Consider the following 57,671-nt stretch of genomic DNA (forward strand, 5'->3'; position numbering starts at 1 on the left):
AATATATATTAATTAAATTATATGCTACTTCCATTTGTCAAGAACAAAAGCACAGCTTAAATTAAACAATAAAAAAAGGATTTCAATTTGTTGAAATCCTAAAAAATTTTATTCATTAATTGGTTTACTTCGCGTAAGATGTTGGCCATGTCTATGAGTTTATCCTGAGAAAACTTTAAAAAGATTTCTTGAACCTTCATGTCACCAATATTGGTTAAAGCCATTTTGACCACACGTCGATCATTATTTTCTCTAATTCTTTGTATGAGTTCGAGTTTTTCCAGTTTATCGCACATGGAAGTTACAGCTCCGGGTGTTACACTAAAGAATTCAGCAATTTCTGTTGCCTTCATCCCATTATTTATTTTTAGCTGTAGGAGTAATATTAATTGGTTTTGTGATAACGCCTCTCCTTCAGATAAAAGATCTACAAACATTTTCGACTTCTGCTGTATTTCCAGCATTTCTTTCATAATAATTTCTACATTGTTTAGATTTTTTGGCATATAATCACGTCCGCTAAAATATTTAATAATTAAATTATATAGTAATTAAATAAATGCTACCAAGTGTAGAATTACTTTAAGAAATATTTATTTTTTAAAAGTCGTACGCATCCATTCGAAAAATCTCTCTTTTTCTTCGAACTGGGGGTAGTGAGCAGATTGTTCATATGCTATGAATTCCTTTTTCTTCGCGATAATTTGGTCGAAGTACTTTTTAGCGCTATTCGATGATGTTTGATAATCATAATCCCCCATTACAAAATAGAAGGGAAGAGTCAGTGAATTGACTTTCGCAGGAAGTGGGGACTGCAAGATTTCGTTTACTAAGACTTCTTGCGATAGGGATATCCCCTTGCTATAGCGAATAATATCTAACAAATTATATTCGGTACTAAAAAGCATCCCTAACATATTTCCATCAGGGTTAGTAATAAGTCTTGTAGCTCCACCGTATTTGCTCACTAAATGACGAGGCGTAAATGTTTTACCACTACTAATTTCCTCCATTAACCTCTGTAAATGTGCAACATCCTCTGTGTTACTCTTAAGCTGAGCCTGTTTGATCGTAAAGTGTAAACTGTCCATCTCACTTTCAACGGTATTACTCATTTGACCAATCCCTACATAGGCCTCATATTTATCAGGAGCTTTAGCAGCTGCTTGTGTGGCAATATAGGTACCGTAGGAATGACCAATTAAGATAATTTTTTCTTTATTTAGATGATTAGCAATATAGTCAGTCAGTGCTAGTAAATCCTCCACAAGCAAATCAGATGAAAGATTTGAGTAGTCCTCAAAAAAATGATAAGACTTCCCACTAGCCCTTTGATCATAATTTACCACTGTAAATTCGGTTTCCAATAAATCTTGATATTTTTTAGCGTAGGGTATTTCAGAGCAACCTGGTCCGCCATGGACAAAGATGATGACAGGATTATTTTTGTTATGGCCCCGTATCATAATTTCATGGTCACTGCCGTTAATTTCTACCTGTTCTAGCGTACTAATGCTGTTCATGTCCTCTATAGATGATGTCCATGTTGGAAATACAAGTGCTAATAATAGTAAGGAGGTCATAATCAAGACAAGATATTTAATGAACTTTTTAATCCTTTTCATACAATACCTACTTTACATGCGTTTCATAAAGCTAGCATGATACATTTTTCTTTTATACACATAAAAATACATACTCAGAGGCCACCAAAGTGTCACAAAAATAGGGTAAATCGCCCATATAACGCTTGGTGAAGAAACAACATTTACTGTAATGAAAAAGATACTAATTAGTATCGTAGCTGTAACGGAGAATGCTACAAAGGTTTTTCGTTGCGCGTGATATAAAGCTAGAGGCCACCATATCACTAAAAAAGCAGGATAAATTGCCCAAGGATATTGAGGAGATACAATCATATTCAATATAGAGTAATAGATGATGGTAGAAGCACATCCAATTAGAGCTGTTTTTAACGTTTTTGCCTTTTCATCTAAGTACATGAGGATTGGCCACCAGATAATTGGATAAATCGCATAGACAAACCATAAATGATCTGGTGCGTAAATATAATTTTCAACTATTAGAAATGTAATAATTAAGGCACTACAAACAATTGAGTATTGTTTATACAATTTTTTAGCCATAAAGAATAACGTAATAGGCCAAAGCAGTAGCAATAAGCATGGATATACAAACCACATTGTTTGAGGAGATGTCGTATAATTAACAACCCCTAAAAAAATCATTGTCATCAAGCTCCCCGCTATAGAAAAGTTAATAAAGTTCCTCATGTTTATTCACCCCATTTCTTACGAGACCACACAAAGTACATCGATAAAGGCCACCAAAGAATGGCGAAAATCGGATAGATTGCCCAAATAGTATGTGGTGTGTAATAAAGATTAATAAAAATAAAAAATGCAATGATTAAGCCACTACCCCAAATTGAAAATTCTAAGTTTAATTTAGCCATGTTTTTCTTTGCTGGTTCTTTAACACCTAACTCTTGCTTTAAGTCTTCGATATCTCCAAATTCTACAATGGCTTTATTAATAGCATCCTCTTGTTCTTTACCTTGGTCCATCAAATAAAATACTTTTTCTTCAAGATTTTCAATGATTTCTTGTTTAACCATTTCCGTTTCGTTAGTTCGAGGAATGTCTTTAAAAAGCTCATCAATATGGTTTTTTATTCTTTTCATTCTAAGCCCTCCATAAATAAATCGATTATTTCCTTTACTTCCGACCATTCATTCACTAGCTCATTTAAATAGGCCTTACCTAATGATGTAATACGGTAATACTTTCTTTTGCCTCCATGTGAGACATCTCCATAATAGGCTTCAATAATTTCTTTTTTTTCGAGACGTTGAAAAACTGCATACAAAGTTGCTTCCTTGATTTGAAACCGATTGTTTGTACGGAGACTTATTTCCTGAGAAATTTCGTAGCCATAACGGTCTTTTTCTGAAATTAACCGTAAAATAATCGAATCCAAATGTCCTCGGATAATATCACTGCGAACCATAAGTCACCTACTTTTTTTATTGCTCTATCTGTCAGAGTAATAGTAGCAAACATTACTCTGTCTGTCAAAGTAATTTATTCCCCTTTTTTTACAATGATGATGAGATTTTCAATAAAAAAACCCATTCGCTGAAAAGCCCAAAAGGACTATTTCATAGCGAATGGAGTTCGAGTACTCTTTTTACATATACAATGCAGCAAGGAAAATCCCTAAAGACTCCTCGTAAATGTCATCAAACTGGCTGATTGGTAAAGGATTTGTACCACTTCCTAATTCAACAGTGAAGCCTGGTCTACGCCAATCTTGAATAAACCAATCTTTATAACCAGCATAGCTTCCAGCAGATTGAACGGGCTCATAGCCACTTACTCTACTAAATTCATTTACAAGCACCTCTGATTCTGGGGGCTCTAGATTTTCAAAACCCCAATATATGACACGTCCCTGTGTATGAAAGGCTAATACTCTTGAAAAATCACGTTGCTTGGTCAAATCAGCCATTGCAATGGCTTCAGGTTCAGATAGTGGTCTTTCACCACCATAATCTCTTGGCCCTGGTGTTTTTGGATTACGGGCACTTTCAAGCTCCCATTTGGCAGGGAATTGGTCATTCAAATCAATTCCATGAATATTTGCTTTCCAGCCAGAAAAATCAGCGTTATCATTATTCCATTCAATTAGTTGATTTCTTAATGCTTCATCATTTGGTGGGCCTTGTATTACTAAATCAACGCCATCAGGATTTACCATAGGAACGATAGAAAGGAATGTTTGCTGATAAAGAGAAAATGGAGAAATTCCACGAATACTACTTTGATTGGTGAGGGCGAGCAAATAGTCATTTAAAAATGTTAGAATAATAGGTGTAGTAATCCATTCGTTTGCATGGAAGGAGCCATTATAGTGTACACGTTTTGCACCATGGCCAATTGATAGCTCAGGTAGCTCCTTCCCTAAAACGGAACTGCCAATGTTTGAGCTATGAAGAAAAGGATATGCATCAAGGAGCTTTCTGAGATCATTTATCATATGGGTATACGTGTAAGTTTGCTTACCTTCAACTAAACGCCATGTGATACGTTGGGGTATGCGAATCATTTGACCGATTTGTAATCGATTTGGATTGAGATCAGGATTAACAAGCAATAGGGCGACTAGGGGGAGGTTTCGGCTCTGGGCAATCTGCCAAAAAGAGTCTCCTTGTTTAATTTGATAGTTGTTGGTCACAAAACCAGGAATACGAACCCGTTGTCCAACTCTTAAAAATTGGGGATTTATATTTTCATTAGAATCTAAAATGAGTTGAAGAGGAATTTTAAATACCTCACTGAAATGCCAAAGTGAATCTCCTGGTCTTACGATAATATCCAAATGTTTTCTCTCCTTAATTAGAAATGGTTCAATATAAAATGTATATGAAAAATACAGAGACTTATTGATACAAAATCAGCAAAATTTCTTTATGATGAATCTAAAATAGGAGAAAATGAGTTATTTTTACATGTATACTAGTAATCATACTAAAGTAAAAGAAAGGTAAAGGTAGGAAAACCAAATGTTAAATAGATTAAAATTGGGTATACGCTCAAAGATTTCATTAGGTTATATCGTAATCATTCTTTGCCTACTTGCGACGGTTGTCATATTAAATAATCAAATTACATCTTTGCAGAAGGAAAGAAATTTTATTATTAAGTACGATTCCAATGTTCTAACTTTAACGAATGAAATTGAAAAATATATATTGGATATGGAATCAAGTCAGCGGGCTTTCATCATTACGGGTAAGCAGAGTTATCTGGAACCCTATGATAATGCAGCTGAAAATTGGAAAATAGATTTTAATGAACTCTATCAACAAATGAAAGATAAACCAGCTCAGCAGGACAAACTTAAAGAGATAGAGGAAACAATTGAACATTGGGTTGCAACGTCAGGCGAACCAACTATTCAATATAAAAAGGATAATAATGTAGAAGCATTAAATGATTTTTTTAAAGTGGATAATGGTCGTCAGGATATGGAAAAAATGCGCAAATTATTCGATTCATTCCGTGCCACTGAAAATGCTTATACACAGGCAAAGGCAAGTCAGTTAGATAAGCAAAATAGTAAATTAACTAGTGCTCTATTTGGGATCTTAATTTTAGTTTCTACAATAGCTATTGCTATCGCTAGTGGCATTTCCCGTTCAATTGTAAAAACGATTACGGAAGTAACACAAACAATTCAAGAAATAGCAGCTACAAAAGGTGATTTTACAAGAAGAATCCATGTGAATACAAACGATGAAGTGAATGAACTTGCTAATGCAACGAATACGCTTTTAGAGTCCGTCGAAAAGAGGGAATGGCTACAAAGCAATGTAGCTGAAATCGTGACAAATTATCAAGGTATTTCAGCAATTACAAAATTAGCGGAGACCTTCCTATCAGAAGTAGCACAGAAAACCCAAGCATCCCTTGGCGCATTTTATGTTCGGGAAGTGACAGAGAACCAAGTACAGTTTGTGAAAAAGGCTGCTTTTGCTGACACGGATGATTGTGTTGGTATGGAGAGTTTCAAAATAGGACAAGGGTTAATCGGTCAATGTGCATTAGAAAAGAGAGTGCTATTCTATGATAATATTCCGAGAGACTATCGTTTAATCAAAACTGGATTAGGTGAAATTAGACCACAAAATATTTTATTGATTCCTGTCATTTTTGAAAATGAAGTTATAGCGGTTGTTGAAATAGCAACAATGGCTAAATTCAGTAAGTTACAGCAAGAATTAGTGAGACAGGTTACTGAAACCTTTGGACTAACAGTTAATAGTGTTTTAGGGCGTATGGAAATTGTACGTTTATTGAATGAATCTAGAGCAATGACAGAGGAATTACAGGTCCAATCAGAGGAGCTTCAAACACAATCAGAGGAATTACAAATGCAGACAGAAGAGCTGACTATGATTAATGAGCAGCTTGAGGAACGCACGAAAGAGGCAGAGTCCAAATCAAGAGAGCTAGAGAAAGCGAAGAAGGAATTAGAAGAAAGTGCAGAGCAGCTTATCCTTAACTCTAATTACAAATCCGAATTTTTAGCGAATATGTCACATGAATTAAGAACACCTTTAAACAGCATATTAATATTATCTGAAATGCTAGCAGAAAATAGCCAACACAACCTAACAGACGAGGAAGCAGAGTTTGCTAAAGTTATTCATTCTTCAGGAGAGGACTTGCTTGCTCTAATCAATGACATATTAGATTTATCTAAAGTGGAGGCCGGGAAGCTTGATATTATTTTTAATGAAGTGAATATGAGCGAAGTACCTGTACAAATTGAACATACCTTTGCACCAGTTGCGAGGAAGAAAAACTTAGCATTCCATATTTCAAAGGCGGATCATGTAGTGGATGTATTCTATACGGATGAGAAGAGATTCCAGCAAATCTTAAAGAATTTATTATCGAATGCCTTTAAATTTACTGAGCAGGGATCTGTCACATTAGACATTAACCAGCTTACACCACAACAACTAACAAACAATATGCAGGATATAAGTACGGATTGGTTAGAAATTACTGTTTCAGATACAGGAATAGGTATTCCAAAAGACAAACACCAGCTGATTTTTGAATCATTCCAACAAGCAGATGGAGCTACGGTCCGAAAATATGGTGGAACGGGTCTTGGTCTTTCTATTTGTAAGGAATTTGCAAAATTACTTGGTGGATGGATTACATTACAAAGTACTGAAGGACAAGGTAGTAGCTTTACGTTAACGATTCCGAGTCTACCAAATGGAATTGAAGAGGAGCATTGCCAAAAGCTTGCCATGAACGAAGTGGCTGTGACGACGGTGGAAGAGGAACAAATCAAAGAGCAGCCAGTAGCAATGGAAGAAGCCCTTCAACATGAGGTTGAGGTGTTTCAAGGGAAAAATATTTTAATAGTTGATGATGATAACCGTAATATTTATGCGTTGAAAACGGCATTAGAAAAAAGAGGCATGCATATTCTAGTTGCCAAAGATGGGCTAGAATGTTTAGAGGTCTTGCAGGCTAATCCAGATATCGATCTTGTTCTGATGGATATAATGATGCCAAATATGGATGGCTATGAAGCGATGACTATTATTCGTCAGCAAATGAAACGTATCGATTTGCCAATCATTGCATTGACTGCTAAAGCGATGAAAAATGACCGTGATAAATCATTGCAGGCAGGTGCATCTGATTATATTAGTAAGCCATTAAATTTAGATCAATTAATATCAGTTTTAAGAGTATGGTTAGTTTCTAAGGGGAGTTAATGAACATGGAACAACAATTTCAGCCTTTGGAGCAAAATATACAATTAAATAAGCATACAAATTTAGAAATTGATTTGTTACTAGAAGCTATTTATCGTTTATCGGGTTATGATTTTCGGCAATATAATCGTTCATCCATTTCACGCAGAATCTACAATAGGATGGGGATAAATAACATCCCAACGATTTCACGTGTACAAGAAAAGGTCATTCATGATAAAGAATTTTTAGAGCAGATATTAAATGATTTTTCGATAAATGTAACGGAGATGTTCCGCAACCCTAGCTTTTTTAAGGCCTTTCGTGAAACGGTCATTCCTGTTTTACGAGAATATCCTGAAATCCGTATTTGGCATGCAGGGTGTGCAACAGGTGAAGAAGTATATTCAATGGCTATCTTGCTTCAAGAAGAGGGGCTAATAGAGAGATCTGTAATTTATGCAACAGATATGAACGAGCAAGTATTAGAAAAAGCTAAGAAGGGGGCCTTTCCAATTCATAAAATGCAGGCATATACAAAAAACTATATGCTTGCTGGAGGTGCCCATGCTTTTTCAGAATACTATCAAACAGATTATCAATATGCTTACTTTCATCCAACATTATTGAAAAATATTATTTTTGCTCAACATAATTTAGTAACAGATCATTCATTTAATGAATTTCATGTTGTTCTGTGCAGAAATGTTCTTATTTATTTTTCACCTAAGCTCCAGAGCCAGGTACATCAATTATTTTATGAAAGTCTAAGTGACAAAGGTTTTTTATGCTTAGGGGATAAAGAAACATTGCGATTTGAAGAGGTTATTTCAAAGTATAATGAGATTTCTGGAAACGAAAGAATTTATCAAAAAATGTATTAATGAGTAAGAGGCTATCTTTAATGGATAGCCTCTGCTTTTTTATATAGTATTAGTGCTAGCTTGAATCATTAAAACACACATGTCATCAGGCTGATTCTCTTGTTTATCCTTAGGCAAAAGGTTATCGATTAGGCATTGCGAATAATCCCACTTGGAGGATGTTAGCGTTTGCAAATGCTTTTCTGATTCTAATTCACAGGGTCCCATTGCCTCTAACACACCGTCTGTAAATAACACAATTTGAATGTCATGCTCATATTGGATAAATTGCTTTTTCACTTTTATTTCATCAAAGAACCCGACTGCACAGCTACCCTGATCTAATGGAATACATGTTTTTTCATCGATTAGTGCATATCCAGGAGGATGGCCAGCATTTATGTACTCGACTGTTTTTTGCTCTGTATCAATGATTAAATAAATCGCTGTAAAATAATAAAGATTATTCTCTTTCCCATCTTGTAATAGCGTCATATAACGATTCAGTTCTTGGATGACAAGCTCAGGTTCAACCAATTGCTTAACCGCCTCTCTTAGAACAGAGGAGATGAACATACAAACCAACGCTGCAGATATACCGTGACCCATCATATCCAATAATATTATGGCATAACGATGATCGTCTATTTTGTACCAATAATACATATCTCCTGCCAAATTAGAGGATGGTAAATAAGAAACTTCAATACGGATGTCCTTCTCATTTAACGGTGGGCTAAGAAGACTCCTTTGTACATGGGTTGCTAAATCTAGTTCATATTGTATTTTCTTTTCATGCTGTGTGTGCCAGTCTAATTCTGCCTTTAAACGTAAGGCAACACGCATTCTGGCAAGTAGCTCTGTTTTATTAATTGGTTTAGTAATATAATCTACACCACCAATGTCTAGGGCTTCTGCCAGTTTGTTTTTATCCTCGAGTGCTGTAACAAAAATGATTTGAATATCTTTCAATCTCTCATTTTGCTTAATGCGTTTGCAGGCCTCAATACCATCTACTTCCGGCATCATAATATCTAACAAAATTAAATCTACTGAATTTCCTGTCGGATTGGGTGAATCTAATTGTAAATAATCAAATAGCTCATAAGCAGATGAAAGAGAAACACAGTTATCATAACCTGCATTTTTTAGTATTTTCTCAATGACAAATAAATTGACTTGATTGTCATCTACTAGAAGAATGGTCATAGTACTTTCCCCTTACTCTGATTGAATTGTGCAGATTATTTTTCACATATATAAAATACTTTCAACTTTATCATTATACAAAACATCAGAGAATAAAGGTATTTTGGCGATTTGAATGTATGGTTTACTAGGTATATGAAGTAGAAGGGCGTTATATTTTAGCTTTTTTAAATCCTTGGTAGATATCAAATACATTTGCTAAAACAGCAATAACCATACTGACAAGTAGGATTTTATCAATAGTGAAGGCAACTTTAGCTGAGGTTGTTTCTGTAATAGCCGCAATATAAGGTATAGAGGCGCTGTGAATAAAATCTTGGTGTATCGCTATTAAAATAAACACAATTGTTCCTACACTTTGAAGTAGTGCATTAGTGATGGCGATAGGCATTGTCCACTGTCCTGCACGCCATTTTAATAAGGTTAAAGTTAGACTTAGGATAATACATAGTAAGACCATGGGAACAAACGATTGTAAAGTATTTTGATTAAAGATAGGCATAACAAATTTCAAGCTGCCGTTGTCATTCGTTGTATAAATACCTAAAAGACGATAGGCATTCCAGTAAACAAAAGAAAAAATAAGTATTCCTAAAAGGCTAAAAATCGTATCACTTATAGGAATGATTTTATCTTTGGGAATCTTTTTAATTTGTATTAAATCATCAGGTGACCATGGCTTGGTATCTCTCAGAAAAGGGATCGAAAGCTTTTCAGCCCCAGAACGGTCCTTAATGATAAAAATAACCGTAACCCAAAACAAAACGTGAAATAACACAGCAATAATTGCAACAATCATCCCTACAAATGCTGTAATAATGGTTGTGAGAAGTGCTTCTTCTCCAGAATAGAGAACCATCTTCTCTATTATTTGAACAATGATCGTAATAAGAATTGCCCAAGGAATAATTAGCTTGATGGTTCTTGTATATTGTTCAAAATTCTTTGGACCAATTAAAAAGTGGGGAGTATCCTGATAGCGTGCAGCAACTTCTGAAGGGCTTCCAAGCTTCCTAATTACTTCCTTCACCTCAGATTCTGTATATTGCTCTGGCAACATATCCTCAATAGTAGCCTTTAGTTCAACCTTGATTATCTCACGTTTATTTTTATGTAGCCTTTTAGTCACTTCGTGAATATATGAATCAATTAAAGTCATACATTTTCCTCCTTTAATCATTTTCAGTACTCATTAATTGGTCGTGGTAATATATGTTATTATGGGGTATAAAAATTAATATGAAAAATTCGTGAACAACATGCAACAATTTGAAAACGGAGGGGACATGATGAGGGTTGTAGAGAAATTATTAAAAGAGCAAGATTTTGTAGCCTTTGTGAATATCGTTGTAGGAGCGTATCCAGGAAAATTGAATGGAACACAAACAACAAAAGAACAGCTGAAAAAGCTCTTTATGCAAAATCAGAGCAATGATGAATCTCTTCATTATTATGGACTTTGGGAAAATGACAAACTCATTGGTGGTATGCGACTACATGACTTTCAAATGAATCTGTTTTCTAAAATGCTACCAATTGGTGGGGTAGGACTTGTTGCAGTTGATTTATTACATAAAAAAGAGAAGGCTGCAAAAGAATTAATCCAACATTTCTTTAATATCTTTTTAGAAAAAAATATTCATTTTGTGGCCTTGTATCCGTTTAGACCAGATTTTTATAAAAAAATGGGTTTTGGCTATGGACCGAAAATCTATCAATACTTGGTAGAGCCTTCAAGCTTCCCGAAAGGACCAACCAAAAAGCACCTTAAATATTTGACAGTTGAAGATCAACAACAGCTTGTAGATTGCTACAACAGGGTAGTAGCAAAAAAACATGGGATGTTTCTTAAAACACAATCGGAACTATCTTTTATTTTTAATAATCCAGATAACTATGTGATTGCAATGGAACAGGAAGGTACAGTTCAGGGCTATATTGCCTTTTCTTTTAATAAACAAAGCGATAGTAATTTTATGCTAAATAATTTGGTCATTAAGGAGTGGATCTATGAAACTCCGGAGGCTTTGCTAGAGCTTAGTACATTTTTAAACAGTCAAGCAGATCAAGTAAACCGAATCGAATGGAATACACAAGAAGAAAATGTCCATTTCTTTTTAGAGGATGTTAGAAATGGCACAAATCATTTAATTCCAAGTGTCTATCACGCAAGTGCCGTGTCAGGAATTGGTCTAATGTACCGTATAATTAATGTGAAGGGCTTTTTTGATGAGCTACTAACACGCAATTTTAACGGTGTCACTTTGACCTTTAAATTGAATGTTATGGATTCGTTACTGGCAAAAAATAATCAGCAACTTATTGTTGAGGCTGTTAACGGTACAATTAAAATGCTAGAAAGTGATAGCTATGATGTTGAAGTAACGATAGATGTAGCTGAGCTTTCATCACTAGTAATGGGCGTAGTAACGGTCCAAGAGCTATTTATGCTGAGTCGAATACAGATTAGTGATAATCAGTATTCACAGGCTTTACAGCAATTCTTCTATGTGTTTGAAAAGCCCACATGTATATCTGCATTTTAGAATGGGCGTGAGGGCTTTTAATCATTTTTGATGAGAATGGAAGAACGTGTTGGCCTTTCAAGTGGCGTTATATTAATAATAAAGTAGCTTATGATTAGTATGAGGATAATTAATGAATAAATTAACGTATTTAGAGGATGATCATGCTCCACAATAATTAGTCGAATCATTGCTGTGATACCTATATAGATAAAATATCGAAGTGGAAAATGGTAATCCTCCTTAAAGTATTTAATGATCATTGTGATGAATTCGAAATATAAAAAGAAAATAAGAATATTGGCAAGGAATAGTTTATAATCACCATCTTCCTTAGCGAATAGTAATATTTTAAGAAATTCAATTAGCTCCTTAAATAATAAAAAGCAGAGAATCAGTGCTAATAGTACAAGGCAAACATTGAGAAAGAGCTGTAGAGATTTTGGCACAGCTTTAATGAGCTGTAAATAAGTCGTATTTTTTTGCTTCATCCAATTCCTCCAATCGGTTTTGTAAATACATCATCATATGGTCGAGTAGTAGTGTATTATGATATAAATATAACAATTTGTCGTAAATCTTTTCTTATTATTTTGTAAAGTTTTGGTATATTTTAATGAAAGAAAGTTTTCAAAATAATTTAGTGGTATGCTAAAATAGATGTGCATGAATATAAAATATAAAAGGGGTTTTTAAAATGGCAAAATCTGCAAAAACTGATGCGAAAATTACACCAGAACGTTTAGAAGAAGCGTTAAATGTTCGTGATCGACTTATTATCGAGCTACTGGTACAAGTACTTGATGAAAAGCTAGTAATTGAGCGTCCTGTATTACGTGAACGTCTAGGGAACCTTGTAGATCTTGCAGATCACGATGCAGAGCTTAAGGAAACAATCCACGCAGTAATTAACAAACTATAATGTAAAAGAGGAATGCTACGGATATGCGTAGCATTCTTTTTTATATAGTATTTTATCATGTAAAGCGTTCTACCAAGTCGTACATGCGCTCTGCCTCTGTATGAAGCTCCATAGAGGAGTGCATGATAGATGTCACCGCTGACTTTTGTTCGTCAATAGAAGCGTTAATTTGTTCAGTAGCTGCGGCAGATTGTGTAGCGACACTTGCTATTTCATTGATGGCGTTCATCACGACTATTCGATTTTCCGCCATGTCATTCATTCCTTTGTCTAAAGAAACAAGGTGCTTTGTAATGTCATGAATGGAGTCTGCTAGGAAAGTAAAGGCTCCCTTTACTTCCGTAATCGACATGGCCTGATTTTGTGACAGTTGGAGCGTGTGTATCATTTTTGAATCTGAATTAGCGGTATCGACCTCAATACGCTGTAATAGGTTTCTAACCCGATTAGTAGCTTCATTCGTATCCTCAGATAAATGACGGACTTCCTCAGCTACGACAGCAAACCCTTTGCCATGTTCACCTGCACGGGCTGCTTCAATACTTGCATTTAGTGCTAAAAGATTTGTTTGTTCAGAAATGGATGTAATTGTTTGTACGACTTGATGAATTTCTTTCATTTGGCTCGTCAAACTTGAGAAAGTTGTTCTTAATTCCTCAATCACTTGCGTAAACTCACTTGAATTTTGTAGTAATACATCTACTTTTTGTCTACCGTTTTCTTGTGATTGATTAATGATATTCATATTTTCTGTAATCTCACTATATTTATCTGTAGCATTTGAGATAAGTGAGGACAGTGTTTCTACTTTACTAATGGCCATTTCTGCTTCCTCAGCTTGTACTACAGCTCCCTTAGATATATCATTGATGGCTTGATGAATTTCATCAGCAGAAGCAGTCGTCTCCTCAGTAATGGCACTCAGCATTTCTGAAGAAACGCGCATTTGGGACGCACTATCCTTTGTATTGTTGACCATTTCGTGTAAGCTATGTTTCATATTATTCACGTTACTAGCTAGTATACCTAGTTCATCTTCTGTAGTAACAGGTATGTCATCACCAGTTAGCTTGCCTTTAGCAATATCAGATGTAATGACCATAATTTTTCGTATATAGGTTGTCATTCGTCCAGAGAAGAACCAGAAGAGTGATACACCAATAATCGTTGCAAGGATAGTCATGCCTAGTGTGTAGTATAAAACGTTATTCGTACCTGCATTAAAGTCCATTTCGTATGTACCAGCTGCTATAATCCAGCCCCAATGCTTGTCCTTTTCTACATACGTTATCTTAGGCGCAACGATTTCAGGATTTGAGGGAAGGGCCCAATCATAACGTACATATCCTCCTCCAGCATTTGCTGCTTCAATCATTTCTCGTACAAAATAGCGCCCATCCTCTGTTTGTAAATCTGAAATATTTTGTCCTTCTAGGGATGGATGAGTTTCAACCATACCACTATCTTGGAAAGCATAGAAATAAAAATTATCTCCATATTTAACAGGATTATCAATGGATCTTTTGTTATCTTCAATTTTATTACCAACGATCTGTGTTCTAGCACTTTCCTGAGCTTCTTCTAGCGTTAATTTCCCATTTTGAACTTGAGTATCTAACTGTGCAATTAGTTCAAGTATGCCAAGTGTGCCATTTTTAAGACTATCTCGACCTACCTGATCGAGTTCTCCTTTCACCACCATATAATTGACGGTTCCAACTAGTCCTGTTGATAGTAGAATAACTATAATAGCAAGACTAACAAGTTTATTACGTACTGACTTCATAAGATACAACCCCCGTTCCTTCATTCCTTCAATATAGTTCTATTATAATATATAATTTTTTAATAAAATAGAAAATTCTGAAAATAAATACGGTATTTTAAGTGAAATAGGTCCAAAAAAATCACCCCAATCAAGAGTAAAAACAGCTCTTAATTGGGGTGATGTTGAAGCTTAATATAGCAGGTTTACATCGATTAATACACTTTATCTCCATTGAAAATAGAGTTCTTTACGATTACATAATCAACATTGCGAATAGCCTCTAGCTTTGTGCCACCAGCATATGAAATAGATGACTGTAAATCTTGTTGCATCTCGATTAATGTATCTTTGATGCTACCTTTATGTTCAACGTACATTTTCTTACCTTCGACGTTTTTACGTTCACCTTTTTGGAATTCAGAAGCAGAGCCGAAGTATTCCTTCACTGTTCTACCCTCAATTTCGATTGTTTCACCAGGTGACTCTTCATGACCAGCGAATAATGAACCGATCATTACCATTGAAGCACCAAAACGTACAGATTTAGCGATATCTCCATGTGTACGAATGCCACCATCAGCAATAATTGGTTTTGTAGCAGCCTTTGCACACCAACGTAGTGCAGCTAGTTGCCAGCCGCCAGTACCAAAACCTGTTTTGATTTTAGTAATACATACTTTACCTGGTCCAATCCCAACTTTTGTTGCATCTGCACCAGCATTTTCAAGCTCGCGCACCGCTTCAGGTGTTCCTACATTACCTGCGATGACAAAGCTTTTTGGTAAATGCTTTTTAATATGCTGAATCATACGAATAACAGCATTTGAATGACCATGTGCAATATCAATTGTAATAAAATCAGGTACCAAATTAGCAGCTGCTAATTCTTCAATAAATGTATATTCCTCTTCTTTTACACCAACGCTAATAGAAGCAATTAAGCCATTTCCTTGCATTTCTAGAATAAAGTTTCGACGAGTTTCTGGTTGGAAACGGTGCATGATGTAAAAGTAACCGTTTTCAGCAAGTTTCTTTGCAAGATTTTCATCGATAATTGTTTGCATATTTGCAGGTACTACTGGAAGTTTAAAAGTGTGACCACCTAAAGTAACAGAAGTATCACATTCTGAACGACTTTCTACAATACATTTTGCGGGAATTAGTTGAATATCCTCATAGTCAAATACGTTATCCATTATATACACTCCTAAAATACGAATATTTTTTAAGATTTAATTTAAATTGTTCGCCATTTGGTAATTTACATGATTTTTGAGTAAATGTCAAAGCTTTTGTGAAAATAAATAAAAAATTTAAAAAGAAAGGAGCCAACTTACTTTGAAGATGAAATATTCTAGTTATAATTTGTGTTATGTTTTGTAATCCATGTACAATAGAATTGTTTCAAAAAATGACAAAGGAGTGTTGAAAATGGCAGTAGAGGTTTATTTGAATTTTAATGGAAATTGTCGAGAGGCAGTTGCGTTTTACGAAGACGTTTTTAATACGGACAAGGCTGAAATTATGACGTTTGGAGAGACACCACAAAATCCAGACTATCCATTACCAGAAGAAGCAAAAGATCTTGTCATGCATACACGACTTATTGTATTCGGTAGTAGAATTATGTTCTCAGATACATTTCCAGGCATGCCATTTTCCACAGGGAATAATGTCACATTAGCTGTTGTATCCGATGATGAAGAGCAAATGCGTCAAGCATTTGATAAGCTTAAAGAAGGTGGTAACGTGAGAATGGAGCTTCAAGAAACATTTTGGAGCAAATGTTACGGCTCACTTACAGACAAATTTGGCGTTGAATGGCAATTTAGCCATGAGGTAAATGAATAATTAAATAACAAGATAAAAGCACGATGATAGGGCTAAACCAAGTATCATCGTGCTTTCTTATTTAGTAATTAAAACGATCTACATAGCCTTGTAATTCATCTGCCATATCAAGCAATGTTTTAGCAGAAGAGGCGATTTCCTGCATGGAAGATAATGTTTGTTCCGTTGAAGCGGCAACCTCTTCAGATGCAGCTGCGTTTAGTTTTGCATGATCTGACAGTTCAATAGCAGTAGCGGATACCTCCTCTACAACGGCAGACATTTCTTGTGCTGAAGCTGATATATCCTCCATTTTAGGAGCAATTTCTCGAAGACTTCCAACGATACTTGTAAATTTCTTTTTCGTATCCTCGGATAGCTGTAAACCTTCTTGAACGTCTGCAGAAGCTTTCGTCATCGTTTGTACAGATTTAGCAGTATCTTGTTGTATGCCAGTAATCAGAGTAGAAATTTGCTCTGCTGATTGATGAGATTGCTCCGCTAATTTACGTACTTCATCTGCTACAACTGCAAAGCCTTTACCGTGTTCACCTGCTCGTGCTGCTTCAATAGCAGCATTAAGAGCAAGAAGGTTTGTTTGGTCTGAAATAGCGCTAATAATTTCTATAATGGAGCCAATTTCTTTTGTACGATCAAATAGGGATTTAATCATCGTATCGGATTGAGCCACAGAATCATGAATGGATACCATTTGATTAACAGTGTGCTCAACAGATTGACTACCTTCTTCCGCTAATTGGATGGCCTGGCTGGATAGGTCTGAAACTTGTAGGGCACTATCTGCTACCTCTACAACACCTTTTGCAATTTCCTCAATAGAAACAGCATTTTGATCGATTCCTGTTGTTTGTTTTTCCGTACTAATCGCTACCTGTTGCATAGCCTCTGTCACTTGCTCAGATGCAGCGATATTTTGCTCAGCATTCGCTGAAAGGCCTTGTGCCGAGGTTTGAACATGTTGTGAGCTTTGATCAACATTGCGGATCAGTCTTTTTAAGCTAACTTTCATTGAGACAAATGCTTCAGCAAGCTGTCCTATTTCATCTTTCGTATGAATATCAATATACTCTGTCAAATCACCTTCACTAATTTTAAGAGCACTTTGCTGTAGTTGTTTAATTGGGTTAACAATAGATTTAATCATTGAGAGCATAAAGATAATACCAACAATAATAGAAATACCAATAATAAGTAATGTAATAGTAAAGGTTGAGGTAGCAGCGTTAGTAGCCTCTGCAATGAACATTGTACCAATTATCTTCCAGCCTGTGATTTCATTTGTTTCAAAGCGTAAATGACGGTCACCTTCAGTAATAATACCTTCCTGCTTTTCGTAAATTTTTGAAACATAATCTTCCGTTGCCTCTGTGCCGCTTTCCTTATCTTTTTGAGCAATATATAACTTATTATTATCTAACAGAGAGGCAAAGCCCGTTTCTCCAATACGTGTTTGATCTGTCAGTGCACTTAGAAGAGAGATATTTAAATCTAAGGCAATTACGCCAGAATCATCAGGAAGAGCTTGCATAACTGTCACAACGATGTTATTTGTTGATTTCGAGATATATGGAGAAGTGATGGATACATGCCCTTTATTATCAATGGCTTCTATATACCAAGGACGTTTACGAGGATCATAATCACTTGCATAGTCATGGACAGGTTCATCAATGATCCGCCCATCAGCAGTCCCTATATATACTAGCTCCACTTCTGGGTGTGTATTTACATATTCTTGAAAAAGACCTTTTAATTCAGCTTTTTTATCATCTTGTAAATAAGACTGATTTATTTTCTTGGCAAAATATTCGATATCATGAACTCTAGGAGCAATTGTATTGGTAATATTACTATTAAGCATACGCACACTTTCCTTGGCGCTTGCTTGCTGCTCTTCGAGTATTTGATTTTTGGTACTTTTAAAGGAGGTATACCCGATTAAAAGTGCGGGAATGAGAAGTATGACTAAAAATGCAAAGATGAGTTTCTTTCTTAAACTAATTCGTTTCATATAGTATTCCTCCTTAAACGACATTATTGAAGTGTAATAGAATTAACTACGAGATGGGTTATATTACACTAGTAGACTCCTAAGTCGTTCAAATGTTTAATCTGATTCTAAGAGGAAAATGAATAATAATCAACACAATTTTCTGAAAAATCTGGAAAATAAAGTTATGCAACGCTATTATTTGTAGAAAAATATCTTATTTTGTAATTTCCTATCTTTTTGGAATAGAAAAAATCTGAGTTCAATACTATCGTGAACTCAGATCTAGCAGTTAAATAATTAATATTTAAAACGATTAACATAACCCTGCAATTCATCCGCCATATCAAGTAGGGTTTTGGCAGACGAAGCCATATCTTGCATAGAAGATAAAGTTTGTTCCGTGGAAGCAGCAACTTCTTCTGTAGCAGCAGCATTTAATTTTGCGTGATCGGAAAGTTCAATAGCAGTCGCTGAAACTTCTTCTACAACGGCAGACATTTCTTGAGCAGATGCTGAAATATCCTCCATTTTCGGCGCGATGTTTCGAAGACTTTCGATAATGCTCGCGAATTTTCTACTTGTTTCTTCTGTCAATTGTAAGCCCTCTTGAACATCTGTCGACGCTTTGACCATTGTCTCTACAGATTTTGCCGTATCTTGCTGAATAGTAGTTATAAGCGCAGAAATTTGCTCTGCTGATTGATGAGATTGCTCTGCTAATTTGCGTACTTCATCTGCCACTACCGCGAAGCCTTTGCCATGTTCTCCTGCTCTAGCAGCTTCTATAGCTGCATTAAGCGCTAGTAAATTCGTTTGATCTGATATAGCACTAATCATTTCTAAAATGGAACCAATTTCTTTCGTGCGATCATACAGTGCTTTAATCATTGTATCTGATTGCGTTACAGAATTATGGATAGAATTCATTTGCTGTACCGTTTGTTTGACAGATTGTCCACCTTCTTCTGCCAATTGGATAGCATGACTAGATAGGTCAGAAACCTGCATGGAACTGTCTGCCACTTCAACAACGCCTTTAGCAATTTCTTCAACTGAAATGGCATTCTGATCAATACCTGTTGTTTGTTTTTCTGTACTAATTGCCATTTGGTGCATGGCATCGGCAACTTGCTCTGAAGCAGCGATGTTTTGTTCTGCATTAGCAGATAAATTTTGAGCGGCTGTTTGGACATGTTGTGAGCTTTGATCAACATTACGAATTAATTTTTTTAAGCTCACCTTCATAGAGATAAAGGCTTCTCCAAGCTGACCTATTTCATCTTTAGAATGGATTTCAATAAACTCCGTTAAATTACCGTCACTAATTTTTAATGCGCTTTGCTTCAATTGATTAATTGGGTTAACAATAGACTTTATCATAAAGAGCATGAAAATAACGCCAATGAGAATGGAAACAATAATGATAATTAAATTTATATTCAATGTGGATGCTGCAGCTTTTGCAGCTTCCGCAGTAAACATTGTACCAATTACCTTCCAACCCGTTAACTCATTCGTAACAAATTGTAAGTGACGGTCTTTTTCAATGATAGTACCGCTTTCCTGCTCATAAATTTTTGTTATGTAGCTTTCCGTTGCCTCTGTACCACTTTCTTTATCTGGCTGAGCAATGTAAATTTTATTGTTATCTAAAAGAGAAGCGAAGCCCGTTTCTCCAATACGAATATTATTCGTAATGTCACTTAATGTAGAAATATTTAGATCTAATCCTAATACGCCAGAACCATCCGGTAATGCCTGAGTAATTGTGATGACAATGTCACCTGTAGATTGTGTAACATATGGTGCAGTAATTGAGGTCTTCCCATTATTAGCTAAAGCCTGCTTATACCAAGGTCTTGTCCGAGGGTCGAAGCCATCAGGATACTCTTGAACAGGCTGATCAAACAGTTTGCCTTCAGCAGTCCCAATATATATCAGATCTACTTCAGGGTGCATGTTGACATATTCACTTAATAATGACTTCAGTTCTAAAATGCTCTCATCTTGAAAGTAAGTTTCACTAAATTTCTGTGAAAAATATTGTACATCTTTCAATTTAGGTTCAATCATGTTTGTAATATTGGAATTTAGAATGCGTACACTTTCAGTCGCACTTGCGCGTTGCTCCTCTGAAATTTGCTGTTCAGCACTTTGGTAAGATACTATTCCAATCAAGAGTGTTGGGATGAGAAGCATGGCTAAAAACGAAAAAATAAGCTTTTTTCTTAAACTTAGTTGTTTCAATTGTATTATCCTCACATAATATTTTATTCTATACTTTTCCCTTAAAGGTAAATAATACTCATTCTATCAGAAATAAAATAAAAGTTAAGTACTTTGAATTAATTATTTCTTAGTAATGTATATCATTATCAATTGTTTGAAATTTCCCTAAATTGATGGCGTTAGAAGCTATATAAAGCTGCTTTTTGATGTATACTAATGCTCAAAAGAGGAGGGAATGAAGTCATGATTCATCAAATAGGACAAGTAATGTTATATGTTAATGATCAAGATGCAATTGTTAAGTTTTGGACAGAAAAAGTGGGGTTTGTGGTCATTTCTGAACAGGAAGAGGCAGGCATGCGCTGGATTGAAATTGCACCAACTAAGGAAGCTCAAACATCCTTTGTGCTTCATAACAAAGAAATTATTGCTAAAATGCAACCTGATCTAAATTTAGGAACACCTTCTATTATGTTTTACGCTGATAAAATTGAAGAGATGTACCAAGATTTCCAGGCAAAGGGCGTAAAAGTAGGAGATCTAGTCATGATGCCAATGGGTAGGGTTTTTAACTTTGCTGACCCTGAAAATAACTACTTTGCCTTGGTTGAAAAGAAAAAATAAATAACGGAATCTGCTTGTTTTTTGTTAGAGTTAAGTAAAAATGAGCAGATTCCTGTTTTAGATTATTTAATAGCTAGATTTGTCGTCTATGATAAATCCTCACCAAAAATACCAACCGTTTGCCGATCTATTACAAATTCATGGCCATTCCATTTTAAAATATTTTCTACATAGCCTAATCCATCAGCATGATATCTACCTGCAATTTCTTGATATCCTAAAATTTCATACGTTCCATCTCGGTCGTAATCAACAGGATATAGTCCTCCAAAAGGATCTACCCAGCCTTCAATCGGTTGCTTCAAGGTGCCATCTGGATTATAAATTTCAGCTAAGTAGTCGGTTCCTTTATACTGTAAATCAATTGTGTATTTAATAGCAGGATTAAAACTCTGAACAACAGCCTTATAATGATCTACATAATTGACCTTATATTTAAGTTTATTATTAAAAGACTCTGCATCAAAGATGGAACGAACTTGATTGTTGATGGAGGAAAAAATCTCACCATTTACAATTCCGCCGCTACCTCCTGTATCAGACACAACCAGAATATCCTCAATATGATTACCAGTAAAATCGCCCAAGAAAATAGTCGGATTATAGCCCATATTTTGTTTCAATGGAAGTTGCTCCATTTGTCTTGTTTGACCATAAAAAATAGACAGTGTTAGATTTCTCCAGAAAGGACTATCAGGCTGTTTAGTACCCATTAAAAAAATGGTTTCAAAAAAACCATCCCCGTTAATATCTCCAAACTTAGTTTGAATAACTTGTGGAGCCGAATGGGTTATGATTCCACCGTTTAGTGGCGAATTTAAATTATTGGTCATATATGCACCTCTTTCATTAGTCTTAGCATATGTTGTAAGAAAAGCTTGGTGCATAAATCAAAGGTAAAAGCTGAAACTTTGTAATACATATTAAACTTACAAAAAAACTTGAATTTCACCCATTGACATTTTCTAATGCGAAAAGTATTATAAGTGTCAACGAATCAGAAAATTCAGTACCAAATAGTATCTCACTACATTCATGTAGCAAGAGATTTTTTTTCATTATCAATCCTTAGTAAATTTATACGATTTATATATATTGGGAAGAAGGAGATTCATTTGAAGAATTTATTTGTAAAGACAGAGCGACAACGATATTGGCTAGATCAACTAGCTGCTATAGCTGAGCCAATCAAGGCAGAGGCTGTTGAGGTAGATGAGCAATCTCGTTTTCCGTTCGAAGCTCATCGATTACTTTTACAAATTGGCTATCCTCAACTTACTTTACCGAAACAATATGGCGGAGAAGGGTTATCTGTTTATGATATGGTGCTTGTACAAGAGACGCTAGCAAGCTATGACGAAAATGCCTCTCTTTCCCTTGGATGGACATTAGGTGTTGTTGGGGAAATTTATGAAACTAAACTATGGACTGATGATCTATTAATAGCTTTTTCTGAAGAAATAAAGAGAGGGGCCATGATTAATAGAGCTGTTAGTGAGGCTGCAACAGGTAGCCCAACGCGAGGAGGGCGGCCAGGGACAAATGCCATTTCTACTAAAGGTGGCTGGCTAATAAATGGGCGCAAGATTTTTACGACTGCATCTCCGGTGCTCGATTATTTCCTTACCTCCGCTTGGATTGAAGAAAAGCAGCAAGTTGGCTTCTTCCTCATTCATAAGGATGCAGCAGGTCTATCCATTGAGGAGAATTGGGAGATGTCTGCAATGCGAGGCACAAGCAGCCACGACCTTGTGTTAAAGGATGTGCTTGTTGCAACAGAGCATTTAGTAGAGTTACCAAGTCATCCGAGTGGTGGCAAAATAAATGGCTGGATACTCCATATCCCAGCAACTTACTTAGGTATTGCACAAGCAGCCCGTGATTATGCTATTCATTTTGCTAATCACCATCAACCGAATAGCCTGAATGCGCCAATTAGTACGTTGCCAAACGTACAACAGCTTTTAGGGGATATTGAATTAAAGCTCCATCAAGCACGTTTTGTCTTATACGGAGTGGCTGAGGCTTACGATGATCCTGCTAGACGTGGACTAATAACAAATGAGATGGCTGTTGCTAAACACACAGTAACAAACATGGCAATAGATATAGTCGATAAAGCGATGCGTGTAGTAGGGGCGAAAAGCTTACAACTATCCAATCCATTACAGCGTTATTACCGCAATGTTCGTGCAGGGCTTCATAATCCACCGATGGATGATATGACGATAATTAAATTAGCGACTGCCGCTATTGAACAGCAGAAATTATATGAAAATCAATCATTAAATCACGTGAAAAATAAGGAGAAATGACATATGAAGAAGAATAAGATTTTTCAATTTGCTGCAATTGGTTTGGCCTCTATAGCATTATTAGCAGGTTGTAATTCAGGAGAATCAGCAGATAAAGACTCAGGTGATGGTGAAAAGGTACGTACAGTAAAAGTAGCCTACGATCAAGCCTCAAAGCCTATTAGTTACATCGACGATAATGGAAATCCAACTGGTTATGATGTAGAAGTAATGAAATTAGTAGATGAATTGCTACCTGACTATCAATTTGAGTATGTAGGTACAACAAGTGATGATTTATTAATTGGTGTGGAGCAAGGGAAATATCAAGTAGGGGTTAAAAACGCATTCTTTACTCAGGAACGAACAGAGAAATTTATTTTCCCAAAGGAATTCTTAGGTTTAAGTAGCGCAGGTTTAGTTTTGCGTAAAGAGGATGAAGGCGTGAAAACATTAGCGGATTTTGCGAAAAAGGGCTATTCTTTAGCACCGATTGCTGCAAATAATGCTCAATATACAATTATCGATGAGTATAATACGGCAAATCCAGATAATAAAGTAAAACTTGAGGCCGGTGACGCCTTTACTGTCGATGTAGTGCAGTGGGTAAATGAAGGCCGTGTTGATGGTGGTGTCATGATTGAAGGCCCATTTAAACAACAAGTACTTGCAGAAGATGGACCATATTATAACCTAAAAGATGACGTTGTCTATAACGAATTTGCTGTTATAAAAACATGGCCACTGTTCAATAAAAAAGAGCAGGAATTTGCTGACGCTTATGATAAAGCAATAGCACAGGTTAAAGAACAAAAGAAAACAAATGAATTAAGTACAAAATTCTATGGCCGTGATTTATTTGAAGTACTGGAAAACGTAAATCGTTAGTTTAAAACGGAACGAATAGTAAGGCTGTTGAGTCAGTAATGCTCAGCAGTCTTTATTCATAAAAACAAAAGTTGGTGAGGAAATGGATAAATATTTTGACGCAACCTACATTTGGAACGCAATCCCAGTGTTATTGCCATTTTTAAAAATTACGTTCTTAGTTGCAGGGTCCTCCATTATCTTAGGTACCCTATTCGGCTTATTGCTGGCGGCTGCTAAGCTATCTTCAGTCAAGTGGCTAACTAAATTCGCCAATCTGTATACAACGATTATGCGTTGTACACCCTCCATTGTTTTGTTATTTCTTGTCTACTATGGTGTCCCAGCATTAGCGGAAAATGTTGGTCTTAATCTCCATTCAATTGAAACGGCCATATTTGTTGTCGTAACATTCACCTTACAATTCACGGCAATAATGTCTGAGGTGATACGGTCTGCCTACTTAGCCATTCCAAAAGGGCAGTTTGAAGCAGCCGTTAGTGTCGGGTTAACACCATTCCAAGCCTACCGTCGAATTATTTTTCCGCAGGCGCTGGTCGTCGCTTTACCGAACTTTGGCAATGGCATGATTGCTCTATTACAGGAAGGTGCACTCGCTTATACAATTGGTCTAATTGATATTGTAGGTAAGGCAAATCTAATTATTGCAAGTAACATCAATGCTCATGCCTTAGAAATTTATATTGCATTGGCTATTATCTATTGGGTGTTATCTATTATTATAGAGAAAATATTTACTATATTAGAAAAGGTATTTGGCAAGGGTAAGAAGACCCTAGAAACAACTTAAGGAGGCGTGAGGGTGAATTATCAATTTTTACTTGAAACATTTTTCGTAGCTTTGTCTGGTGTTCCTATAGCGCTCCTAGTCACAGTTGTTGCTTTGGTGATAGCTTTGCCACTAGGTTTTTTGTTAGCACTAACTAGGATCAATAAAATTCCAGTTATTCATCACCTCGCGAAGATTTATGTTTCTTTTGTTCGAGGAACGCCGATTATTATACAAATTTTTATTATCTATAGCAGTATACCTTTAATGTTAAAAATTATTTTTGAAAAATATCATATTGCGTATGATATTTATAAAATCAATCCAATTTGGTATGCGTTTATTGTATTTGCATTCAGCTCAACAGCCATTTTGATTGAGGTCTTTCGATCGGCGTTAAGTACCATTGAAAAGGGGCAACTAGAGGCTGCACACTCAGTAGGTTTGTCAACATTCCAAGCATATACTCGCATCATCATTCCACAGGCATTAGTAGTGGCATTGCCGAATATTTGCACAGCTACAGTTAATCTTATTAAAGCTACATCGCTAGGCTACGCAATGTCGCTTCCTGAAATTACACTGAAGGCAAAAGTAGCGGCAAACGTTGGCTACAATTATGTAGAGGCCTATTTGGATATCTTTATTGTGTACTTAATTTTATGTAGTACGGTTGAATACTTGTTTAAGCGTTATGAGAAATATTTAAGCAAATACAAAATGGCAAATGTCTAAGGGGTGAATTAGCATGTTAGAAATTAAAAATATTCATAAATCATTTGGTGGCAATGAAATCTTAAAGGGTGTTGATTTAGCCATTGATAAAGGGGACGTTGTTGTTATTTTAGGTCCCAGTGGTTCAGGAAAAACAACATTATTGCGTTGTATCAATTTTTTAGAGAAGGCTGATCAAGGCCATGCGACATTTGGAGATATTCAGGTTGATTTTCAACATGTAAAGAAAAAAGACGTGCATGCAATTCGCCAGCGTGTCGCATTTGTCTTTCAAAACTATAATCTATTCACTAATAAAACAGCATTAGAAAATGTAACGGAAGGATTAATCATTGGACGTAAAATTCCTAAAGCACAGGCTGTGGAAATTGGTAAAAAGGCACTTGATAAAGTAGGTTTATCAGACAAATATGATGCCTATCCAAGTCAGTTGTCAGGAGGTCAACAGCAACGTGTTGGTATTGCACGAGCAGTAGCTTTGAATCCTGATATTATTTTATTTGATGAACCAACGTCCGCACTTGACCCTGAGTTGGTAGGTGAGGTTCTACAGGTCATGAAAAATATTGCAGCGGAGGGTACAACAATGCTTGTAGTAACACACGAAATGGGCTTTGCCAAAGATGTTGCCAATCGCGTAATTTTCATGGATGGAGGAGTGGTTGTAGAGGAAGGTAGCCCTCATGATATTTTCGTCAGCCCAAAAGAGGAGCGAACGAAGAAATTTTTAAAACGTGTTATTCCAGAAGACTATACGTTCTATATATAAAACAGCAAGAGAACAGGAGAATCTGTTATTTACAGATTCTCCTGTTACCTATTATTGAAGGAAATACGTTAATTTGTTGATCGAGTAAATGTGAAGCTCATGCATAGCTCTCGTACACGCCGTATAGAAATAGTACCGCTCGCTTTCTCTTGAGTAATTAGCGGCAGATGCATTATAGATGATTACCGCATCAAATTCGATCCCTTTCGCCATGTAAGCTGGAAGTAATAAAATACCCTTCTTAAACTGCTTTGAATTATGGTTGATTAATTGAATATCTACTCGATTGTTTAATTGCTTATAAACGGCAGAGCATTCGGCTGCGGTTTTACAGATGACAGCAATTGTTTCGAATTCAATAGATAAATGGTCGATATTTTGAATAATATGATCCATTAATTCCAATTCATTTGGCACAATAGTAATCGATGGTTCAGGGCCATTTCGGTTAAAAGCTTCTACTTCACTACCATCATTCAATATTTTGGCAGTGAGTTGTATGATTTGCTTTGTCGAACGATAGCTTTTGGTTAATATCATTTTTTCTGCCTGCTCACCATATAATTGAGTGTCGAGTAGAGAAGGATTATTAAAGGTATGTGGATGAATCGTTTGGTGGCCATCACCTAAAATGGTCATACGTGCTTTTGGGAATAACTGCTGTAATACAGTAAGTTGAAATGGCGAATAATCCTGTGCTTCATCTATTAACACATGACGGATCATCCTATTGGTCTGTTGTCCTTCAATTTTGTCCTGTAAATATAAAAATGGTGCAGTATCCTCATAGGCAATCAAACGCTTTGCTAAATTAGGGAGTGTTTGTAGACAAATGTCCTCCCAATTGTCTGGCATAAGGTGTTGTAAATCCCTGTTAATAGAACTATTCAAATCAAAGAGCTGTCGATATGTACCCAACATATGGACAAACTTTAACTTGTTAACAGAGTTACGTAATGGTTTAAAGTGTTTTTTGACAATTTGTCTCGCTAATTTATAGCGTTCTTGATCAAAATCGTCAAATGAGTTTTCAGTATAGCGACCCTCATATAAAAGTTCACTATAAGATTTGGAATAATCTTCTTTATCTAATAGCTCAGTAGCTTCTTCTACCCATTCCTTTGTACGCTCAGCCTTTTCCAATTTCGTTAGTTGCTGCAATAACCATTCTTTTACTAATTGTAGGCGATCTGGTATCGACATAGTAGAAGGGAAAGAATAGAAGTATTCGGTAATTTCCTGTGCAGTAATAATCCGCTCTCCACGAAAAACGATATTTTTAAATAATAAGCCTTTATCGGATAAATAACTCGCATATTGATCGATTATATGTTTATAAGCGAGACTCGCTTTAAAAGAAATGATGCTTAATTTTGTTTGATACTGAGCATCATCCTTTTCTGTTAACAGTTCTTCAAGCTGCTCATAAGGATACTCTAATTGAAACTGTTTACCTAATCGTTTTTCAGCATATTCTATAAACGTTAACTGCTGCATATTGTCTTCCCCTAAATCAGGTAAGACAGAATGAACATATTGATTAAAAAGTTGGTTAGGTGTAATTAGCAGAATTTGATTGGCAGTCATTTCATCACGATAACGATAAAGTAGATAAGCTACCCGCTGTAAGGCTACAGCTGTTTTGCCACTACCTGCCACGCCTTCAACAATAAGATAGCGTGAATTTACATGGCGAATAATTTTATTTTGCTCTGCTTGGATTGTCGCAACAATACTACGAATATGCTCATTTGCATTTTGCGCAAGGATATCGAGCAGTAGGTCATCACCAATTGTAAGGCCCGTATTAAACATGGATTGTAGTTGACCATTTTTAATAATAAATTGCCGTTTTAACAGCATTTCTCCATGAATTTCTTCATCTAATGTTTCGTAGGATGCATCACCAGGTGTGTAGTCATAATACATACTTGATATAGGCGCTCGCCAATCAAAAATGATGATATTTTCATCCTGTTCATCCAATAATGTGGCTACACCAATATAAATTTTTAAAGGGTCTTGTTGACCATCTTGTACAAAGTCAATACGAGCAAAATAGGGTGACTGTTGTAAACGTTCATATACCTTTACATTACGAATTGCACGTTCCTGTGCTAGCTCTGAGTCAGATAAAAGCTCTGCCTGCTGCTTAATTGCAAAAAAGGTTTCGTCTACATCCTCAGCGGTATCTAGGTTGACTCTCACATCGTTCCAAAAGGATTTCTTTAAGGCAACAGCATTTTCTTTAAAACCTTTTTCTTTATGCTCTAACTCTTTTATTTTATGAACAATAATGTTTAAAGAATCCTCAAGGTGATGCTTTTCTTCTAGCCATTCTTTTTGATTTTCCAACGTTTACTCACATTCCTCTCCATAGTTATTTGCTTCCTTTGACAGTAACCCTCACCTCAATAGATGGTGAGAAGAGGGTAATTGTGATGCTTTTTTAACTGTTTGTCCAACCACAAATTTGAATATAGTGAAAGTATCCAAATGCACATGATATGGGGGGATTGAAGCAGGAAATTTATCATACATCTACTTCGGAAAGAAGTATAGTCTAGAAATTATTGTAAATTTATGATACAATAAATGTGTAAGGTAATAAGATATTGATAAACAGAGACAGCTCTACAAAAAGGTGGAGCCGTCTTTTTTATATGTAATATTGCTTCATATTATGACTGATTATCATAAATTGTTATTAAAAATAATGGATGAAATGCTATTGAGACACTAAAGAATGTGGCATGCCATACGATAAAGAAACTTGAAGGGAGGTGAAAAAAATGAAGGTAATCTTTACAGTGGGGTTGCCTGGTAGTGGGAAAAGTACATTTGTGAAACAGTTAGCTAAAAATGAAAATGCAATTGTCCTATCAAGCGACGCTATACGTCAGGAGTTATTTGGGGATTCAACGAAGCAAAAATCACGTATAGTCTTTCGTACATTATATGAACGTCTTAATGACTTAGTGGCAAAAGGGTTTTCTGTCATTGTGGATGCAACCAATATTGAACGAGAGCGCAGGATGTTTGCACTTCGTAAAATACCAAGTAATGTGCTGAAGGTATGTTATTACTTTGATACACCTTATTCAATCTGTGTAGCTAGAAACCAGCAAAGGAAAAGACATGTACCATTAATCGTGATGGAAAAAATGAGAAAGCATTTAGAGTTCCCGACAGTAGGAGAAGGGTTTAATGAATTGCATATTATTCATGAATCAAGTCCCTATGATCTTTCTCGACAACAATTTGTTTCACTCATACAAGGCCACCCCACCTATGAAGAGCTTTTTCAAACACTTCAAGCAGTCCCACTTTTCAAAGAAATTTATCAATTCGATCAAGAAAACCCATTCCATCAGTTTTTACTATGTCAGCATACGTATTTTGTGTACGCGTATATCAATGAGTACTACTTAGAAAGCGATAAACTAGCTCTACAAATAGCTGCATTGTTTCATGATGTCGGTAAACCAGCTTGTAAAAAATATAAACCTTTGCAACAGCGTTATGGTTATTTTGGGCATGAAAATGTCTCGGCTCAACTGGTTTGCCATTTTCTATTAGAGTTGGGCTTTGAAAAGGAATTTGTATTAAAGGTTGTTCATTTAGTGCAATTTCATATGTTAATCCAGTATGGGGGAGATAGAGGTGGAAGCCAAATTTATCATTTATTAGATGATGATTTATTAACAAGGCTTTATTTTTTCCGTGAGGCAGATCAATTTGCCAAGTAAACTTTAGGAAAGGAAGGTGAAAATATGACGAAATTAATGAAATACCCAAGAAGTTTTCATTTACCATGGAGCAGGGGTTATACCGATGATGATAAAGTTGCTAGAAATGTGAATCATTTTATTGGAAAGGAGGTTGTTGTCACTGAAAAGTTAGATGGAGAAGGGACAACACTTTACAGAGACTATATGCATGCTAGAAGTATTCATTCAGCCAACCATCCTTCTAGACATTGGGTAAAAACATTTCACGCGAATTTTGCGTATCGGATTCCAAAGGACTGGCGCTTATGTGGTGAAAATGTTTATGCCAAGCATTCTATTTATTATCAAGGATTAACAAGCTATTTCTATTTGTTTAGCATTTGGAATGAAGAAAATATTTGTTTGAGCTGGGATGAAACCGTGGCCTTTGCAGCAGAGTTAGGTATAGAAACAGTGCCCGTTTTATACCGAGGGATTTTTGACGAAGAACAGATAAAACGTACATTCACTGGAAAATCATTCTTTGAAGGGGAACAAGAGGGGTATGTCATTAGAAATACTAGCTCATTCCATTACGAAGATTTCCGCTATAATTTAGGGAAATTTGTGAGACCGCAACATGTTCAAACAAGTGAGCATTGGCTACAAGAAGAAATTATTCCAAATAAATTAAAATCCTAACCAATTAAGAAGAGAAGGGACTGAGCACAATGTAATACTATAGCAAGCATTCAATAATCATCTATTACGAGGTAGGTGCAAGGAGTGCATATCCCTTTCCAATGGGAGTACGGGTTCGATTCCTGTTATCCTCGCCATAAAAAAATGAACTCTCTTCATTAGGACGAGAGTTCATTTTTGTTTGTTTATTTAGTGTAATTATCGAAGTAGCCTTGAATGTAAATCATTGGTGTTCCTTTGTCACCCGAACCAGATGTAAGGTCAGATAGGGAACCGATAAGGTCTGTTAAACGACGCGGTGTTGTTCCTTGTGCAGCCATTTGACCTGTTAAATCTTCATCTTTATTTTGGATGTATTCAGAAATAGCAGCCTTTAGTTCTTCGCCTCGAAGGTCTGCAAAATCATTGTCCGCTAAATATTTTAATTTAACCTCGTTCGGTGTTCCATGTAATCCAGCGGTGAATGCTGGGGATACAACAGGATCTGCAAGCTCCCAAATTTTACCTACAGGATCTTTGAATGCGCCGTCACCATAAATCATAACTTCTACTGTTTTTCCTGTAGCTTCTTTAATTTTTGCTTGGATTCCATCAACAATCGGTTGGCAAGTATGTGGGAATAATTTAACACTATCCTCTGTTGCTTTGTTCGAGCCAAGTAGACCATACTCAGCATTGAAACCAGAGCCATTAATTGATTCAGCTAAAATATTATCAAGGCTGTAAACTTTTTCTGCACAGTTCGCTGTTAGAATACGTTTTGTGCGGAAGCGTGAATGAATATCACATGTTAAGATACTCTTTGTGTAATTTAAAATTGTTTTTGGATTATTTGAGAAGATGACCTCACACGTAGCCCCTTCTGCTTCGATTAACTCTTTATAGTATTCAATATAATCTACACCAGTAAATGTGTGTTTTTTATAGCCAAAATGCTCGCGGAATTCAACCTCATTGAGTGTATCCGTCCATGGGTTAATGCCTTTTACATCGAGCTCATCAATATCTACAAGGTGATTACCCACTTCATCAGATGGGTAGCTTAGCATTAATACTACCTTTTTTACACCTTTAGCGATGCCTCGTAAACAATTGGCGAAGCGGTTTCGACTTAAAATGGGGAAAATAACGCCTACCGTATCATCACCAAACTTAGCCGCTACATCTATGGCAATATCATCAATCGTAGCATAGTTTCCTTGTGCACGTGCCACGACAGATTCAGTTACTGTCACAATATCACGATCCTCTATTGTATATCCTTCAATATGTGCAGCATTTAACACTGTATCTACAACAATTTGTTCAATATTATCGCCTTCATTAATAATAGGACCACGAAGACCTCTTACAACTGTACCGATTACACGTTCCAATTTAATCTCTCCTCATTCTATCTAGCGTAAAGTGATATAAAAACCATATGATTTTACTATAAGGCTCGTTAATGATATAAGTAAAATTAATAGTTCATATAATAGCTATAAGAGGTGCTTATATGATAGGGAAATTAGATTTATATCGTGTTTTTAGTGTTGTAGCAAAAAATAATAGCTTTTCTAGTGCGGCAAAAGATTTATATATGACACAGCCAGCTGTAAGTCAGGCAATGATGCAATTAGAAAATGAGCTTGGCACACGTCTTTTTAATCGAACTCCTAAAGGTGTGACATTAACAACAGAGGGTAGCTTACTTTTTGAATATACTAATTCTGCTTTAGGGCTTTTAGATGCTGGTGAAGAAAAGTTACTTGAATTTAAAAATTTAACAACAGGGCAATTAAAAATAGGTGTAGGTGATACGATCTCACGCTTCTTTTTAATGCCTTATTTAGAAGCATTCCATACAATGTATCCGAATATTAAATTGCAAATGCTAAATGGCACAACCTCTGAAATTTGTAATTTTATTAAATCGGGTGAAGTAGATATAGGGTTTTGTAATTTTCCAATTGAAGATTCAACATTACAGTTAACGGTATGTACAGATATTCAGGATATTTTTGTCTGTGGGGAAAAATATAAAACACTTTCATCTAAAAGTTTAAGCTATGAGGACCTTTTAAAATTTCCACTTATCTTTCTAGAGAAAAAATCGAATTCAAGGAAGTATGTGGAAGATTATCTTTTTGCAAGAGGCGTTCACATAGAGCCAGAGTTTGAGCTAGGCTCACATGATTTGGTACTCGAATTTGCGCGTAGTAACCTCGGCATTGCATGTGTAACAAAGGAATTTTCAAAGGACTATCTTCAACGTGGACTTCTTTATGAATTAACTTTAAGGGAAAGTATTCCTACGAGAAGTATTGGTATGTGTTATTTGAAGTCAGTACCCCTTTCTAGAGCAGCAATGAAATTTGTTGAAATCATTGAAAGTAAACATTTTAATACGAGAAGAACCATAAAAAGAGCTTAGCGACGAGAAAAAATCGCTATGCTTTTTTTATTAAGATATCAATCAGTATGTCGACATTGCGCTTATTTTTCATGGTAGGTGAGCAAAGATAAGAAAATGTTCGCATAAAGTGCTGTCCTTCAAGAAGCAGAATAGTCATATCTCCATTTTTTAATTCACGTTCTATCACACAGGCAGACAATAAAGAAAGACCAAGTCCCTGCATAACACTCTCCTTCACGCCCTGATTACTGCTAATAGTCAAAAGCGAATGAATCTGTAAACCATTTGCTCTGAATAAATGATCCAGATAATAACGTGTTCCAGAGCCTTCTTCACGCGCAACCCATCTTTGCTGCTGGAGTTTATCAGCAGTCAGAGGTTGTTGCTTTGTAAGAGGATGTTTACTGTCGCTAACAATAAATAACTCATCTTGCATAAATGGCTTAATGACTAGTTCATTATCATGAGCCTGTCCTTCAATTAGACCTATATCGACTTGCAGTAATTTTGTATATTGAATGATTTCTTTTGTATTGCCAATAATAATTTGAAGTTCAAGTTGTGGGAATTGTTGCTGTAAGCTTGCAATAATTGGAGGTAATATATATTCGCCAATTGTAAAGCTTGCCCCAATGACTAACGTACCTTGTACCTCTTGATGATAGGCCGCGATATCTTCTTTTGCAGCTTCAGCTATCGCCATGATTTGCTTTGCTCGTTTATAAAGAATTTCACCAGTTGGTGTAATTTGCACCGATTTTGGGGAGCGAATAAATAAGGTTGTTTGTAATTCTTGCTCTAGATTCTTAATGTGTAAGCTAACACTTGGTTGTGAAATATGAAGTATTTCAGAGGTCTTTGTAAAATTATTGACCTCAACCAGTGTGATAAATGTTTTTAAAGCATCCAATTGCATATCTTCACCCCTATTATTAGAAATATTAATAATAATAATTATATATATGTATTTTACTAATAGTGCACTCTTTATTAAAGTAATAATCAACAAGGGAGAAAGAAGTGAACATCATGGTTAATAGACAGCATAAATTAAAATCTACTCTTAATCCAAATTTCTTGAAGGGGATATTGTTAACGCTTCTTATTGCTTTAGTAGCGAAATATATTGCCACATTTCCTTTCCTTTCAATATTGGGACAGTTGGTTATTGCCATTATATTAGGGATGATCTGGCGAGCAACATTTAAAGTACAAGATTCTTGGCAAGTAGGTATTTCATTTTCCAGCAAGAAGCTATTACGCTTTGGTATTATTTTATTGGGTATGCGCTTAAATTTGGCAGATATTTATCATGCGGGTGCTAACGTTTTTTTAATTGCAGTCATTAATCTGCTATTTGCCTTAATTGTTGTGTACGGCCTAACAAAAATATTTAAAGTCGATCAAAAGCTAGGGATATTAACGGCTTGCGGGACTGCCATTTGCGGAGCTGCTGCAGTAGTGGCAATTGCACCTCAAATTAAAGCAAATGAAAAGGAAACGGCGGTAGGGGCAGCGATTGTTGCGTTATTGGGGACTATTTTCACACTTATTTATACGGTACTTTATTCCATCATCGATTTAACACCTACTGCGTATGGGATTTTCGCAGGGGGGACATTACATGAAATTGCGCATGTAATTGCAGCTGCATCTGCTGGTGGAAATGAAGCAATTGATATAGCCGTCATCGTGAAATTAACACGAGTGGCCCTACTCGTACCTGTAGCAATTGTTATTGGTATTTTCTATCGAAGAATGGACAAAAGTGAAGAGAAAAAAGCCTTTTCTTTATCCATCATACCGTGGTTTATTTTAGGATTTTTAGCGATGAGTGCTATCAACTCTTTAGGGATTATACCGGCGAATGTATCGCAAGCATTAGTTGATACTGCTTATATCTTAATTGCGATGGCAATGGCTGGTCTAGGGCTAAATGTTGAAATGAAAACATTTAAGGAGCTAGGTGTAAAGGCATTTATTGCAGGTTTAATTGGCTCGGTCTGTCTATCCGTGCTGGGCTATATACTAGTCATTCTTTTATATTGATTTAATCAATGTTTCTTATACCAAGAAAAAAGACCCTGCATGATCGTTCAACCATGCAGGGCTTTTTAGATAGAATCAGAAGATAATGTATAAGTAATTTAATCGTCGTTTATTAATTTAAGGCTTCAATAGAAGAAGCTAATTCCGCCACCACTATTTTGCTGCCGATAATTGGACTGTCAGCCTTTTCTCCCTCAGAGCCCGAATTTGGGCGTTGATGGGCTGCAGCAAATGCATCGCTATTACGCCATGCTTGGAAATGCTCCTTAGATTCCCAATACATATTAACACTCATTTCATCATAAGTAGGATCATCAGTTGAAATTAATACCTCTACTTTATGAAAGCCTTCAAACTGTTGCAGAGGACCTGGCTTTGTAAAATTTGGTGCCATTCTCGCAGCAAAACCGGGTTTTACTTGAATACGATTAGTTACAATAATCATGCTTTTACCCCCCTTAATTTCATTTACTAGGTTTTTGAATGAATTATCATTGATTATCATTCGCACTCAATGATAAGTGGCTGAGGAAGACATTGTCAATAGATGTCCTCTATATAATCTGTGCTAGTAGTTTATGGGTAATGGATAGGCTGACATTTAACTGACATAATCCAGTGCTATAATGAATATAAGAGTGAACTAGTAGCGAGGTGATTGACTTTGGCAAACATTTTAGTAATAGAGGACGAATATCCAATAAGCCAGGTTTTAAAGGTGTATTTACAAAAAGTGGGTTATAGTGTGACACAATGTTTTAATGGTGGTCAAGCCTTGGTCATGTTTCGTGAAACAAAGCCAGATCTAGTGTTGCTAGATATTATGTTACCAGAAAAAAATGGTTGGTCCATTTTAAAAGAAATAAGAGAACGAAGTACTTGCCCAGTTATCATGTTAACAGCATTAGGTGAGGTTAATTACCGTCTAGAGGGGTTTGATCATGGGGCAGATGATTATATTGCCAAGCCTTTTATCGCAGATGAAGTTGTTGCAAGAGTGAGGGCTGTTTTAAGACGTGCTGTAGGTAGTTCTGATTCAGCTACTAGTAAGCAGTATGGGTCTCTAGTGATTGATTGTAAAGCGCATAAAGTGCTTTTGGGTGGAGAAGAGATTGTATTAACGCCAAGAGATTTATCAGTGCTCATGTTTTTAGCTGACCACCCTAATCAAACATTTACCCGGGATCAGCTTATAGATCAAGTTTGGGGATGGGAGTATGAGGGTAGTGATCGTGCTGTAGATTTAGCTATAAAGAGGCTAAGGAAGGCTTTAAAAGAATGGGATGAAGCGGAAGGAGAAATAAAGACACTACGTGGATTGGGGTATCAGCTAAGTGTTCAAAAAAAATAAGCGAATATCCTTACTTCAATATTGGACGAGCCGATATTTACTGACACTTTTTATAGGCTTAGCTATTATATCTTTAATCTCAGCAGCGTGGATTCGACATACAACATTTGAAAATCGATTAGAATTAATGGAGTTTTTAGCAGACGAGACGGTCTATCGTTTAACGGATACAACAAATCCTAATAATGGACCTATAAATGGTATTCCAGGTTTCATAGGGGATCGTCAGCGTTTTAATATGAAAGAGATCGATCCGATTTTGTATGTTGTAGATACAGAGGGAAATATACTGACTAGCAACCGTCCTGTACCACCTGGTAGTGCTAAAAATGTAGCTGGCTTGTTAGATGGAAAAGAAGGTACTCAGGAAATAAAGGATGGACTTGAACCTGAATATGTAGTGAAAAGAAAGATAGAAAATAATCATGAGTTATTGGGCTGGGCCCTGGTGATGGAGAAGAAGGAGAATTTAACAAGAGTTAACCAAGCATATGGACAGCTTGCCATATTAATTGGAGCATTAGCATTATTAGGCTGGATCGCTATTTACTTTCTGTCAAAGCGTTTGGCCCATCCCATTAAACAAGTAGCTGAGGCTGCCAAGCATGTACAGGAAGGCAATTATGCAATTGATTTGCCTCAATATAGTAAGGAAAAGGAAATCTATGAGCTTGTTTCCTCCTTCAAAAATATGGCAAATAAATTAGAACAGCTGGAGAAAACTCGAACGGAATTACTAGCAGGTGTCACCCATGAATTGAAAACACCTGTCACCTCTATAAGTGGTTTATTACAGGCTGTAAGAGATGGTGTTGTAACGGGACAGGATGCTATGGAATTCATTGAAATGGCTATGGTCGAAACGACAAAAATGAAAACAATGGTTGGTGACTTACTTGCCTTTAACCATTTTGCTGTCGATGCTATTCCTGTGCAGATAGAGTCAGTAGATGTTAATCAGCTACTACGAGAGGCGGTGGCACAGTGGGAAGTCATGCAGGAAGATGAACATGTAAAAGTTAATTTACATTTGTTGGAAAAACCTGTGCTTGTACAGATAGATATTGTTCGTATCCAACAGATCATTACAAACCTATTAACCAATGCTAAACAGGCGATGGACAAAGGAACAATAACCTTGAGGTTGATAGATCATGGCGAGGCTCTGTCAGTGATGGTGAAGGACACAGGACATGGAATCCCTCTAGAGGATCAGTCATTTATTTTTGAGCGCTTTTATAGAGGGGAAAATAAAAAATATACGGTTCGCGGCTTGGGTTTAGGATTACCACTTAGTAAAATGATGGCCCAATCTGTTGGGGGCGATTTGCGATTAATTGAAAGCAATCCCTTTGGAACACATTTTGAATTAGTATTGCAAAAGGCTACTACGCTATAAGAGCGTAGTAGCCTTCTTAGTGTTGGTTTAATCCGTCACCCAGAAATCTGCTTTGTTTTGTAAAAGAGAGTTGAAGAATTTGTAAAGCTGACATCTGCCTGACACAAAAGCCCTTTATAGTAAACGATGTAGACGGGAAATGAACAAAGGGACCAGCAGCATTAAAGGTTAGTCAGTCTGACACTAATACAAGTAGGGAGAGTGATGAAATGCCAATAGTTACTTCATTTAATCCAAATGGTCGCCAAGAAATAAAGCAAGCGATCTCTTATCCAGATTATGCATTATTAAAAGCCAAGCTTCAGCATGTTATGCAGCGTGATCATCATGCTGGCTTAGACGGTAAATATTTAATTCGTAGTACGTACTTCGATAATTTTGCCAATAAAGTGTTAAATGAGAAAAAAGAAGGCTTTATTAATCGAGATAAATATCGAGTACGCATATACGGCAAGTCTAATAATGTTATTAATCTTGAGCGGAAGAGTAAGCGTAACAATGTGACCTTTAAAACAAAATGTTCAATATCTCAAGCTGAGTATGAAAAACTACGTATTGGCGAGATAGCCTGGATGAAGAATGATGACCGAGCGCTAATTCTAGATTTATATCATGAGATGAATTACAACCAGTTGCGACCTACTACGGTAGTGGATTACGAGAGAGAAGCCTATATCTATCCGTTTGGCAATGTGCGTGTGACATTTGATAGTAAGGTGCAATCGAGTCTACGCAACACGGATATGTTTAATAAAAACTTGCCTATGGTCGATGTGCTGGAGCCTAATCTTGTTATTTTAGAGGTAAAGTACGATGAATATCTACCAGACATCATCAAATATTTACTACAGTCAGTGGATACTCGTGCTGAGGCCTATTCAAAATATCAACTTAGTCGTATGTACGGCTAATAATAAAGGAGAATGAACAATGGATACAATTAAATTTAGTGATATTTTTAAATCTAACTTTTTAGAAAAAACAACCTCGTTTTCATTAATCGATTCAATTATTGGTTTAGTAGTAGCGTTTTTTATTGGGCTTTTCATTTATGCTGTTTATAAGAAGACCTTTAATGGAGTCATTTACTCACATTCATTCAATATCTCACTACTTATAATGACAATGGCAACAGCACTAGTGATTATGGGAATCAGTTCAAATGTTCTGCTGTCACTTGGTATGGTTGGTGCTTTATCTATTGTACGTTTCCGTACACCTATTAAGGATCCCATGGATTTAGTCTATATTTTCTGGGCAATTGTTTCAGGTATTTTATGTGGTGCTGGCTTTATTCCTTTAGTGATTATTGGTGCTATTTTAATCGGACTTGTATTGCTAATATTCGTTAATAAAATAACGGTAGAAAATCCGTATTTACTAATTGTAAAGTTTGAAGAGGAATTGGCTAATGCTGAAATTGAGAGAATTATTGCTGCGCAAACAAAAAAATTCGCTCTCAAATCGAAATCCATTATGCAACAGAATGAAATCGAAACAACTTATGAAATTCGTGTAAAACAAAATGATGCAAAATTGATGGATGAACTAACAAAGGTAGCTGGTGTAAAATCAGCCATTATGCTGAGCTATGATGGGAATTTCACAGCGTAATGACCTCATTAACAAATAGAACTACGATGAGAGGTGACGGCTATGATTAAAACACGAATTGTCTATCTATGCATGGTGATTTTACTCCTTCTCTTTGTCGTGATATATGCTGTACTTCCGAATGTAGGCATTGAAACGAAAAATTCTGAGTTCTCCTATGAGAATATAGTATTTAATAAAAATAAAGTAACAACAGTTGATATTGAAATTGCTGAGGAAGATTGGGCTGACATGCTCGAAAATGCTTCTGCTGAAGAATTAAAACAAGCAGATATTACAGTAAACGGCAAGAAAGTTGAGAATGTTGCTATTCGTACAAAGGGCAATCTATCACTACGATCGGTTGTCAATAGTGACTCAGATCGCTATAGCTTAAAAATCGATTTTGATTATTATGATGATACACAAAGCTTGTATGGCTTAAAAAAATTAAATTTAAACAATAATTATAGTGACTCTACATTAATGAGAGAGTATATCTCCTATGAACTGATGGAGCAAATGGGTTTACCAACACCAGCACACTCCTATATGTATGTCACAGTGAATGGTGAGGAGCGGGGTTTGTTCTTAGGGGTAGAAGCTGTGGATGAGACATTCCTGGCTAATAATTACGGCTCTAATGATGGTTTTTTATTTAAGCCAGATGGGACAGGCAGCGATTTAAAATATATTAGCGACGATATCGAAGACTATACAGGTATCGGATTAAAAACAAATGAAGGTACTATTAATCAATCCAAATTAGTTGAAATGCTAGACGCAATTAATAATGGTGGAGACATAGAAAAGTATATCGATGTGGATGAAATGTTACGTTATTTTGCCGTCAACACAGCACTTGTGAATTTAGATAGTTATCAAGGGAATATGAAACATAACTATTATTTATATGAACAGAACGGTGTGTTTTCTATTATTCCTTGGGATTACAACATGTCCTTTGGTGGCTTTGGGGCTGGAGGCGGTAGAATAGCAGGAGGAAACGGTGAAAATCAAGCTGACGTTACTACTAATATGGAAAAACCAGTGGCACAAAACAATGGACAACCCGATCAAACTGGCGATGGGGGTATGCAGCAACAACGAGGTGGCGGCGTTGACATGGGAATGGGCATGTCGGGCAATCTAATAAATGATAGTGCTATTAATTTTAGTGTGACAACACCTGTTTCTGGCACAACATTAGAGGAGCGGCCACTCTTGAAGGCATTGCTTTCGAATGATGAATATCGTGACAAATATGAAGGTTATTTAGAAGAGCTAGCGACAACTTATTTAACAGAAGAGTATGTGCAATCCATTACTAAAAAGTTAGCTGTCTTATTAACTACTTATGTGGAGGCGGATCCAACCAAATTCTCTACTACGGAGCAGTTTTTAGAAGCAGTTGAAGGTGAAAATAGCTTGCCGGAATTTGCCAAACAGCGCTCAGAATCTATATTAAGGCAACTGTCTGGGGAGCTTGTTGTGGAAGCATCTACGTCTTCTCAGGGCAATATGGGTATGCCAATACCAAGTGAAAATGGTGAAATGGATTGGATGCCAGATGATTTTGATCCAAGTCAGCTACCAGAGGACTTTGATCCATCAAAGAGCCCACCTTTTAATAGAGAGGGCGAGGGTCCGAGAAATGGACAAAATGGAGAACAAATGCAACCTCCTGATGGAAATGGAGCCCCAATGGGAATGCCTGGTGCGAATAGTGAAGCTGCGAATCACGAGCCTGTTATTGATAAAAATACAATGTTTACAGCCATTACATGCCTGGTGCTACTCCTTCTTGCACTTCTCTTTGTTGTTAAATTTAAACGTAGAGGTCGTTAGAAAATAACCATATCCAATATCTTTGGGTATGGTTTTTGCTTTTTATCGTGTTAAAATAAAGCATTCTTTTCTGAGGAGTCCTTTCATATGAATGAACAGCAATTTGATAAACATTTGCATATAAACACGGTGGGAGAGCAATATGGCTTTCCTAAGCTTGCACACTATCATCGTTATGAGCCAACACCCTACAGAGGATTGGAGCAATTATTCGCTGCGTATCAGATGCCTGACAATCCAGTATTTATTGATATGGGGTGCGGGAAAGGGCGAGTTCCTATTTATGTGCACCATAAGTTCCATATACCAACCATTGGGATAGAAATGGATGCAGGGTTTTATACGGAGGCTGAAGAAAATAAACGTAGTTATCTTCAAAAAATGAGAGCACATGCCCCTATTAAGTTTATTCATACAATAGCCGAATCATATGAAATAAAGTCACGTGATAATGTGTTTTTCTTTTTTAATCCTTTTTCAATCCATATTTTTCGTACAGTCATTAACAATATTTGGAAATCCTATGAGCACCGAATGAGAGATATTCATATAATTTTATATTATCCGCCTTACGATTATTTACAATTTTTACATCATGGAACACCATTTGAGTTGCTTCATGAAGTGCATTTAGAAAATGAAACAAATATTAATGAGCGCCTTTGTGTCTTTGAATTAAAAAAAGCTTAGAGTATGGGAAACCCACTCTAAGCTTTTTCCTGTTAGCAGTACAGATATAAGCAATTAGTTATTCGTATTCTTTTGATTATTTTCAGGGAAATAATTGTAATAGAGGAAGAGGTTCTATAAATTAAGCAGACTTTATGTTGAAAAAACAATTTCATCTGATAGTTTTGTACTAGTCTATAGTTTGAATTAAAAGATAATTCATAAATAACTAATTATACTGAAAAATCACTCTAGACTAAATATAAAGAATGTTTTACAATGAAAAAGGCTTATATGAATAATATTTTCTTTTGTTTTTAGATAGTTATAAATAATTATTTTGGCTATTGAGTAAATGAATTTAATTGTTTATAATTATCAGAAATATCTAATATTTGAGAAATTTTCAGGGGGAATTTAATTATGAGAGAGAGCAAAAAGCTTAAGAAGTTCGGTTCACTTTTAGTAGCATCTTCATTACTTGCTGGTGTTCTTGCTGGTTGCGGTAACGGAGACGATTCAAGTTCTGGCGGAGGCTCATCATCAGGCGGAGGTTCATCTGATGGCGATACAATTAAAATCGGTGCCAACTTAGAGCTTTCAGGGAATGTAGCATCTTATGGTTCCTCTATTGGGCTAGGTGCAGAACTGGCTGTAAAAGAAATTAATGATGCTGGCGGTATTGATGGTAAGAAAATTGAACTGATTAAAGTAGATAATAAATCAGAGAACTCTGAAGCAACTTCAGCTGCTATTAAACTAGCAACGCAGGATAAAGTAGTAGCAATGTTAGCACCTGCAACTTCAGGTAATACAGTAGCTACTGTTCAAATTGCAAATGATAATAAAATTCCTATTGTTACGGGTTCTGGTACAGCACCGAATATCACGGTAAATGAGGATGGCAGTGTTAATGAATATGCTTTCCGTACATGCTTTATTGACCCATTCCAGGGGATTGTAGCAGCTAATTTTGCTTCAGGTGAGCTAGATGCGAAAAATGTAGCTATTTTTGCAGATAATGCATCAGACTATGCAAAAGGTTTAGCAAAATCCTTTAAAGAAACGATTACGAAGAGTGGCGGAAAAGTTGTAAAAGAAGAAGCTTATGTAGCGAAGGATACAGATTTCCGTACACAATTAACAAATATTAAAGCGGCAAATCCAGACTTTATCTTTATCCCTGGATATTATGAAGAAGTAGGTTTGATTGTTAAACAAGCACGCGAAATGGGCATTGATGTACCTCTGATGGGTGCTGATGGTTGGGATTCTCCAACTTTAATTGAATTAGCTGGCGCGGATGCATTGAATAACACATTCATCACAAACCACTATTCTGCTGAAGACCCAGATCAAAAAATTCAAGATTTCGTAAAGGCATTTAAAGCGGCAAATGGTGACAAAGCGCCTGACGCATTCAACGCACTTGGTTATGACACAATTTACTACATTGCTGATGCAATTAAACGTGCAGGCTCTACAGATGGGGAAGCAATTAAAAATGAATTAGCTGCAACAAAAGATCTTTCTTTAGTAACAGGTACTTTCTCAGTTGACGAAAATCATAACCCAATTAAAACAGCAACAGTTCTTGAATTTAAAGACGGTAAACAAGTGTTCAACTCTAAAGTTAATCCTTAATGTTTTGTAAGCAAGGGGGAGGCGGGTAAACACGCCTTCCTTTTTTGTGTGTTAGATAACTAGAATCGTAGAGCAAAACATAACTTTTAGTATCGATCTATGTACTTATTTTTCAATTTTCAGAAAATTTAAAGGAGTGAATGCGCATGGAATGGATACAGCAACTTGTGAACGGTATTTCACTTGGAAGTATCTACGCGTTAATAGCGTTAGGGTATACGATGGTATACGGTATTATCAAGCTGATTAACTTTGCTCATGGTGATGTCTTCATGATTGGGTCATTTATTGGCTTTTACGCTATTGCTAAATGGGAGCTTGGTTTCTTCCCAGCATTATTATTGGCGATGTTAGTTTGTGCAATTTTTGGTGTATTAATTGAACGTATTGCCTATAAACGTTTACGAAATGCGACACGTATCGCAGCTTTAATTACAGCGATAGGTGTATCGCTATTAATTGAATATACAACAATTTTCTTCAGAGGTGCACAACCAGCAGCATATCCTGAAGTTTTCAAAAATAAATCATTAGATATTTTTGGCGTTCAAATCAGCAGTACTTCCATCTTAATTTTATCAGTCGCAGTTGTACTGATGATTCTTTTACAATTCATCGTACATAAAACAAAAATCGGTAAAGCGATGCGTGCCGTTTCCCACGATGCAGATGCAGCTCGCTTAATGGGTATTAACGTTGACAATACAATCTCTGCAACGTTTGCGATTGGTTCAGCTTTAGCTGGTGCAGCAGGTGTTATCTTTGGGGTTTATTATACAAAAATTGACCCGTTAATGGGGGTTATTCCTGGGGTTAAAGCATTTATCGCAGCTGTTCTTGGTGGTATTGGTATCATCCCAGGCGCTATGGTTGGTGGTATGTTATTAGGTGTTGTAGAGTCCTTAGTAAGTGCACTTGGCTTCTCGTTATGGCGTGATGCAGCGGCATTCGTTATTTTAATTTTAATCTTAATCTTCAGACCATCGGGTATCTTTGGTAAAAACGCCCGTGAGAAAGTGTAGGTGAGCGGTTTTATGAAAAAGTCTAAAGTTTTCTGGGGCTATGCCGTAATAGCGCTAGTCATCTATGCAGTTGTACAATTGTTGATTACAACAGAAGTAATTGATTTGTACTATAAAAATATGTTGATCACAATGTGTATTAACATCATGTTGGCTGTCAGCTTGCATATTGTTATTGGTGTTACTGGACAGTTTTCAATTGGGCATGCTGGGTTCCTTGCAGTTGGAGCATATGTATCCGCTATTATTACAACAAAGTTAATGTTACCATTCCCATTGGCCATCTTATTAGGGGCTGCTGCAGCAGCAGTTGCTGGTTTAATCGTAGGGATTCCAACGCTTCGTTTAAAAGGGGATTACTTAGCGATTGCTACACTTGGATTTGCAGAGATCATTCGTATTATCTTTTTAAATACGGATTATGTTGGTGGCGCAGCAGGGATGCAGGTTAAATATTTATCGAACTGGACATACGCATTCTTTGGCGTAGTGTTAACGATTCTAGTTATCTCAAACTTTACAAATTCTCGTCATGGGCGTGCGTGTATTTCCATTCGAGAAGATGAAATAGCAGCAGATGCGATGGGTATTAACACAACTTACTATAAAGTTGTTGCATTTGCGATTGGGTCTTTCTTCGCGGGTCTAGCAGGAGCCATTTTTGCACATAACTTTTACATTATTCAACCGACAACATTCGGTTTCTTAAAATCATTTGATATTTTAATTTACGTTGTACTTGGTGGTTTAGGAAGTCTTTCTGGTTCAGTGATTGCTGCGATTTTCCTAACAGTCGTGTCTACTTATCTAGCAAACTTCCCAGAAACGCGTATGATTATTTACAGTTTAGTATTAATTATCGTGATGCTTTATCGTCCAACAGGCTTAATGGGAACGAAAGAGATAACACAATTATTTAAGTTTGGTAAAAAGGGAGGTACGAAATAATGACTGGAAACCTTCTTATCAATGTTGAAAATATGGGTATTCAATTCGGTGGTTTAAAGGCAGTACAGGGTGTTAATATGTACCTTAACCAAGGCGAGTTGGTAGGACTTATTGGGCCAAACGGAGCTGGGAAAACAACTAGCTTTAATATGTTAACAGGGGTATATACACCTACGGAAGGTACAATTACTTTTAATGGTCTGAAATTGAATGGACTTGCACCCTATCAGGTTACACAGAAAGGGATCAGCCGTACGTTCCAAAATATTCGATTATTTAAAGAGCTATCTGTTCTTGACAACGTAAAGGTAGCCAATCATTCACTTGCAAAGCATTCTATGTGGGCTTCTATTTTTCGTTTACCTACGCATTTCAAAGGTGAGGCCGAAATGGAGCAACAGTCCATTGAGTTCTTAAAAATCTTTGGCTTAGATGTCTATAAAGATGAGCTAGCTAAGAATTTGCCATACGGGATGCAACGTCGTTTAGAGATTGCTCGTGCGTTAGCAGCAAATCCCAAACTGCTTCTATTGGATGAACCAGCAGCAGGGATGAACCCACAAGAAACTCATGATTTAATGGAGCTAATTGCATTTATTCGTAAAGAGTTCGGTTTAACAATATTGCTGATTGAGCATGATATGAGCTTAGTTATGGGTATTTGTGAGCGCATTTACGTACTTGATCACGGACAATTAATCGCTGACGGGACACCAGAAGAAATTCGCAACAATCCAAAGGTAATAGAAGCATACCTTGGAGAGGAGGTTATCGGCTAATGCTAAAAGTACAAAATATCGATGTTTTTTATGGCAACATCCAAGCATTAAAGGGCCTCTCTTTAGAAGTAAACGAGGGTGAAATTGTAACGTTAATCGGTGCAAATGGTGCTGGAAAAAGTACGCTCTTAAAGACATTGTCAGGTTTATTAAAGCCAAAAGGTGGCATTATTGAATACGAAGGCTTTTCGATAGCTGGGAAAGCGGCACAGACTATTGTTAAATCAGGGATTTCTCACGTTCCAGAAGGACGCCGTGTTTTTGCCAATATGTCAGTTGAGGAAAACTTAGAGCTTGGTGCGTATCTGCGTAATGATAAAGCAGGTATTAAGAAAGATATGGATCATGTTTTCGAGTTATTTCCACGATTATTAGAGCGCCGAAAACAGCAGTCAGGTACATTGTCTGGTGGGGAACAGCAGATGCTGGCGATGGGGCGCGCCTTAATGGCAAAACCAAAACTGTTATTAATGGATGAACCTTCGATGGGTCTTGCACCGTTGATGGTGAAAAATATCTTCAATATTATTGAGCAGGTTAATAAAGAAGGAACAACCGTATTACTTGTAGAGCAAAATGCTAATATGGCATTATCTGTCGCTAACCGTGCATATGTACTTGAAACAGGGCGTATTGTTTTATCTGGTTCAGCAAAAGAGCTACAAGAGAGCGAGCAAGTAAAGGCAGCTTATTTAGGCGGGTTATAAAAATGGTAGGACATCTCATGTTGAGATGTCCTTTTTGGCTTGTATGTTGAAAGAAAATCAGAGGTAGCATTTCCACTTTACTTTTTGGTAAGGTTGAAAAAAGGAGTGATGCTTTTTGAAGTATTCAGCACAATATTTTATTGAACATTTAAAGTTAGCCGAACATCCTGAAGGAGGCTATTACATTTCATCGTTTCGTGCATCGGACGATATAGCAGTGAGAGATGTACAGAGACCGATTTATACTAGTATATATTTCCTTCTGCGCTCACAGGATATTTCACATTTACATCGTCTACAATCGGACGAGCTATGGTATTATCACGCAGGAAGCCCACTAACAGTTCATATGATTTTCCCAGATGGGACATATGAAGCGAAGAAGCTTGGCTTGAATATAGAAGCGGGGGAAGTCCCTCAGCTTGCAGTACCAAAGCATACAATTTTCGGCTCGTCGGTGGAGGAATCTGAGACGTTTAGTTTAGTCGGATGTATGGTGGCGCCAGGCTTTGACTTTGAGGACTTTGAATTGTTCACACAGGAAGAGCTTTTAGCAGAATATCCTCAGCACAAGGAAGTTATTTATAAAATGGCCTACAAAATAATTGAATAGAAAAACAGCCGTCTCAATTATTTTGAGACGGCATGATTCGTTCACCACAGTATTTCTTCAGGATAATTAAGTTGAATTTGAATATCATGTAATGCTTGTTTCGTTGCCATAGCTGCTTCCATCAGGTGGGATTTTAATGCTACATATTCATGGTCCTCTACCATTAATCGCACAGCAAATGCAGCTAAATGTGCCTGACGTTCCTCTTTACTTAATTCAATATACTCTAGATTTAGAATATCCACGTACTGAGTTGCAAAACGGAAAGTTAAGGGGTTTTTAGCATGTAACATTCTTAAAAACACAACATAATCTTCGTCACTTACCTCCTGCTCTAAACATTCAGCAATAACCGCTTGAAATTTACGTATAATAGCTATCTCATGATTCCATATAGAAGTATTGTTTAATTTTTGGTGCAGTTCAATAAAATCATTTAATGCGATTGCACTAAAGATAATTTCTGGCCAAAGAATTTCTGTTGAAAAATAGACATTCTTATTTGGAAAGATGAGTTCATGTTGTGTTAGAACACTCTTATTAAGTCCATTACTAACAAACTCTAGGTGATGCTCACCAAGCATAGCATGTCTTAGTTTATAGCAAACGCTTAAAATACGTAGTCGAGGACCCTGATAATCATAGTATTTATTTTCGTCACCAGTTACTTTATAAATAGCATTAATTAGTTCATCTAAATCCCAATAATCCGCGCTAATTCGTACCCCTGTTAGTTGTTCTGTGCTTTGAATGGATATCATAGTCCTCGTCCCTCCCTTTGGATGTATCTATTTTGGTGTGTAATTAAGTAGTTTGAATAGTTCTGTTCGTTCCTTCTCCGTTAAATCACGCCATTGCCCTACCTTTAAATTACCAAGCTTAATATTCATAATACGAATGCGTTGTAGACGCTTAACGGAATACCCTAGTGCTGAGCACATTCGACGAATTTGGCGGTTTAAGCCTTGCTCTAAAATGATTTTAAATACTTTATCTGAAATCTTTTCCACATGGCATGGTAAGGTTGTTGTATCTAAAATATCGACACCTGCACCCATTTTTTGGATGAATTGTGCAGTTATAGGCTTATCAACTTGAACAATGTATTCTTTTTCATGATGATTTTCAGCACGTAGAATTTTATTGACGATATCTCCATCATTCGTTAATAATAATAGCCCCTCTGATTCCTTATCAAGACGCCCGATATGAAAAATACGTAGAGGATGATTGACAAAATCAACAACATTGCCTTTTATATGACGCTCTGTCGTACTTGTAATGCCGACAGGTTTATTTAGAGCAATATAAACAAGCTGTTGTTCTTTCTTTACCTCTTTTCCATCAACGCAAACAATGTCTCCTGTTTCAACTTGACTACCAACCGTTGCCAGTTCTCCGTTAATTGTTACCTTTCCTTCTGCTATCCATTTATCAGCACCACGACGAGATATGATGCCTGTTTCACTTAAATATTTATTAATACGCATATTGTTCTCCTATATTTTATATTATTTTTAAGTATACCTTAACGTCGCACATACAGTGAATGCTAGAAGCTTTTCTAGCAAAAATAAATTAGTTGGAAAAGTTTTTGAAAAAGTTGAAATTATTTTATGTTTCTGACAATATATTAGGTGAGAGGGTTTCTATGAAAATATTGTTATTCCGATATAAAATAACGTTTTTTGTAGATAGTTCTCATTAAATTGTGTAAAGGGGAGAAGTAAAATGGTTTATGCATTTCCAAACACTGAAGGATCGGTAGTTCAATTCAAAGAGAAATATGATAATTATATCGGTGGCGAATGGACACCCCCAGTGAAGGGTCAGTACTTTGATAACGTTACTCCTGTTACTGGACAAGTTTTTACACAAATAGCACGTTCCACAGCTGAGGATATTGAACATGCATTAGATGCGGCACATGCTGCTAAGGATGCATGGGGCAAAACATCACCAACAGAACGCGCAAACATTTTACTTAAAATTGCGGACCGTATCGAGCAAAATTTAGAAAAGCTAGCCGTTGCTGAAACATGGGATAACGGTAAAGCGGTACGCGAAACATTAAATGCAGACATCCCTCTTGCAATTGATCATTTTCGTTATTTTGCTGGGGTATTACGTGCTCAAGAGGGCTCAGTAAGCCAAATAGATAACGATACAGTTGCTTATCATTTCCACGAGCCAATTGGCGTAGTTGGCCAAATTATACCTTGGAACTTCCCGTTATTAATGGCTGTATGGAAGCTTGCGCCAGCACTTGCAGCTGGAAACTGTGTCGTATTAAAACCTGCAGAACAAACACCAGCATCTATTATGGTGCTTTTAGAATTAATAGAAGATTTACTACCACCAGGTGTCATTAATGTTGTGAATGGATTTGGCTTAGAAGCAGGGAAACCGCTTGCATCAAATCCACGCATTGGTAAGATTGCCTTTACAGGTGAGACAACAACAGGGCGTTTAATTATGCAATACGCTTCTCAAAATCTTATTCCAGTAACATTAGAACTGGGTGGTAAGTCGCCAAACATTTTCTTTGAAGATATTATGGATAAAGATGATGCCTTTTTAGATAAAGCTGTTGAAGGCTTTGTGCTATTCGCTCTAAATCAAGGGGAAGTATGTACTTGTCCTTCCCGTGCACTGATTCAGGAATCAATTTACGATAAATTTATGGAGCGCGTATTACAGCGAGTAGAAGCCATTAAAGTTGGCAACCCACTTGATCCAAACACAATGATGGGTGCACAGGCATCTAGTGAACAAATGGAAAAAATTCTTTCTTATTTAGATATTGGTAAGCAAGAAGGTGCAGAATGTCTAATTGGAGGAGACAAAAATAATGTAGGTGAAGGCTTCGAAAATGGCTACTACATTAAACCAACTGTTTTCAAAGGACATAATAAAATGCGTATATTCCAAGAAGAAATTTTTGGACCAGTAGTTGCTGTCACGACATTTAAAACGAAAGAGGAAGCATTGGAAATTGCGAATGATACATTATATGGTTTAGGATCAGGTGTTTGGACGAGAGATATAAATACGGCATATCGCTTCGGTCGTGAAATTCAAGCTGGTCGTGTTTGGACAAACTGTTACCACGCATATCCTGCACATGCTGCATTCGGTGGCTACAAAATGTCGGGTGTTGGTCGTGAAAATCATAAAATGATGTTAGCGCATTACCAACAAACGAAAAACTTATTAGTTAGCTATAGCGAAAACAAACTTGGTTTCTTCTAATTCGTAGGGAGGTGCATGAGCGTGGTTGAACGTGTATTAGCTACGGAAGAAGCGCTAGCACTAATCGATCTATTAAAAGAGAAACATGGGCCCGTTATGTTTCATCAATCAGGCGGATGCTGTGATGGCTCCTCACCAATGTGTTATCCAGAAGGGGATTTGCTAATAGGAGATCAGGATGTGTGCCTTGGTGTAGTGGGTGGTGCCCCTTTCTATATGCACAAAAATCAATATGATTACTGGAAGCATACACAAATCATATTGGATGTGGTGGACGGCAGAGGCGGCATGTTTTCACTCGAGGGCGTAGAAGGAAAACGTTTCCTAACAAGGTCAAGAGCCTTCAACTCTGAAGAACTGCAAGAGCTAGGGTTAATTTAACAAGTTATCTGTACAGCGGCAAAGTTTTTCTGCCGCTGTTTTTTTATCTGGAAGTAGAAAAGTTATTGTATGGAAAGGGAGGCTTTAGGACACATGACTCTTTTCTTATAGGAATGATGAATATTGATTTTGGTCGTTCAAGTGTTTTGATATTAATTTTTATGGAAAAGAGTATGTAAAGCGATATTATTGGATGAATTTTTTAGGAAAAGGAATAGATTTAATCGATCCTTTAAGGTCATGGTAAATAATAGTTTCTTTGTGGTTTTTGCTAACATCGGCCATACCTCCTTCATAGGTTGTTAATATTTTCTATTAAATCAAATAAAGTAAGTAACATACATTAAATTATGTTTACTTTTTATGTTAATTGTTACAAAGAGGGTGAATCTTTCTCACATTATGTTACGTAAAACGGGTAAAGGAGTGTGATAAATATGGATTATGTGATGATTGAAAATGAATTTGCCAATACAGTAGAGGAGGTATCAAAGGCTGCAGGCTGGACGGTGGACCGTAAAATTGTGTTAGCTATTGCTAGTACATTTGTAGCCTCAGGAAAAACTTTTGATGCAACGAAGTATAAAAATGTTTTACAAGAGATGAAGAAGCAATCTTCATGGCTGTCTCCTTTACGGACAACCGTTGGATATAGTATTGCTGCCAACCTCATGGAGCAAGATGATGCAGAAAAGGCAGTGAAGAATTTACTTACAAATGTGAGCATCTTAAAGGAAGCGAAATTCAGAAGCGGCAATTTTAGCTATATTGGAGCACAATTCTTGACGGAGGATGAACAGGATAAAAAGACGCATGCACAGGTGGCAAGAGCCTTATTTGATGCTATACGTAAACATCATCCATTTTTAACCTCATATGAGGACATTCCTTATGCCATATTATTAAGCAGTCCATCTGATGATGTTGAATTGCGCGCGGATACCATGAATCGATACTATAAAGAACTAAGAACATATAATTTTAATGCTGGCAATGAGCTCCAATGGCTTTCACAGGTATTAACATTTTTATCACCCAAATTTGATGGTCAGCTAGTACCCGATGTTGTAACCCTTCGTGATGGGCTCAAAAAGCAAAACGTTAAAGTCAAGGCTATGCATTATCCTTTACTTGGCTTTTTAGCCATACTTAACCTGGATAAAGCACAACTTCAAGGGTTGATTGATTTATACCATGAATTAAAAGACATGAAGTTATTAAAATGGCATCGTGAATTTGTGCTCTTTATGGCTGTACAATTTGCTATTTATGATATGGCAAAGGTACAAAAGTCTTTGTCCATGACCATTATGTCTTCTATTGAGCTATTAATCCAAGCACAGCAAGCAGCAATGATTGCAGCGGTTAGTGCAGCTGCCATTGCGTCTAGTTCAAGTTCTTCGTGATAGAATAAAGAAGAACATGATTATTTGGAGGTGCATTTGAAGGATGAAGGATACAAAACTTTGGATTAATGGTCAGTGGCATGATGCAGAGGAAAGCTATGAGCTAGCTTCTCCATATAGCGGTGAGGTTATTGCTCATGTAGCTAAAGCATCTATTCAAGATGTAGAGAAAGCTATCGAAGGTGCGCAGCAGGCATTCCAATCGTTTAAAAAGACAACAGCCTACGAACGTGCCGAAATATTATATAAAGTCGTTGATATAATGCGACAAAGAAAAGAAGAACTTGCAGAGATTTTAGCCTTAGAGGCTGGAAAACCTATTGTTGCAGGTTTAGCTGAAATTGACCGTACAATCGCAACCTATCACTTTGCAGCTGAAGGAGCTAAACAGGCAAAAGGTGAGACGGTTCCAATGGATGCAGCCCCTGGAGCAGGAGATCGAATAGGCTGGACAAAAAGAGAACCTTTAGGTGTAATATCAGCCATTACGCCATTTAATTTTCCGTTCAATTTAGTGGCACACAAGTTAGGCCCAGCGTTTGCAGTGGGCAATACAGTTGTATTAAAGCCAGCAACACAAACGCCACTAAGTGCTATCGTTATGGCAGAAATTTTCCGAGATGCAGGATTACCCGATGGGGCATTACAAATTGTGACAGGAAGTGGGGGTGAGCTTAGTGATACGCTTGTCACACATCCATATGTCAAAAAAGTAACCTTTACAGGTAGTGGTAAGGTTGGTTTGAAGATTAAAGAAAAAGTAGGCTTACGTAAAGTAACTTTAGAGCTGGGTTCTAATGCTGCAGTAATTGTCGAACCATCTACGCCAATAAATAAAATTATCAGTCGTTGTGTAAGCGGTGCTTTTAACTTTGCTGGACAAGTATGCATTTCGTTACAACGTATATATGTGCATTCCTCCATTATTGATGAATTTACTAAAGCATTTGTTGCAGAAACAGAAAAGCTTATAGTAGGAGATCCATTAGAGAAGACAACAGATGTTAGTGCCATGATAAATCCAAATGAAGTGGAACGTATTAGGGAATGGATTGAGGAGGCACAAGAACAGGGGGCTATGATTGCAACTGGAGGCGTATTTACTGAACGTACTTTAACGCCAACAGTTATGACGAATGTGTCAGCTGATATGAAAATTGTTTGTCAGGAAACATTCGCACCAATCGTCTCAATTGTTTCATATGAAACATTAGACGACGCAATTCGACTTGTAAATGAGTCGGACCTTGGCCTAAATGCAGGTATTTACACGAATATATTGTCAGATGCTTTATATGCAGCAGATGAATTACAGGCTGGTGCTGTCATTATTAATGATATTCCGACATTCCGAGTAGATAACATGCCATATGGTGGAGTAAAGATGAGTGGTTATGGACGTGAAGGAATTAAGTGGGCTATAGAAGAAATGACTGATATGAAATTTATTTCGATTAAAAAATCGTTCTAAATTTGCATCAGCTCTTTTTCTGCGATACGATGACGAAAGAACAACATGAGAAGGGAAGTTGCAAGAATTATGCCAAACAACGCTGTACCCATGAGCCAATCACGTACGGTTCAATCGCGTCTCGTATTACCCCCAGACACAAATAATCACAATTCTATTTTCGGTGGAAGAGTGTTAGCTTATATTGATGAAATTGCTGCTATTACAGCAATGAAACATGCGAAAGGCCTTGTAGTGACAGCTTCTATTGACTCGGTTGATTTTTTATCCGCTGCACATGTAGGAGATATTCTTGAAATCGAGAGTATTGTTTCGTCTACAGGACGTTCTTCAATGGAGGTTTATGTTCGCGTTGTTTCTCGCAATATTGAGACTGGCGAGGAAAAATTAACGACAGAATCATTTGTCACGATGGTTGCAGTAAATGAGGAAGGGAAACCCGTACCAGTTCCCTCAATCTATCCTGAAACAGATGAAGAGAAGCGTTTATTTGAAACTGGGCCAGCAAGACGAGAGCACCGTAAACAAAAACGTGCATTGCCGCATTAAGGAAAAAGGGAACTCCAAATGAGTTCCCTTTTTTATTTTACATATTTAGTTCATTGACAACATTAATGAGCGAGTCGGAAGAAGAAGAGACTAGTGTAGCACCTTGCGATAATTCAGTGATTAAATTAGATATAGCTGAAATATCTCTAGATGTATTTACGTATTGCTGCTGAATGCCAGAAACTGCATCAGCAATATCATTAAATGACTTGGATAAACTTTCTTGTGTATTGACACTATGTTGAATTTTTTGATCAACATTAGTAACTGAATTAGCCATAGTCGTAATATTACTTTCTGTTTCCTTAATAAGGTGAGAAACATTTTGGACGGCATTTTTTGTTTCCTCCGCAAGTTTACGAACTTCCTCAGCCACTACTGCAAAACCTTTCCCATGTTCTCCAGCTCGTGCAGCCTCAATAGAAGCATTTAATGCTAATAAATTGGTTTGATCAGCAATGCCTGTAACTAGCCCAACGATTTCAGAAATTTTTTGAGAAGAGGTACGTAGTTGGTTCATCGTTACCTCAAGACCATTGACACTTTGCAAAATAACTTGGATTAAATCATTTTGTTCTTTCAATTGCTGTTGGCCTCGTCTTGATTTTTCTTGTGTATCTGCTACGAAGTTCAATCCTTGCTTGGTTGCTACAGCAATATCATCTGTTTGTGAGGAAATCACTAATAATGATGCGGCTGTTTCTTCACTAATGGCATTAAGCTCTTCTGCAGTACTTTGGATCGTCGTTACAAGGGAATTTTTTGTTGCATCTGCTGCTGAGCGAATACGTTCTTCCTCTTTTTCATATGCCTCAATCACGAGTTGTTGCTCAAAATTAATGATTTTACAAAAAGCGTTTATAGCACGAATAGCATCTGTTTTAGAAATATCCACCTCGTTCACAAAGTTTGCAAAAGTAGTAGTGAGTGACTGGAATGAGGCAATATACCACTTTGACTGCAAGCCAATTCGAACGTGAGCCTCAGCAATGGCTTTTCGTTCAGCAATGTAGGCATCATTAATATGACTTTCAAAAATGTCACTTAAATGTTTATGTAACGTGATTTTCAAACGATCAATATGTGATGTTCTATTAATAATATCAAGTAAATCTTGGCTCAAACTAATGGCTGCATAAAATTTCTCCACCATTTCAGGAATTAAGTCTTTAGCTAAAGGCTGTAGCTGCTTAATGATAGCTAAATCCTCAAGTGTTAAATTTAAAAGTTGTAATTGTTTTTGAAGATTGGGGTGGTTCAATACATCTAACTGTACACCGCTCTTAAAATTTTCAGGTGTTAATATAATTGCGTAGCTAGAACTACTATTTTTTGAAAACCAACTCATTATTATTTGCTCCATTCTTAATATCCATAATAAATTGTAAGTAAATAAGCACTTTTGAAATTTGTTAGGTTTGTATATTTAATAAATAAATGGGATTAAATCTATTTTACTATTATTTGCTGAATATTTGGTTAAAAAATTGGATATTTCTTTATTTTTTTACTTTATTGTTAGTCCAAATAGTGAAGCGATGTAAATTTGAATTTAAAATAGGAAACCTGTAAAATACGAACTGTTTAGCAATCTAAAAATCGTACGAAAATAAAAATGGAAGGAGGGGTGGTATGGAGAAAAAACGTTTTAAATTTGTTATTCCTGTGATGGTGATTGTTGCCATTGGTTCTGTTTATATGCTACGAAACTATCACGCTGAGGTACCAGATGTTGAGCAATTATTAATTACCATATGTGCAGCTTTGGGATCAGGGGTATTAGCCTACTTTTTATTTCCACAGCAGGGTGATAATAAGATTGATGACAGAGGACCGTATTAATAGATTAAAAAAACTGCTCGTTTTAATGAAAACGAGCAGTCTTTTTATGGTTTAAACAGTTTAAACCAGCCTTTATGTTTAAAGACAGCCAACATAAAGATAACGATAATTATCATAATCCCAAGTACAATAAAATAGCTGTATTGCCCATGTAGCTCAGGCATGTTATCGAAATTCATCCCATACACACCAGCAATGAAGGTAAGTGGTATAAAGATAGTTGATACAATTGTTAAAGTCATCATAATGCCATTCATTCTGCTAGAACTCATAGCCATATAACTATCCCGCATGTCTGCTGTAAGCTCTCGATTAGATTCAACCATCTCTGTTAGCTTAAGTAGATGGTCGTAGATATCTCCAAAATAAGCTCTCTCCGATTTTTTTAGTGAGAAACGGTAAGAATTGAGAATGCGATATAAAAGATCACGCATTGGTAAAATAGTACGTCTTAAGTCAAGCAAGTCACTACGGAACTCGAAGACAATTTTCATGGCATTTACATTACTTTGGTATGTAAGTTCACCTTCTAAAGCATTTAAATGATCTTCAATTTTGTAAACGAGTGGAAAATAACTGTCAACAATTTTATC

General features: G+C 36.5%; 55 protein-coding genes and 1 pseudogene (1 of these 56 running past the window's edge). 33 read left to right on the forward strand and 23 right to left on the reverse strand.

Annotated features, from left to right (window positions below; genetic code table 11):
• Positions 1–98: 98 nt before the first annotated feature.
• The 6 genes from VK91_RS20280 to VK91_RS20305 all read right to left on the reverse strand — a co-directional run bounded on the left by VK91_RS20280 (position 99) and on the right by VK91_RS20305 (position 4,401).
• A complete protein-coding gene (locus VK91_RS20280) occupies positions 99–506 on the reverse strand; it encodes a MarR family transcriptional regulator (protein WP_048395455.1) in 408 nt (135 codons plus the stop codon).
• Between the two features lie 87 nt (positions 507–593).
• Positions 594–1,625, reverse strand: coding sequence for an alpha/beta hydrolase (locus tag VK91_RS20285; RefSeq protein ID WP_048395456.1), 1,032 nt, complete (start codon positions 1,623–1,625; stop codon positions 594–596).
• Between the two features lie 12 nt (positions 1,626–1,637).
• On the reverse strand, positions 1,638–2,294 hold the full coding sequence (locus tag VK91_RS20290; protein ID WP_048395458.1) for a hypothetical protein: 657 nt from the start codon (positions 2,292–2,294) through the stop codon (positions 1,638–1,640).
• Between the two features lie 2 nt (positions 2,295–2,296).
• Positions 2,297–2,704: a permease prefix domain 1-containing protein gene (locus tag VK91_RS20295; protein WP_048395459.1), complete on the reverse strand. Its 408-nt coding sequence runs from the start codon at positions 2,702–2,704 to the stop codon at positions 2,297–2,299.
• Complete coding sequence (locus tag VK91_RS20300) at positions 2,701–3,030, reverse strand: PadR family transcriptional regulator (protein ID WP_048395460.1); 330 nt, start codon at positions 3,028–3,030, stop codon at positions 2,701–2,703. The genes VK91_RS20295 and VK91_RS20300 overlap by 4 nt, the downstream gene beginning before the upstream one ends.
• A 180-nt stretch (positions 3,031–3,210) precedes the next feature.
• Complete coding sequence (locus tag VK91_RS20305) at positions 3,211–4,401, reverse strand: M14 family metallopeptidase (protein WP_048395461.1); 1,191 nt, start codon at positions 4,399–4,401, stop codon at positions 3,211–3,213.
• 184 nt (positions 4,402–4,585) lie between these two features.
• Between VK91_RS20305 and VK91_RS20310 the strand changes: the two genes are divergently transcribed.
• Both VK91_RS20310 and VK91_RS20315 read left to right on the forward strand, forming a co-directional pair.
• Positions 4,586–7,327: an ATP-binding protein gene (locus VK91_RS20310; RefSeq protein ID WP_048395463.1), complete on the forward strand. Its 2,742-nt coding sequence runs from the start codon at positions 4,586–4,588 to the stop codon at positions 7,325–7,327.
• A 5-nt stretch (positions 7,328–7,332) separates the two neighbouring features.
• Positions 7,333–8,190: a protein-glutamate O-methyltransferase CheR gene (locus tag VK91_RS20315; RefSeq protein WP_048395585.1), complete on the forward strand. Its 858-nt coding sequence runs from the start codon at positions 7,333–7,335 to the stop codon at positions 8,188–8,190.
• A gap of 39 nt (positions 8,191–8,229) precedes the next feature.
• On the opposite strand, the gene VK91_RS20320 is transcribed toward VK91_RS20315, so the two are convergent.
• Both VK91_RS20320 and VK91_RS20325 read right to left on the reverse strand, forming a co-directional pair.
• Positions 8,230–9,378 carry a SpoIIE family protein phosphatase gene (locus tag VK91_RS20320; RefSeq protein WP_048395464.1) on the reverse strand — a complete coding sequence of 383 codons (1,149 nt, stop codon included), beginning with the start codon at positions 9,376–9,378 and terminating at the stop codon, positions 8,230–8,232.
• A 151-nt stretch (positions 9,379–9,529) separates the two neighbouring features.
• The gene (locus VK91_RS20325; protein WP_048395465.1) at positions 9,530–10,537 is read right to left on the reverse strand and encodes a hypothetical protein; all 1,008 of its coding nucleotides are present in this window, start codon (positions 10,535–10,537) and stop codon (positions 9,530–9,532) included.
• Positions 10,538–10,667: 130 nt separating this feature from the next.
• Here VK91_RS20325 and eis point away from each other — a divergent pair, with 130 nt between their 5' ends.
• The gene (gene eis / locus VK91_RS20330) at positions 10,668–11,924 is read left to right on the forward strand and encodes an enhanced intracellular survival protein Eis (RefSeq protein ID WP_048395467.1); all 1,257 of its coding nucleotides are present in this window, start codon (positions 10,668–10,670) and stop codon (positions 11,922–11,924) included.
• A gap of 17 nt (positions 11,925–11,941) precedes the next feature.
• Here eis and psiE read toward each other — a convergent pair whose 3' ends face one another.
• The gene (gene psiE / locus VK91_RS20335) at positions 11,942–12,394 is read right to left on the reverse strand and encodes a phosphate-starvation-inducible protein PsiE (protein WP_048395468.1); all 453 of its coding nucleotides are present in this window, start codon (positions 12,392–12,394) and stop codon (positions 11,942–11,944) included.
• Between the two features lie 206 nt (positions 12,395–12,600).
• On the opposite strand from psiE, the gene VK91_RS20340 reads away from it, so the two are divergent.
• The gene (locus tag VK91_RS20340; protein ID WP_016992248.1) at positions 12,601–12,825 is read left to right on the forward strand and encodes a hypothetical protein; all 225 of its coding nucleotides are present in this window, start codon (positions 12,601–12,603) and stop codon (positions 12,823–12,825) included.
• A 55-nt stretch (positions 12,826–12,880) separates the two neighbouring features.
• Here VK91_RS20340 and VK91_RS20345 read toward each other — a convergent pair whose 3' ends face one another.
• Both VK91_RS20345 and guaC read right to left on the reverse strand, forming a co-directional pair.
• Positions 12,881–14,611: a methyl-accepting chemotaxis protein gene (locus VK91_RS20345; RefSeq protein WP_016992247.1), complete on the reverse strand. Its 1,731-nt coding sequence runs from the start codon at positions 14,609–14,611 to the stop codon at positions 12,881–12,883.
• A gap of 194 nt (positions 14,612–14,805) precedes the next feature.
• The gene (gene guaC, locus VK91_RS20350) at positions 14,806–15,789 is read right to left on the reverse strand and encodes a GMP reductase (protein WP_004233490.1); all 984 of its coding nucleotides are present in this window, start codon (positions 15,787–15,789) and stop codon (positions 14,806–14,808) included.
• A 235-nt stretch (positions 15,790–16,024) separates the two neighbouring features.
• Here guaC and VK91_RS20355 point away from each other — a divergent pair, with 235 nt between their 5' ends.
• Positions 16,025–16,444 carry a VOC family protein gene (locus tag VK91_RS20355; protein WP_016992246.1) on the forward strand — a complete coding sequence of 140 codons (420 nt, stop codon included), beginning with the start codon at positions 16,025–16,027 and terminating at the stop codon, positions 16,442–16,444.
• A 61-nt stretch (positions 16,445–16,505) separates the two neighbouring features.
• Here the strand turns inward: VK91_RS20355 and VK91_RS20360 are convergent, their stop codons facing one another.
• Complete coding sequence (locus tag VK91_RS20360) at positions 16,506–18,455, reverse strand: methyl-accepting chemotaxis protein (protein WP_048395470.1); 1,950 nt, start codon at positions 18,453–18,455, stop codon at positions 16,506–16,508.
• A 279-nt stretch (positions 18,456–18,734) separates the two neighbouring features.
• Positions 18,735–20,684 (reverse strand): methyl-accepting chemotaxis protein, encoded by a 1,950-nt coding sequence (locus VK91_RS20365; protein ID WP_048395471.1) that lies wholly within the window; start codon positions 20,682–20,684, stop codon positions 18,735–18,737.
• Between the two features lie 225 nt (positions 20,685–20,909).
• On the opposite strand from VK91_RS20365, the gene VK91_RS20370 reads away from it, so the two are divergent.
• Positions 20,910–21,290, forward strand: a complete 381-nt coding sequence (locus tag VK91_RS20370; RefSeq protein WP_048395473.1) for a VOC family protein — start codon at positions 20,910–20,912, stop codon at positions 21,288–21,290.
• 86 nt (positions 21,291–21,376) lie between these two features.
• Here the strand turns inward: VK91_RS20370 and VK91_RS20375 are convergent, their stop codons facing one another.
• Complete coding sequence (locus VK91_RS20375; protein WP_048395475.1) at positions 21,377–22,123, reverse strand: hypothetical protein; 747 nt, start codon at positions 22,121–22,123, stop codon at positions 21,377–21,379.
• Positions 22,124–22,405: 282 nt separating this feature from the next.
• On the opposite strand from VK91_RS20375, the gene VK91_RS20380 reads away from it, so the two are divergent.
• From VK91_RS20380 to VK91_RS20400, 5 genes are all read left to right on the forward strand, one after another.
• A complete protein-coding gene (locus tag VK91_RS20380; RefSeq protein WP_048395476.1) occupies positions 22,406–23,605 on the forward strand; it encodes an acyl-CoA dehydrogenase family protein in 1,200 nt (399 codons plus the stop codon).
• A 3-nt stretch (positions 23,606–23,608) separates the two neighbouring features.
• Positions 23,609–24,472 (forward strand): transporter substrate-binding domain-containing protein, encoded by an 864-nt coding sequence (locus VK91_RS20385; RefSeq protein ID WP_048395478.1) that lies wholly within the window; start codon positions 23,609–23,611, stop codon positions 24,470–24,472.
• Positions 24,473–24,554: 82 nt separating this feature from the next.
• Complete coding sequence (locus VK91_RS20390) at positions 24,555–25,262, forward strand: amino acid ABC transporter permease (RefSeq protein WP_048395479.1); 708 nt, start codon at positions 24,555–24,557, stop codon at positions 25,260–25,262.
• 12 nt (positions 25,263–25,274) lie between these two features.
• Positions 25,275–25,976 carry an amino acid ABC transporter permease gene (locus tag VK91_RS20395; RefSeq protein WP_004233514.1) on the forward strand — a complete coding sequence of 234 codons (702 nt, stop codon included), beginning with the start codon at positions 25,275–25,277 and terminating at the stop codon, positions 25,974–25,976.
• 13 nt (positions 25,977–25,989) lie between these two features.
• On the forward strand, positions 25,990–26,745 hold the full coding sequence (locus VK91_RS20400; protein WP_048395482.1) for an amino acid ABC transporter ATP-binding protein: 756 nt from the start codon (positions 25,990–25,992) through the stop codon (positions 26,743–26,745).
• Positions 26,746–26,796: 51 nt separating this feature from the next.
• On the opposite strand, the gene helD is transcribed toward VK91_RS20400, so the two are convergent.
• Positions 26,797–29,100, reverse strand: coding sequence for an RNA polymerase recycling motor HelD (gene helD, locus VK91_RS20405; protein WP_048395484.1), 2,304 nt, complete (start codon positions 29,098–29,100; stop codon positions 26,797–26,799).
• A 437-nt stretch (positions 29,101–29,537) separates the two neighbouring features.
• On the opposite strand from helD, the gene VK91_RS20410 reads away from it, so the two are divergent.
• Entirely contained in the window at positions 29,538–30,494 is a 957-nt protein-coding gene (locus VK91_RS20410; protein WP_048395487.1) for an AAA family ATPase, read from the forward strand.
• 24 nt (positions 30,495–30,518) lie between these two features.
• Positions 30,519–31,157 carry an RNA ligase family protein gene (locus VK91_RS20415; RefSeq protein ID WP_048395489.1) on the forward strand — a complete coding sequence of 213 codons (639 nt, stop codon included), beginning with the start codon at positions 30,519–30,521 and terminating at the stop codon, positions 31,155–31,157.
• A 185-nt stretch (positions 31,158–31,342) separates the two neighbouring features.
• Here the strand turns inward: VK91_RS20415 and VK91_RS20420 are convergent, their stop codons facing one another.
• On the reverse strand, positions 31,343–32,533 hold the full coding sequence (locus VK91_RS20420) for a coenzyme F420-0:L-glutamate ligase (protein WP_048395491.1): 1,191 nt from the start codon (positions 32,531–32,533) through the stop codon (positions 31,343–31,345).
• Between the two features lie 122 nt (positions 32,534–32,655).
• Between VK91_RS20420 and VK91_RS20425 the strand changes: the two genes are divergently transcribed.
• Positions 32,656–33,573: a LysR family transcriptional regulator gene (locus VK91_RS20425; RefSeq protein ID WP_048395493.1), complete on the forward strand. Its 918-nt coding sequence runs from the start codon at positions 32,656–32,658 to the stop codon at positions 33,571–33,573.
• 16 nt (positions 33,574–33,589) lie between these two features.
• Here VK91_RS20425 and VK91_RS20430 read toward each other — a convergent pair whose 3' ends face one another.
• The gene (locus VK91_RS20430; protein ID WP_048395494.1) at positions 33,590–34,471 is read right to left on the reverse strand and encodes a LysR family transcriptional regulator; all 882 of its coding nucleotides are present in this window, start codon (positions 34,469–34,471) and stop codon (positions 33,590–33,592) included.
• A 113-nt stretch (positions 34,472–34,584) separates the two neighbouring features.
• Between VK91_RS20430 and VK91_RS20435 the strand changes: the two genes are divergently transcribed.
• Complete coding sequence (locus tag VK91_RS20435; protein WP_048395496.1) at positions 34,585–35,604, forward strand: YeiH family protein; 1,020 nt, start codon at positions 34,585–34,587, stop codon at positions 35,602–35,604.
• A 112-nt stretch (positions 35,605–35,716) separates the two neighbouring features.
• On the opposite strand, the gene VK91_RS20440 is transcribed toward VK91_RS20435, so the two are convergent.
• Positions 35,717–36,049, reverse strand: coding sequence for a heme oxygenase (locus tag VK91_RS20440; RefSeq protein ID WP_048395499.1), 333 nt, complete (start codon positions 36,047–36,049; stop codon positions 35,717–35,719).
• A 219-nt stretch (positions 36,050–36,268) separates the two neighbouring features.
• On the opposite strand from VK91_RS20440, the gene VK91_RS20445 reads away from it, so the two are divergent.
• The 12 genes from VK91_RS20445 to VK91_RS20500 all read left to right on the forward strand — a co-directional run bounded on the left by VK91_RS20445 (position 36,269) and on the right by VK91_RS20500 (position 48,177).
• Positions 36,269–36,955: a response regulator transcription factor gene (locus VK91_RS20445; protein WP_048395501.1), complete on the forward strand. Its 687-nt coding sequence runs from the start codon at positions 36,269–36,271 to the stop codon at positions 36,953–36,955.
• The gene (locus tag VK91_RS20450; protein WP_048395503.1) at positions 36,939–38,354 is read left to right on the forward strand and encodes a HAMP domain-containing sensor histidine kinase; all 1,416 of its coding nucleotides are present in this window, start codon (positions 36,939–36,941) and stop codon (positions 38,352–38,354) included. The genes VK91_RS20445 and VK91_RS20450 overlap by 17 nt, the downstream gene beginning before the upstream one ends.
• Positions 38,355–38,563: 209 nt before the next feature.
• Complete coding sequence (locus VK91_RS20455; RefSeq protein ID WP_048395505.1) at positions 38,564–39,265, forward strand: polyphosphate polymerase domain-containing protein; 702 nt, start codon at positions 38,564–38,566, stop codon at positions 39,263–39,265.
• A gap of 19 nt (positions 39,266–39,284) precedes the next feature.
• Complete coding sequence (locus tag VK91_RS20460; protein ID WP_004233537.1) at positions 39,285–39,968, forward strand: DUF4956 domain-containing protein; 684 nt, start codon at positions 39,285–39,287, stop codon at positions 39,966–39,968.
• Between the two features lie 42 nt (positions 39,969–40,010).
• A complete protein-coding gene (locus VK91_RS20465) occupies positions 40,011–41,795 on the forward strand; it encodes a CotH kinase family protein (RefSeq protein WP_048395507.1) in 1,785 nt (594 codons plus the stop codon).
• An 87-nt stretch (positions 41,796–41,882) separates the two neighbouring features.
• Positions 41,883–42,485, forward strand: coding sequence for a methyltransferase (locus VK91_RS20470; RefSeq protein ID WP_048395509.1), 603 nt, complete (start codon positions 41,883–41,885; stop codon positions 42,483–42,485).
• A 402-nt stretch (positions 42,486–42,887) separates the two neighbouring features.
• A complete protein-coding gene (locus VK91_RS20475; RefSeq protein WP_016992165.1) occupies positions 42,888–44,108 on the forward strand; it encodes an ABC transporter substrate-binding protein in 1,221 nt (406 codons plus the stop codon).
• 146 nt (positions 44,109–44,254) lie between these two features.
• The gene (locus VK91_RS20480; RefSeq protein ID WP_016992164.1) at positions 44,255–45,130 is read left to right on the forward strand and encodes a branched-chain amino acid ABC transporter permease; all 876 of its coding nucleotides are present in this window, start codon (positions 44,255–44,257) and stop codon (positions 45,128–45,130) included.
• Positions 45,131–45,142: 12 nt separating this feature from the next.
• Complete coding sequence (locus VK91_RS20485) at positions 45,143–46,078, forward strand: branched-chain amino acid ABC transporter permease (RefSeq protein ID WP_048395511.1); 936 nt, start codon at positions 45,143–45,145, stop codon at positions 46,076–46,078.
• Positions 46,078–46,857: an ABC transporter ATP-binding protein gene (locus tag VK91_RS20490; protein WP_048395513.1), complete on the forward strand. Its 780-nt coding sequence runs from the start codon at positions 46,078–46,080 to the stop codon at positions 46,855–46,857. The genes VK91_RS20485 and VK91_RS20490 overlap by 1 nt, the downstream gene beginning before the upstream one ends.
• The gene (locus VK91_RS20495) at positions 46,857–47,564 is read left to right on the forward strand and encodes an ABC transporter ATP-binding protein (RefSeq protein WP_048395515.1); all 708 of its coding nucleotides are present in this window, start codon (positions 46,857–46,859) and stop codon (positions 47,562–47,564) included. Before VK91_RS20490 ends, VK91_RS20495 begins: the two co-directional genes overlap by 1 nt.
• Positions 47,565–47,679: 115 nt before the next feature.
• Positions 47,680–48,177, forward strand: coding sequence for a cupin domain-containing protein (locus VK91_RS20500; RefSeq protein WP_048395517.1), 498 nt, complete (start codon positions 47,680–47,682; stop codon positions 48,175–48,177).
• Between the two features lie 41 nt (positions 48,178–48,218).
• Here VK91_RS20500 and VK91_RS20505 read toward each other — a convergent pair whose 3' ends face one another.
• Together VK91_RS20505 and rluF are read right to left on the reverse strand one after the other, a co-directional pair.
• Positions 48,219–48,938, reverse strand: coding sequence for a hypothetical protein (locus tag VK91_RS20505; protein ID WP_048395520.1), 720 nt, complete (start codon positions 48,936–48,938; stop codon positions 48,219–48,221).
• Between the two features lie 27 nt (positions 48,939–48,965).
• A complete protein-coding gene (gene rluF, locus VK91_RS20510) occupies positions 48,966–49,667 on the reverse strand; it encodes a 23S rRNA pseudouridine(2604) synthase RluF (RefSeq protein ID WP_048395521.1) in 702 nt (233 codons plus the stop codon).
• Positions 49,668–49,908: 241 nt separating this feature from the next.
• Here rluF and adh point away from each other — a divergent pair, with 241 nt between their 5' ends.
• The 5 genes from adh to VK91_RS20535 all read left to right on the forward strand — a co-directional run bounded on the left by adh (position 49,909) and on the right by VK91_RS20535 (position 55,236).
• Entirely contained in the window at positions 49,909–51,429 is a 1,521-nt protein-coding gene (gene adh, locus VK91_RS20515) for an aldehyde dehydrogenase (RefSeq protein ID WP_004233561.1), read from the forward strand.
• A gap of 21 nt (positions 51,430–51,450) precedes the next feature.
• Complete coding sequence (locus tag VK91_RS20520; protein ID WP_048395522.1) at positions 51,451–51,810, forward strand: DUF779 domain-containing protein; 360 nt, start codon at positions 51,451–51,453, stop codon at positions 51,808–51,810.
• Positions 51,811–52,247: 437 nt separating this feature from the next.
• Complete coding sequence (locus tag VK91_RS20525) at positions 52,248–53,216, forward strand: DUF4003 family protein (protein WP_048395523.1); 969 nt, start codon at positions 52,248–52,250, stop codon at positions 53,214–53,216.
• Positions 53,217–53,259: 43 nt separating this feature from the next.
• Complete coding sequence (locus VK91_RS20530) at positions 53,260–54,687, forward strand: aldehyde dehydrogenase family protein (protein WP_048395524.1); 1,428 nt, start codon at positions 53,260–53,262, stop codon at positions 54,685–54,687.
• 69 nt (positions 54,688–54,756) lie between these two features.
• Complete coding sequence (locus VK91_RS20535; protein ID WP_004233566.1) at positions 54,757–55,236, forward strand: acyl-CoA thioesterase; 480 nt, start codon at positions 54,757–54,759, stop codon at positions 55,234–55,236.
• A gap of 37 nt (positions 55,237–55,273) precedes the next feature.
• On the opposite strand, the gene VK91_RS23370 is transcribed toward VK91_RS20535, so the two are convergent.
• Positions 55,274–56,056, reverse strand: coding sequence for a methyl-accepting chemotaxis protein (locus tag VK91_RS23370; RefSeq protein ID WP_231595752.1), 783 nt, complete (start codon positions 56,054–56,056; stop codon positions 55,274–55,276).
• Positions 56,039–56,599: pseudogene (locus VK91_RS23375) on the reverse strand (protoglobin domain-containing protein); the annotation flags it as partial. The gene VK91_RS23370 and the pseudogene VK91_RS23375, both read right to left, overlap by 18 nt.
• A 269-nt stretch (positions 56,600–56,868) precedes the next feature.
• Here VK91_RS23375 and VK91_RS20545 point away from each other — a divergent pair.
• On the forward strand, positions 56,869–57,078 hold the full coding sequence (locus VK91_RS20545) for a hypothetical protein (RefSeq protein ID WP_048395528.1): 210 nt from the start codon (positions 56,869–56,871) through the stop codon (positions 57,076–57,078).
• Between the two features lie 44 nt (positions 57,079–57,122).
• Here the strand turns inward: VK91_RS20545 and corA are convergent, their stop codons facing one another.
• Positions 57,123–57,671, reverse strand: partial view of a magnesium/cobalt transporter CorA gene (corA, locus tag VK91_RS20550; protein ID WP_048395530.1) — the 3' portion only. 414 nt of this gene lie beyond the right edge of the window; the window shows 549 of its 963 coding nt (coding positions 415–963); its start codon lies beyond the right edge, outside the window; the stop codon is at positions 57,123–57,125.

Origin of the sequence: Lysinibacillus sp. LK3, from assembly GCF_001043675.1 — a bacterium.
GTDB lineage: Bacteria > Bacillota > Bacilli > Bacillales_A > Planococcaceae > Lysinibacillus > Lysinibacillus capsici.

What these genes read in the sequence shown, in the direction of transcription:
- VK91_RS20280 (WP_048395455.1), bottom strand. Translation starts at nt 506, where the DNA reads ATGCCAAAAAATCTAAACAATGTAGAAATTATTATGAAAGAAATGCTG.
- VK91_RS20285 (WP_048395456.1), bottom strand. Translation starts at nt 1,625, where the DNA reads ATGAAAAGGATTAAAAAGTTCATTAAATATCTTGTCTTGATTATGACC.
- VK91_RS20290 (WP_048395458.1), bottom strand. Translation starts at nt 2,294, where the DNA reads ATGAGGAACTTTATTAACTTTTCTATAGCGGGGAGCTTGATGACAATG.
- VK91_RS20295 (WP_048395459.1), bottom strand. Translation starts at nt 2,704, where the DNA reads ATGAAAAGAATAAAAAACCATATTGATGAGCTTTTTAAAGACATTCCT.
- VK91_RS20300 (WP_048395460.1), bottom strand. Translation starts at nt 3,030, where the DNA reads ATGGTTCGCAGTGATATTATCCGAGGACATTTGGATTCGATTATTTTA.
- VK91_RS20310 (WP_048395463.1), top strand. Translation starts at nt 4,586, where the DNA reads ATGTTAAATAGATTAAAATTGGGTATACGCTCAAAGATTTCATTAGGT.
- VK91_RS20315 (WP_048395585.1), top strand. Translation starts at nt 7,333, where the DNA reads ATGGAACAACAATTTCAGCCTTTGGAGCAAAATATACAATTAAATAAG.
- VK91_RS20320 (WP_048395464.1), bottom strand. Translation starts at nt 9,378, where the DNA reads ATGACCATTCTTCTAGTAGATGACAATCAAGTCAATTTATTTGTCATT.
- VK91_RS20325 (WP_048395465.1), bottom strand. Translation starts at nt 10,537, where the DNA reads ATGACTTTAATTGATTCATATATTCACGAAGTGACTAAAAGGCTACAT.
- eis (WP_048395467.1), top strand. Translation starts at nt 10,668, where the DNA reads ATGAGGGTTGTAGAGAAATTATTAAAAGAGCAAGATTTTGTAGCCTTT.
- psiE (WP_048395468.1), bottom strand. Translation starts at nt 12,394, where the DNA reads ATGAAGCAAAAAAATACGACTTATTTACAGCTCATTAAAGCTGTGCCA.
- VK91_RS20340 (WP_016992248.1), top strand. Translation starts at nt 12,601, where the DNA reads ATGGCAAAATCTGCAAAAACTGATGCGAAAATTACACCAGAACGTTTA.
- VK91_RS20345 (WP_016992247.1), bottom strand. Translation starts at nt 14,611, where the DNA reads ATGAAGTCAGTACGTAATAAACTTGTTAGTCTTGCTATTATAGTTATT.
- guaC (WP_004233490.1), bottom strand. Translation starts at nt 15,789, where the DNA reads ATGGATAACGTATTTGACTATGAGGATATTCAACTAATTCCCGCAAAA.
- VK91_RS20355 (WP_016992246.1), top strand. Translation starts at nt 16,025, where the DNA reads ATGGCAGTAGAGGTTTATTTGAATTTTAATGGAAATTGTCGAGAGGCA.
- VK91_RS20360 (WP_048395470.1), bottom strand. Translation starts at nt 18,455, where the DNA reads ATGAAACGAATTAGTTTAAGAAAGAAACTCATCTTTGCATTTTTAGTC.
- VK91_RS20370 (WP_048395473.1), top strand. Translation starts at nt 20,910, where the DNA reads ATGATTCATCAAATAGGACAAGTAATGTTATATGTTAATGATCAAGAT.
- VK91_RS20375 (WP_048395475.1), bottom strand. Translation starts at nt 22,123, where the DNA reads ATGACCAATAATTTAAATTCGCCACTAAACGGTGGAATCATAACCCAT.
- VK91_RS20385 (WP_048395478.1), top strand. Translation starts at nt 23,609, where the DNA reads ATGAAGAAGAATAAGATTTTTCAATTTGCTGCAATTGGTTTGGCCTCT.
- VK91_RS20390 (WP_048395479.1), top strand. Translation starts at nt 24,555, where the DNA reads ATGGATAAATATTTTGACGCAACCTACATTTGGAACGCAATCCCAGTG.
- VK91_RS20400 (WP_048395482.1), top strand. Translation starts at nt 25,990, where the DNA reads ATGTTAGAAATTAAAAATATTCATAAATCATTTGGTGGCAATGAAATC.
- VK91_RS20410 (WP_048395487.1), top strand. Translation starts at nt 29,538, where the DNA reads ATGAAGGTAATCTTTACAGTGGGGTTGCCTGGTAGTGGGAAAAGTACA.
- VK91_RS20415 (WP_048395489.1), top strand. Translation starts at nt 30,519, where the DNA reads ATGACGAAATTAATGAAATACCCAAGAAGTTTTCATTTACCATGGAGC.
- VK91_RS20425 (WP_048395493.1), top strand. Translation starts at nt 32,656, where the DNA reads ATGATAGGGAAATTAGATTTATATCGTGTTTTTAGTGTTGTAGCAAAA.
- VK91_RS20430 (WP_048395494.1), bottom strand. Translation starts at nt 34,471, where the DNA reads ATGCAATTGGATGCTTTAAAAACATTTATCACACTGGTTGAGGTCAAT.
- VK91_RS20435 (WP_048395496.1), top strand. Translation starts at nt 34,585, where the DNA reads ATGGTTAATAGACAGCATAAATTAAAATCTACTCTTAATCCAAATTTC.
- VK91_RS20440 (WP_048395499.1), bottom strand. Translation starts at nt 36,049, where the DNA reads ATGATTATTGTAACTAATCGTATTCAAGTAAAACCCGGTTTTGCTGCG.
- VK91_RS20455 (WP_048395505.1), top strand. Translation starts at nt 38,564, where the DNA reads ATGCCAATAGTTACTTCATTTAATCCAAATGGTCGCCAAGAAATAAAG.
- VK91_RS20460 (WP_004233537.1), top strand. Translation starts at nt 39,285, where the DNA reads ATGGATACAATTAAATTTAGTGATATTTTTAAATCTAACTTTTTAGAA.
- VK91_RS20465 (WP_048395507.1), top strand. Translation starts at nt 40,011, where the DNA reads ATGATTAAAACACGAATTGTCTATCTATGCATGGTGATTTTACTCCTT.
- VK91_RS20470 (WP_048395509.1), top strand. Translation starts at nt 41,883, where the DNA reads ATGAATGAACAGCAATTTGATAAACATTTGCATATAAACACGGTGGGA.
- VK91_RS20475 (WP_016992165.1), top strand. Translation starts at nt 42,888, where the DNA reads ATGAGAGAGAGCAAAAAGCTTAAGAAGTTCGGTTCACTTTTAGTAGCA.
- VK91_RS20480 (WP_016992164.1), top strand. Translation starts at nt 44,255, where the DNA reads ATGGAATGGATACAGCAACTTGTGAACGGTATTTCACTTGGAAGTATC.
- VK91_RS20485 (WP_048395511.1), top strand. Translation starts at nt 45,143, where the DNA reads ATGAAAAAGTCTAAAGTTTTCTGGGGCTATGCCGTAATAGCGCTAGTC.
- VK91_RS20490 (WP_048395513.1), top strand. Translation starts at nt 46,078, where the DNA reads ATGACTGGAAACCTTCTTATCAATGTTGAAAATATGGGTATTCAATTC.
- VK91_RS20495 (WP_048395515.1), top strand. Translation starts at nt 46,857, where the DNA reads ATGCTAAAAGTACAAAATATCGATGTTTTTTATGGCAACATCCAAGCA.
- VK91_RS20505 (WP_048395520.1), bottom strand. Translation starts at nt 48,938, where the DNA reads ATGATATCCATTCAAAGCACAGAACAACTAACAGGGGTACGAATTAGC.
- rluF (WP_048395521.1), bottom strand. Translation starts at nt 49,667, where the DNA reads ATGCGTATTAATAAATATTTAAGTGAAACAGGCATCATATCTCGTCGT.
- adh (WP_004233561.1), top strand. Translation starts at nt 49,909, where the DNA reads ATGGTTTATGCATTTCCAAACACTGAAGGATCGGTAGTTCAATTCAAA.
- VK91_RS20525 (WP_048395523.1), top strand. Translation starts at nt 52,248, where the DNA reads ATGGATTATGTGATGATTGAAAATGAATTTGCCAATACAGTAGAGGAG.
- VK91_RS20530 (WP_048395524.1), top strand. Translation starts at nt 53,260, where the DNA reads ATGAAGGATACAAAACTTTGGATTAATGGTCAGTGGCATGATGCAGAG.
- VK91_RS20535 (WP_004233566.1), top strand. Translation starts at nt 54,757, where the DNA reads ATGCCAAACAACGCTGTACCCATGAGCCAATCACGTACGGTTCAATCG.
- VK91_RS20545 (WP_048395528.1), top strand. Translation starts at nt 56,869, where the DNA reads ATGGAGAAAAAACGTTTTAAATTTGTTATTCCTGTGATGGTGATTGTT.